The sequence below is a fragment of the Streptomyces sp. NPDC008163 genome (assembly GCF_042956885.1).
Lineage (GTDB): Bacteria > Actinomycetota > Actinomycetes > Streptomycetales > Streptomycetaceae > Streptomyces > Streptomyces drozdowiczii_A.
Genome location: NZ_JBIBHG010000005.1, coordinates 342,958 through 398,434, shown reverse-complemented (window position 1 = coordinate 398,434; position 55,477 = coordinate 342,958). Strand labels below are relative to the sequence as shown.

At 72.6% G+C, this 55,477-nt stretch carries 50 protein-coding genes, 1 tRNA gene and 2 pseudogenes (1 of these 53 cut by a window edge); 31 read left to right on the top strand and 22 right to left on the bottom strand.

The window, feature by feature from the left end:
• Positions 1–69: 69 nt before the first annotated feature.
• Positions 70–531, bottom strand: a complete 462-nt coding sequence (locus ACFZAT_RS14430) for a MaoC family dehydratase (RefSeq protein WP_161207181.1) — start codon at positions 529–531, stop codon at positions 70–72.
• 128 nt (positions 532–659) lie between these two features.
• Between ACFZAT_RS14430 and soxR the strand changes: the two genes are divergently transcribed.
• On the top strand, positions 660–1,175 hold the full coding sequence (soxR, locus tag ACFZAT_RS14425) for a redox-sensitive transcriptional activator SoxR (RefSeq protein ID WP_391264138.1): 516 nt from the start codon (positions 660–662) through the stop codon (positions 1,173–1,175).
• Between the two features lie 48 nt (positions 1,176–1,223).
• Here the strand turns inward: soxR and ACFZAT_RS14420 are convergent, their stop codons facing one another.
• Positions 1,224–1,835 carry a hypothetical protein gene (locus tag ACFZAT_RS14420; RefSeq protein ID WP_391264137.1) on the bottom strand — a complete coding sequence of 204 codons (612 nt, stop codon included), beginning with the start codon at positions 1,833–1,835 and terminating at the stop codon, positions 1,224–1,226.
• A gap of 229 nt (positions 1,836–2,064) precedes the next feature.
• Here ACFZAT_RS14420 and ACFZAT_RS14415 point away from each other — a divergent pair, with 229 nt between their 5' ends.
• Positions 2,065–4,902 (top strand): penicillin acylase family protein, encoded by a 2,838-nt coding sequence (locus ACFZAT_RS14415; RefSeq protein WP_391264136.1) that lies wholly within the window; start codon positions 2,065–2,067, stop codon positions 4,900–4,902.
• Between the two features lie 104 nt (positions 4,903–5,006).
• Here ACFZAT_RS14415 and ACFZAT_RS14410 read toward each other — a convergent pair whose 3' ends face one another.
• The gene (locus tag ACFZAT_RS14410; protein WP_391264134.1) at positions 5,007–6,299 is read right to left on the bottom strand and encodes an exo-beta-N-acetylmuramidase NamZ domain-containing protein; all 1,293 of its coding nucleotides are present in this window, start codon (positions 6,297–6,299) and stop codon (positions 5,007–5,009) included.
• A gap of 184 nt (positions 6,300–6,483) precedes the next feature.
• Between ACFZAT_RS14410 and ACFZAT_RS14405 the strand changes: the two genes are divergently transcribed.
• The 4 genes from ACFZAT_RS14405 to ACFZAT_RS14390 all read left to right on the top strand — a co-directional run bounded on the left by ACFZAT_RS14405 (position 6,484) and on the right by ACFZAT_RS14390 (position 9,787).
• Positions 6,484–7,248, top strand: coding sequence for an SDR family NAD(P)-dependent oxidoreductase (locus tag ACFZAT_RS14405; RefSeq protein WP_391264133.1), 765 nt, complete (start codon positions 6,484–6,486; stop codon positions 7,246–7,248).
• The gene (locus ACFZAT_RS14400) at positions 7,245–8,903 is read left to right on the top strand and encodes an AMP-binding protein (protein WP_391264131.1); all 1,659 of its coding nucleotides are present in this window, start codon (positions 7,245–7,247) and stop codon (positions 8,901–8,903) included. Before ACFZAT_RS14405 ends, ACFZAT_RS14400 begins: the two co-directional genes overlap by 4 nt.
• A 39-nt stretch (positions 8,904–8,942) precedes the next feature.
• Positions 8,943–9,536, top strand: coding sequence for a TetR/AcrR family transcriptional regulator (locus tag ACFZAT_RS14395; RefSeq protein ID WP_018103668.1), 594 nt, complete (start codon positions 8,943–8,945; stop codon positions 9,534–9,536).
• 86 nt (positions 9,537–9,622) lie between these two features.
• Entirely contained in the window at positions 9,623–9,787 is a 165-nt protein-coding gene (locus tag ACFZAT_RS14390; RefSeq protein WP_391264129.1) for a hypothetical protein, read from the top strand.
• Between the two features lie 4 nt (positions 9,788–9,791).
• Here the strand turns inward: ACFZAT_RS14390 and ACFZAT_RS14385 are convergent, their stop codons facing one another.
• A complete protein-coding gene (locus ACFZAT_RS14385) occupies positions 9,792–11,006 on the bottom strand; it encodes an acyl-CoA dehydrogenase family protein (protein WP_391264127.1) in 1,215 nt (404 codons plus the stop codon).
• Between the two features lie 6 nt (positions 11,007–11,012).
• Positions 11,013–12,035 (bottom strand): phosphotransferase, encoded by a 1,023-nt coding sequence (locus tag ACFZAT_RS14380; protein WP_391264125.1) that lies wholly within the window; start codon positions 12,033–12,035, stop codon positions 11,013–11,015.
• 153 nt (positions 12,036–12,188) lie between these two features.
• On the opposite strand from ACFZAT_RS14380, the gene ACFZAT_RS14375 reads away from it, so the two are divergent.
• Together ACFZAT_RS14375 and ACFZAT_RS14370 are read left to right on the top strand one after the other, a co-directional pair.
• The gene (locus tag ACFZAT_RS14375) at positions 12,189–13,478 is read left to right on the top strand and encodes an enolase C-terminal domain-like protein (protein WP_391264123.1); all 1,290 of its coding nucleotides are present in this window, start codon (positions 12,189–12,191) and stop codon (positions 13,476–13,478) included.
• A gap of 47 nt (positions 13,479–13,525) precedes the next feature.
• Positions 13,526–14,470 (top strand): zinc-binding dehydrogenase, encoded by a 945-nt coding sequence (locus ACFZAT_RS14370; protein ID WP_391264121.1) that lies wholly within the window; start codon positions 13,526–13,528, stop codon positions 14,468–14,470.
• A gap of 9 nt (positions 14,471–14,479) precedes the next feature.
• On the opposite strand, the gene ACFZAT_RS14365 is transcribed toward ACFZAT_RS14370, so the two are convergent.
• The 4 genes from ACFZAT_RS14365 to ACFZAT_RS14350 form a co-directional block, all read right to left on the bottom strand.
• Entirely contained in the window at positions 14,480–14,791 is a 312-nt protein-coding gene (locus ACFZAT_RS14365) for a DUF202 domain-containing protein (protein WP_391264119.1), read from the bottom strand.
• Positions 14,788–15,183 carry a DUF202 domain-containing protein gene (locus ACFZAT_RS14360; protein ID WP_391264117.1) on the bottom strand — a complete coding sequence of 132 codons (396 nt, stop codon included), beginning with the start codon at positions 15,181–15,183 and terminating at the stop codon, positions 14,788–14,790. The genes ACFZAT_RS14365 and ACFZAT_RS14360 overlap by 4 nt, the downstream gene beginning before the upstream one ends.
• 43 nt (positions 15,184–15,226) lie before the next feature.
• Positions 15,227–15,745, bottom strand: a complete 519-nt coding sequence (locus tag ACFZAT_RS14355; protein WP_391264115.1) for an NUDIX domain-containing protein — start codon at positions 15,743–15,745, stop codon at positions 15,227–15,229.
• Between the two features lie 106 nt (positions 15,746–15,851).
• Complete coding sequence (locus ACFZAT_RS14350; RefSeq protein ID WP_391264113.1) at positions 15,852–16,742, bottom strand: DMT family transporter; 891 nt, start codon at positions 16,740–16,742, stop codon at positions 15,852–15,854.
• A 182-nt stretch (positions 16,743–16,924) separates the two neighbouring features.
• Between ACFZAT_RS14350 and ACFZAT_RS14345 the strand changes: the two genes are divergently transcribed.
• Positions 16,925–18,580 carry an FAD-binding dehydrogenase gene (locus ACFZAT_RS14345; RefSeq protein WP_391264111.1) on the top strand — a complete coding sequence of 552 codons (1,656 nt, stop codon included), beginning with the start codon at positions 16,925–16,927 and terminating at the stop codon, positions 18,578–18,580.
• Positions 18,581–18,682: 102 nt separating this feature from the next.
• Positions 18,683–19,927: an aromatic acid exporter family protein gene (locus ACFZAT_RS14340; protein WP_391264109.1), complete on the top strand. Its 1,245-nt coding sequence runs from the start codon at positions 18,683–18,685 to the stop codon at positions 19,925–19,927.
• 7 nt (positions 19,928–19,934) lie between these two features.
• On the opposite strand, the gene ACFZAT_RS14335 is transcribed toward ACFZAT_RS14340, so the two are convergent.
• The gene (locus tag ACFZAT_RS14335; protein WP_391264107.1) at positions 19,935–20,375 is read right to left on the bottom strand and encodes an ASCH domain-containing protein; all 441 of its coding nucleotides are present in this window, start codon (positions 20,373–20,375) and stop codon (positions 19,935–19,937) included.
• Positions 20,376–20,485: 110 nt separating this feature from the next.
• On the opposite strand from ACFZAT_RS14335, the gene ACFZAT_RS14330 reads away from it, so the two are divergent.
• Positions 20,486–21,253 (top strand): molybdopterin-dependent oxidoreductase, encoded by a 768-nt coding sequence (locus tag ACFZAT_RS14330; RefSeq protein ID WP_391264105.1) that lies wholly within the window; start codon positions 20,486–20,488, stop codon positions 21,251–21,253.
• Positions 21,195–21,878, top strand: coding sequence for a cytochrome b/b6 domain-containing protein (locus ACFZAT_RS14325; RefSeq protein WP_391264103.1), 684 nt, complete (start codon positions 21,195–21,197; stop codon positions 21,876–21,878). The genes ACFZAT_RS14330 and ACFZAT_RS14325 overlap by 59 nt, the downstream gene beginning before the upstream one ends.
• Here ACFZAT_RS14325 and ACFZAT_RS14320 read toward each other — a convergent pair.
• On the bottom strand, positions 21,864–23,261 hold the full coding sequence (locus ACFZAT_RS14320; RefSeq protein ID WP_391264101.1) for a gluconate:H+ symporter: 1,398 nt from the start codon (positions 23,259–23,261) through the stop codon (positions 21,864–21,866). The two genes, ACFZAT_RS14325 and ACFZAT_RS14320, sit on opposite strands and share 15 nt — an antisense overlap.
• An 11-nt stretch (positions 23,262–23,272) precedes the next feature.
• Complete coding sequence (locus tag ACFZAT_RS14315) at positions 23,273–23,782, bottom strand: gluconokinase, GntK/IdnK-type (protein WP_391264099.1); 510 nt, start codon at positions 23,780–23,782, stop codon at positions 23,273–23,275.
• A gap of 142 nt (positions 23,783–23,924) precedes the next feature.
• Here ACFZAT_RS14315 and ACFZAT_RS14310 point away from each other — a divergent pair, with 142 nt between their 5' ends.
• From ACFZAT_RS14310 to ACFZAT_RS14300, 3 genes are all read left to right on the top strand, one after another.
• A complete protein-coding gene (locus ACFZAT_RS14310; RefSeq protein ID WP_391264097.1) occupies positions 23,925–24,626 on the top strand; it encodes an FCD domain-containing protein in 702 nt (233 codons plus the stop codon).
• Positions 24,627–24,731: 105 nt separating this feature from the next.
• On the top strand, positions 24,732–25,817 hold the full coding sequence (locus ACFZAT_RS14305; protein ID WP_391264094.1) for an S-(hydroxymethyl)mycothiol dehydrogenase: 1,086 nt from the start codon (positions 24,732–24,734) through the stop codon (positions 25,815–25,817).
• Positions 25,817–26,446 (top strand): MBL fold metallo-hydrolase, encoded by a 630-nt coding sequence (locus tag ACFZAT_RS14300; protein WP_391264092.1) that lies wholly within the window; start codon positions 25,817–25,819, stop codon positions 26,444–26,446. The genes ACFZAT_RS14305 and ACFZAT_RS14300 overlap by 1 nt, the downstream gene beginning before the upstream one ends.
• Before the next feature lie 4 nt (positions 26,447–26,450).
• Here ACFZAT_RS14300 and ACFZAT_RS14295 read toward each other — a convergent pair whose 3' ends face one another.
• Positions 26,451–27,386 (bottom strand): pseudouridine synthase, encoded by a 936-nt coding sequence (locus ACFZAT_RS14295; protein ID WP_391264090.1) that lies wholly within the window; start codon positions 27,384–27,386, stop codon positions 26,451–26,453.
• A gap of 87 nt (positions 27,387–27,473) precedes the next feature.
• Here ACFZAT_RS14295 and ACFZAT_RS14290 point away from each other — a divergent pair.
• The 3 genes and pseudogenes from ACFZAT_RS14290 to ACFZAT_RS14280 form a co-directional block, all read left to right on the top strand.
• Positions 27,474–27,584, top strand: a pseudogene (locus tag ACFZAT_RS14290) (flavoprotein); the annotation flags it as partial.
• Between the two features lie 140 nt (positions 27,585–27,724).
• The gene (locus ACFZAT_RS14285; protein WP_391264088.1) at positions 27,725–28,672 is read left to right on the top strand and encodes a hypothetical protein; all 948 of its coding nucleotides are present in this window, start codon (positions 27,725–27,727) and stop codon (positions 28,670–28,672) included.
• Between the two features lie 39 nt (positions 28,673–28,711).
• Positions 28,712–28,942, top strand: a pseudogene (locus ACFZAT_RS14280) (NUDIX hydrolase); the annotation flags it as partial.
• Between the two features lie 70 nt (positions 28,943–29,012).
• On the opposite strand, the gene ACFZAT_RS14275 reads toward ACFZAT_RS14280, so the two are convergent.
• The 4 genes from ACFZAT_RS14275 to ACFZAT_RS14260 all read right to left on the bottom strand — a co-directional run bounded on the left by ACFZAT_RS14275 (position 29,013) and on the right by ACFZAT_RS14260 (position 34,603).
• Complete coding sequence (locus ACFZAT_RS14275) at positions 29,013–30,167, bottom strand: hypothetical protein (RefSeq protein WP_391264086.1); 1,155 nt, start codon at positions 30,165–30,167, stop codon at positions 29,013–29,015.
• Positions 30,168–30,181: 14 nt separating this feature from the next.
• On the bottom strand, positions 30,182–31,246 hold the full coding sequence (locus ACFZAT_RS14270) for a hypothetical protein (protein ID WP_391264084.1): 1,065 nt from the start codon (positions 31,244–31,246) through the stop codon (positions 30,182–30,184).
• Between the two features lie 196 nt (positions 31,247–31,442).
• On the bottom strand, positions 31,443–34,331 hold the full coding sequence (locus tag ACFZAT_RS14265; protein WP_391264082.1) for a glycoside hydrolase family 2 TIM barrel-domain containing protein: 2,889 nt from the start codon (positions 34,329–34,331) through the stop codon (positions 31,443–31,445).
• A 184-nt stretch (positions 34,332–34,515) separates the two neighbouring features.
• A tRNA-Leu gene (locus ACFZAT_RS14260) sits at positions 34,516–34,603 on the bottom strand.
• Positions 34,604–34,761: 158 nt separating this feature from the next.
• Here ACFZAT_RS14260 and ACFZAT_RS14255 point away from each other — a divergent pair.
• The 3 genes from ACFZAT_RS14255 to ACFZAT_RS14245 all read left to right on the top strand — a co-directional run bounded on the left by ACFZAT_RS14255 (position 34,762) and on the right by ACFZAT_RS14245 (position 37,370).
• Positions 34,762–36,096 carry a M20/M25/M40 family metallo-hydrolase gene (locus ACFZAT_RS14255; RefSeq protein ID WP_391264080.1) on the top strand — a complete coding sequence of 445 codons (1,335 nt, stop codon included), beginning with the start codon at positions 34,762–34,764 and terminating at the stop codon, positions 36,094–36,096.
• 143 nt (positions 36,097–36,239) lie between these two features.
• Positions 36,240–36,473 (top strand): chaplin ChpH, encoded by a 234-nt coding sequence (gene chpH / locus ACFZAT_RS14250; RefSeq protein ID WP_018103706.1) that lies wholly within the window; start codon positions 36,240–36,242, stop codon positions 36,471–36,473.
• Positions 36,474–36,608: 135 nt separating this feature from the next.
• Positions 36,609–37,370 carry a chaplin family protein gene (locus ACFZAT_RS14245; RefSeq protein ID WP_391264078.1) on the top strand — a complete coding sequence of 254 codons (762 nt, stop codon included), beginning with the start codon at positions 36,609–36,611 and terminating at the stop codon, positions 37,368–37,370.
• Between the two features lie 100 nt (positions 37,371–37,470).
• Here ACFZAT_RS14245 and ACFZAT_RS14240 read toward each other — a convergent pair whose 3' ends face one another.
• Positions 37,471–37,659, bottom strand: a complete 189-nt coding sequence (locus ACFZAT_RS14240) for a DUF5703 family protein (protein ID WP_018103708.1) — start codon at positions 37,657–37,659, stop codon at positions 37,471–37,473.
• 47 nt (positions 37,660–37,706) lie between these two features.
• Between ACFZAT_RS14240 and ACFZAT_RS14235 the strand changes: the two genes are divergently transcribed.
• Positions 37,707–38,366 carry a hypothetical protein gene (locus tag ACFZAT_RS14235; RefSeq protein WP_391264075.1) on the top strand — a complete coding sequence of 220 codons (660 nt, stop codon included), beginning with the start codon at positions 37,707–37,709 and terminating at the stop codon, positions 38,364–38,366.
• A 73-nt stretch (positions 38,367–38,439) separates the two neighbouring features.
• On the opposite strand, the gene ACFZAT_RS14230 is transcribed toward ACFZAT_RS14235, so the two are convergent.
• Positions 38,440–40,848, bottom strand: a complete 2,409-nt coding sequence (locus tag ACFZAT_RS14230; RefSeq protein ID WP_391264287.1) for a helix-hairpin-helix domain-containing protein — start codon at positions 40,846–40,848, stop codon at positions 38,440–38,442.
• A gap of 170 nt (positions 40,849–41,018) precedes the next feature.
• Positions 41,019–42,002, bottom strand: coding sequence for an aldo/keto reductase (locus ACFZAT_RS14225; RefSeq protein ID WP_391264073.1), 984 nt, complete (start codon positions 42,000–42,002; stop codon positions 41,019–41,021).
• Positions 42,003–42,108: 106 nt separating this feature from the next.
• Here ACFZAT_RS14225 and ACFZAT_RS14220 point away from each other — a divergent pair, with 106 nt between their 5' ends.
• Together ACFZAT_RS14220 and ACFZAT_RS14215 are read left to right on the top strand one after the other, a co-directional pair.
• Positions 42,109–43,158 (top strand): LLM class F420-dependent oxidoreductase, encoded by a 1,050-nt coding sequence (locus ACFZAT_RS14220; RefSeq protein WP_391264071.1) that lies wholly within the window; start codon positions 42,109–42,111, stop codon positions 43,156–43,158.
• A 246-nt stretch (positions 43,159–43,404) separates the two neighbouring features.
• The gene (locus ACFZAT_RS14215) at positions 43,405–44,193 is read left to right on the top strand and encodes a ferritin-like domain-containing protein (RefSeq protein WP_391264069.1); all 789 of its coding nucleotides are present in this window, start codon (positions 43,405–43,407) and stop codon (positions 44,191–44,193) included.
• Positions 44,194–44,204: 11 nt separating this feature from the next.
• On the opposite strand, the gene corA is transcribed toward ACFZAT_RS14215, so the two are convergent.
• Positions 44,205–45,200 carry a magnesium/cobalt transporter CorA gene (gene corA / locus ACFZAT_RS14210; protein WP_391264067.1) on the bottom strand — a complete coding sequence of 332 codons (996 nt, stop codon included), beginning with the start codon at positions 45,198–45,200 and terminating at the stop codon, positions 44,205–44,207.
• Between the two features lie 74 nt (positions 45,201–45,274).
• Here corA and ACFZAT_RS14205 point away from each other — a divergent pair, with 74 nt between their 5' ends.
• The 5 genes from ACFZAT_RS14205 (at position 45,275) to ACFZAT_RS14185 (ending at position 51,974) form a co-directional block, all read left to right on the top strand.
• Positions 45,275–45,973: an MSMEG_4193 family putative phosphomutase gene (locus ACFZAT_RS14205; RefSeq protein WP_391264065.1), complete on the top strand. Its 699-nt coding sequence runs from the start codon at positions 45,275–45,277 to the stop codon at positions 45,971–45,973.
• Positions 45,974–46,066: 93 nt separating this feature from the next.
• Positions 46,067–46,657: a DUF3090 domain-containing protein gene (locus ACFZAT_RS14200; protein ID WP_143623319.1), complete on the top strand. Its 591-nt coding sequence runs from the start codon at positions 46,067–46,069 to the stop codon at positions 46,655–46,657.
• On the top strand, positions 46,621–47,460 hold the full coding sequence (locus ACFZAT_RS14195) for an SCO1664 family protein (protein ID WP_391264063.1): 840 nt from the start codon (positions 46,621–46,623) through the stop codon (positions 47,458–47,460). Before ACFZAT_RS14200 ends, ACFZAT_RS14195 begins: the two co-directional genes overlap by 37 nt.
• 110 nt (positions 47,461–47,570) lie before the next feature.
• On the top strand, positions 47,571–48,800 hold the full coding sequence (mshC, locus tag ACFZAT_RS14190) for a cysteine--1-D-myo-inosityl 2-amino-2-deoxy-alpha-D-glucopyranoside ligase (RefSeq protein ID WP_391264061.1): 1,230 nt from the start codon (positions 47,571–47,573) through the stop codon (positions 48,798–48,800).
• Between the two features lie 123 nt (positions 48,801–48,923).
• Positions 48,924–51,974, top strand: a complete 3,051-nt coding sequence (locus ACFZAT_RS14185) for an NPCBM/NEW2 domain-containing protein (protein WP_391264060.1) — start codon at positions 48,924–48,926, stop codon at positions 51,972–51,974.
• Positions 51,975–52,034: 60 nt separating this feature from the next.
• Here ACFZAT_RS14185 and ACFZAT_RS14180 read toward each other — a convergent pair whose 3' ends face one another.
• The gene (locus ACFZAT_RS14180; protein ID WP_391264058.1) at positions 52,035–53,168 is read right to left on the bottom strand and encodes a PAC2 family protein; all 1,134 of its coding nucleotides are present in this window, start codon (positions 53,166–53,168) and stop codon (positions 52,035–52,037) included.
• A 232-nt stretch (positions 53,169–53,400) separates the two neighbouring features.
• Between ACFZAT_RS14180 and ACFZAT_RS14175 the strand changes: the two genes are divergently transcribed.
• Both ACFZAT_RS14175 and ACFZAT_RS14170 read left to right on the top strand, forming a co-directional pair.
• Positions 53,401–54,738, top strand: a complete 1,338-nt coding sequence (locus ACFZAT_RS14175; protein WP_391264056.1) for an enolase C-terminal domain-like protein — start codon at positions 53,401–53,403, stop codon at positions 54,736–54,738.
• Positions 54,735–55,477 carry the 5' portion of an SDR family oxidoreductase gene (locus tag ACFZAT_RS14170; RefSeq protein WP_391264054.1) on the top strand. It continues 37 nt past the right edge of the window, so 743 of the gene's 780 nt are visible here — the first part of the coding sequence; it begins with the start codon at positions 54,735–54,737; its stop codon lies beyond the right edge, outside the window. Before ACFZAT_RS14175 ends, ACFZAT_RS14170 begins: the two co-directional genes overlap by 4 nt.

The following is a 55,477-nucleotide window of genomic DNA, read 5'->3' as shown; positions in this document are numbered from 1 at the left end:
CGAACGCCCCCGGTCTCCTCGTGGGGCCGGAGGCGTTCGCGTGCGCACGCGGGCGCGGGTGCGGCGGGTTCAGAAGTAGTAGCGCGACACCGACTCGGCGACGCAGGCCGGCTTGTCGCCGCCCTCGCGCTCGACCGTCACGACGGCGGTGATCTGCACGCCGCCGCCCGCCTCCTCGACGCTCTTCAGGACGGCCGTCGCGCGCACCCGCGAGCCGACGGGCACGGGGGAGGGGAAACGGACCTTGTTGGTGCCGTAGTTGATGCCCATCTTCGCGCCCTCGACCGCCATGACCTGCGGGACGAGCACCGGCAGCAGCGACAGCGTCAGATAGCCGTGCGCGATGGTCTTCCCGAACGGGCCGGCCGCCGCCTTCTCCGGGTCCACGTGGATCCACTGGTGGTCGCCGGTGGCGTCGGCGAACAGGTCGATCCGCTTCTGGTCGACCTCCAGCCAGTCGCTGTACCCCAGCTGCTCGCCCACGCCGTCCCGCAGCTCCTGCGCGGACTCGAAGATCCTCGGCTCAGCCATGTCCCTGCTCCTGCCCTTCACGCTCCACTGATCGTCCACGCTTTCTAAGCGCTTGCTCAGCATCGTGCGCGGGTGCGTTCCTGTCAACGACGGACCGGCGGCCGGGCGGGGCACGTAGGCTTCGACGGGTGCCCCAGATCCCGCAGACACTTCACGAACTCACCGTCGGCCAGCTCTCCGCGCGCAGCGGCGCCGCCGTGTCGGCCCTGCACTTCTACGAGGCCAAGGGCCTGATCAGCAGCCGCCGCACCAGCGGCAACCAGCGCCGCTACAGCAGGGACGCGCTGCGCCGGGTCGCCTTCGTCCGCGCGGCCCAGCGGGTGGGCATCCCGCTGGCCACGATCCGCGAGGCGCTGGCCGAACTCCCCGAGGAGCGCACCCCGAACCGCGACGACTGGGCGCGGCTCTCGCACGCCTGGCGCTCCGAGCTGGACGAGCGGATCAAGCAGCTGGGCCGGCTCCGCGACCACCTCACCGACTGCATCGGCTGCGGCTGCCTCTCGCTGGAGACCTGCGTCCTGTCCAACCCGGACGACATCAGCGGCGAGAAGATCAGCGGCTCCCGCCTGATGCCGGAGCGCAAGGCGGCTGACCGCGCGCCGGTGAGCCGTGAGCCGGTGGAGAGCGCCGAGCGCCGCTGCTGACGGACGCGTGCCGGGCGGTCCGCACGCGGCGGGCCGCCCACCCGCTCCTCAGGCCACCGTCGCCAGATCGCCCGCCCGGTCCCGGCGGGCCCGCGCCAGGGCCGCCGGGGTGAGCACGGGCTGCGGCACCACGATCCCGCACCCCGTGCAGACCGGGCCCGACCACGGCTCGCTGTCCAGGTCGTGCCGCCAGGTGATCCTGGTCTTGCCGCACACCGGGCAGCCGGGCCCCGGCTCCGCCTCCAGGGCCGAGATCAGCCGGGCCAGCACCTCGGCGAGCGGGGCCGAGGGATGGACCGCCGGGTCGTCGCAGCGCGCGACACCATTGCCGCCCCAGGTGCGCCGGTGCCAGTCGTCGAAGGCGCCGGGCCGGCGCAGCCCCCGGTGCTTCTCCCGCCTGCGGCGCTCCGCGAAGCCCGCCTCGTAACCGAGCCAGACCGTGCGGGCCCGCTCCAGCTCGTCCAGTGCCCGCACCAGCCGCACCGGGTCCGGGTCCCGGTCCTCGGGAGCTATGCCGTGCCGGGCGCACAGATGGTCCCAGGTCGCCCGGTGCCCGTAAGGGGCGAAGCGTTCCAGGCACTTGCGCAGCGAGTACCGCCGCAGCGCCAGATCGCTTCTCGGGTCGCGGACCTGTCTCGCCAGACTCCGGAAACCGGCCATTGCACCGCCACCTCCGTCGCTCGTACTCCGTCGCCCGTACTTCGGCGTCAGGGGATGGACGTACGACTGCCCGGATCGGCTCCATTCAAAGGCCGGAGCGCCCGAAAGATGAGACGCCGCACAGAATCCGGCGGCATGTGGTGATTCGGAAAAGGTGACCGATGTTCATCTTACCGGCTGGTCGTACCGCCAGTAACCTGCCGCGCATCGGCCTCTCGGAGGAGTACGCATGCCCCCACGCACCCGTATGACCCGCACCGGTACCACCAGAGCCGCCGCCCTCGCCGCGGCTCTCGCCCTCGGCGCGTCCCTGCTCGCCGCCGCTCCCCACGCGGGCGCCGCCGAGGCGGACCCCGTCCCCGACTACTGCCAGGGCCAGTGCGACGACATCCTGCCGCCCGGCGAGAACGGCAACGCCACCCTGGTGGAGATCCTGGGCAACAAGGCGTTCGGTACCCATCCCGCGCACAGCGACGACCAGCTCGACCGCTACAACGGGCTGGTCGCGGGGCACACCGGGCTCACCGACCAGAAGCTCACCGACTTCTTCAACGACGCCTCGTTCGGCGTCCCGAAGGACCAGGTCGAGTCCGTCACCTCGCCGCGCGACGACGTCACCATCACCCGTGACAAGTCCTCCGGCGTCCCGCACATCAAGGGCACCACGCGCTACGGCACCGAGTTCGGCGCCGGATACGCGGCCGGGCAGGACCGGCTGTGGCTCATGGACCTCTTCCGGCACATCGGGCGCGGCGAGCTGACCTCGTTCGCCGGCGGAGCCCTCGCCAACCAGGGCCTGGAGCAGCAGTTCTGGCCGCAGGCCCCGTACACCGAGGCCGATCTGGAGGCCCAGGTCGAATACATCAGGACCCATGAAGGGGCCAGGGGCGAACAGGCCATGGCGGACGCGCAGGCGTACGTCGACGGCATCAACGCGTACCGCAAGAAGTCGAAGGACGGCCGCTACTTCCCCGGCGAGTACGTCCTGACCGGCAAGATCGACGCCATCACCAACATCGGCGAGATCCAGCCGTTCAAGCTCACCGACCTGATCTCCATCGCCTCGGTCGTCGGCGGCCAGTTCGGCGGCGGGGGCGGCGGCGAGGTGCAGGCGGCCCTGTCGCTGCTCTCCGCGCAGCAGAAGTACGGCGTCGCCGAGGGCACCAAGGTCTGGGAGTCGTTCCGCCAGCGCAACGACCCCGAGGCCGTGCTGACCATTCACGACGGCACCTCGTTCCCGTACGCGAACAAGCCCGACAAGGCCGTCGGCACCGCCCTCCCGGACCAGGGCTCCGTCACCGCCGAGCCGCTGATCCACGACCGCACCGGCTCGGCCGGCACCGGAGCCAAGGCCCCGGTCAAGGCATCGGCCGCGCTCAAGAAGGCGCAGGGCATCTTCGACAACGGCGTCATTCCGGAGGGCTCGCTGCCGGGCTCCGGCTCCGGCGCCCAGAAGCGCGGGATGTCCAACGCCCTGCTGGTGTCCGGCAAGAGCACCGCGAGCGGGCACCCGATCGCCGTGTTCGGGCCGCAGACCGGCTACTTCGCGCCGCAGCTGATGATGCTCCAGGAGCTCCAGGGCCCCGGCCTCAGCGCGCGAGGCGTCTCCTTCGCAGGTGTCGGCATGTACATCCAGATGGGCCGGGGCCAGGACTACGCCTGGAGCGCCACCTCGGCCGGGCAGGACATCACCGACACGTACGCGATCGACCTGTGCGAGCCCGACGGCTCCGCGCCGACCAAGGACTCCACGCACTACCTCTACCGGGGCACCTGCACCGCGATGGAGAAGATGGAGAAGACCAACTCCTGGAAGCCGACCGTCGCGGACTCCACCGCCAAGGGCTCGTACCGGATGCAGGTCTGTCGCACGAACTACGGCATCGTCACCCACCGTGCCACCGTGGGCGGCAAGCCCGTCGCGTACACCACGCTGCGCTCGACGTACCGCCACGAGGCCGACTCGATCATCGGCTTCCAGATGCTCAACGACCCGGCGTACGTCACCGACGCGGCCTCCTTCCAGCAGGCGGCGAGCAACATCGACTACGCCTTCAACTGGTTCTACGCCGACTCCCGCACCGCCGCCTACTACAACAGCGGCATGAACCCGGTGCGCCCGTCCGGCGTGGACCCGGCGCTCCCGATCCGCGCCGAGAAGGCGTACGAGTGGCAGGGCTACGAGCCGGGCGCCAACACCGCCTCGTACACCGCCTTCGCCGAGCACCCGCACTCCAGCGGCCAGGACTACTACATCTCCTGGAACAACAAGCAGGCCGAGGGGTACGCCGCTTCGGGCTTCGGGCTCAGCGCGGTGCACCGGGGCGACCTGCTGGACGACCGGGTCTCCAAGCTGGTCGACGAGGGCGGCGTGACCCGCGCCTCGCTCACCCGGGCCATGGCGGACGCGGCCCTCACCGACCTGCGCGGCGAGCAACTGCTGCCCGAGCTGCTGAAGGTCATCCGCTCCCAGCCGGTCACCGACCCCGACCTGAACGCGGTGGTCCAGCAACTGGACTCCTGGCGCGCGGCGGGCTCCCAGCGCAAGGAGACGAGCCCCGGCTCGCACACGTACACCCACGCCGACGCGGTCCGGATCATGGACGCGTGGTGGCCGAGGCTGATCGAGGCGGAGTTCCGGCCCGGTCTCGGTGACGACCTGTACGGGGCGCTCACCGCGAACCTCGCCACCGACGAGTCCCCGGCCGCCAGTCACGGGCCGAGCGGGGCGCACAGCGGCTCGGCCTTCCAGTACGGCTGGTGGGGCTTCGCCGACAAGGACCTGCGCCAGGTGCTCGGCCAGCAGGTCAGGGGCCCGCTGGCCAAGTCGTACTGCGGCGGCGGCGACCTGAGCGCCTGCCGTACGGCGCTGCTCGCCTCGCTCAAGGAGGCGGCGGCGGTGCCGGCGGCCGAGCTCTACCCGGCCGACGACAGCTGCAAGGCCGGTGAGCAGTGGTGCACGGACTCGATCATCCACCGTGCGCTGGGCGGCATCGCCCAGAAGGGCATCCACTGGCAGAACCGCCCGACGTACCAGCAGGTGGTGGAGTTCCCGGCACACCGTTGAGGATGCGGCCGGGAAAATCAAGCCCGTCCGGCGATCGAGGACGGAACCGGCTCGCCGGGGGGCCCGCGCGCACAGGCGACACGCGCGCGGGCCCGCCCGCACCCTCACCGGTACTGCAAGTACCGCTTACGGACGGCCCGGAACTTCGCGAGGTCCGACGCCCACGCGCCGACGACCTCGTCCAGGTCCGCCCCCGCGTCGATCATCGTGCGCACCCGCGTATTGCCGGTCAGCTTGTCGATCCAGTTGTCCGACCGCCACGCGAACCCGCTCCACGTCCGCTTCGCGGTGATCAGCAGCGCGATCCCCGTACGCACCGGGTCGAAGACCTCGCGGTCCTGGACGTGCAGCTGCACCCCGCCCACCGTGACGCCCTGGAACTTCGAGAACGTCGGCGCGAAGTACGCCTCGCGGAACGCCACCCCGGGCAGACCGAGCGCGTTGGCCGCCTCCGCCCACCTGTGGTCGATGCCCTCCGCGCCCAGCAGCTCGAACGGGCGCGTCGTGCCGCGCCCCTCGGAGAGGTTCGTCCCCTCGAAGAGGCACGTGCCGGAGTAGACGAGGGCGGTGTCGGGCGTCGGCATGTTGGGGCTCGGCGGCACCCACGGCAGCCCCGTCGCGTCGAAGAAGTCCGAGCGCGACCAGCCCGACATCTTCACGATCTCCAGCTCGGCCGGGCGGTCCTTCAGGAACTCCCCGTTGAACAGCAGCGCCAGCTCGGTCACCGTCATGCCGTGCGCCTGCGAGATCTCCCGCCGGCCCACGAACGTGCCGAATGCCGGGTCGAGGACCGGCCCGAGCGCCGCCCGCCCGGTCACCGGGTTCGGCCGGTCGAGCACGACGAACTTCTTGCCCGCGAGCGCGGCCGCCTCCATGCAGTCGTACAGCGTCCAGATGTACGTGTAGAAGCGGGCGCCCGCGTCCTGGATGTCGAAGACGATCGTGTCCACGCCGGACGCCGTGAAGACGTCGGCGAGCGCCTGACCGCTCTTCAGATACGTGTCGTAGACCGGCAGCCCGGTCGCCGGGTCGTCGTAGCGCCCCTCGGAACCGCCCGCCTGCGCGGTGCCCCGGAAGCCGTGCTCGGGTCCGAAGACGGCGGTGAGGTCCACCCGGCCGTCCGGGTGCATCACGTCCACGATGTGCCGGACGTCGGACGTGATCCCGGTCGGATTGGTGACGACGCCGACGCGCTGCCCCTTCAGCAGGGCGTAGCCGTCCGCCGCCAGCCGGTCGAAGCCGGTACGGACCCGCGGCCCGCCCCCGTGGCCGTTCCCGTGCCCGTGGCCCATGCCGTGCGACGTACCGGCAGCCGCCGGGCCGGCCGAGGCGGCCGTGGCCGCGAGGGCCCCCATCGCACCGCCGGCGGTCAGCAAACCACGCCTGGACAGGCTCATTCGGCTACCTCCAAGATCGCGACGAGTGTCATGGCCACGCACGCTAGCGCGCCGAGCGGCCCGGGGGAACGTGTCGGACGGGGCTGCCGCGCCAGGAGTGGCCGATGAGACGCCGCCACCCCTTCCCACACGACATACCGACTGGTTAGTCTGCCGGTGCAGTCGGCTGAGAGGTGCGAGAGCGATGAGTACGGTGCAGGGCGCGGGCGTAGTGGTCACCGGGGCCGGAGGCGGCATCGGCGCCGCCCTCGCCCGCAGATTCGCCGCCGAGGGCGCACGGGTCGTCGTCAACGACCTCGACGCGTCCCGGATCGAGGCGCTCGCCGACGAGATCGGCGCCACCGCCGTCGCCGGGGACGCCTCCCGGATCGTGGACGCGGCCCGGGACGCCCTGGACGGCACCGTCGACGTGTACTGCGCCAACGCGGGCCTCGCCTCGCCCGGCGACCCACTCGCCGACGAGGAGGTCTGGGCCGCGGCCTGGGACGTCAACGTGATGGCGCACGTCCGGGCCGCCCGCGCGCTGCTCCCGGACTGGCTGGAGCGCGGCAGCGGCCGGTTCGTCGCCACCGCATCCGCCGCCGGGCTGCTGACGATGATCGGCGCAGCCCCGTACAGCGTCACCAAGCACGGTGCGGTCGCCTTCGCGGAGTGGCTGTCGCTGACCTACCGGCACCGGGGCGTGAAGGTCCACGCGATCTGCCCGCAGGGCGTGCGCACGGACATGCTCACCGCCGCCGGATCGGCCGGCGAGCTCGTCCTCGCCCCCGGCGCCATCGAGCCCGAGGCCGTCGCGGACGCCCTGTTCGACGCCATGGCCGAGGACCGCTTCCTGGTCCTGCCGCACCCCGAGGTCGCCGGCTACTACGAAGCCAGGGCCGCCGACACCGACCGCTGGATCCGCGGCATGAACCGCCTCCAGCGCACCTGGGAGGAGACCGGAGCATGACCGAGTCCATCTACGCGGCGAAGCCCTGGCTCCCGCTGCTCAGCGAGGCCCAGCGAGCCCCCGTCCACCCGGCCGAGACCCTGGTGCACGCCTTCCGCGCGTTCGTGGACCGCACCCCGGACCACCCGGCGCTCGCCTACTTCGACGGACGCCTCACCTACCGTGAGACGGACGGGCTCTCCGACTCCGTGGCCGGCCACCTCGCCGCGCGGGGCCTGGAGCGCGGCGACCGGGTCGCGATCATGCTCCAGAACTCCCCGCAGTTCGTCCTCGCGCTGCTCGGCGCCTGGAAGGCCGGCGCCACCGTCGTCCCGCTCAACCCGATGTACAAGTCCGCCGAGGTCGGGCACGTCCTCAAGGACGCCCAGGTCACCGCGCTGATCTGCTCGGACCGGGCCTGGGAGGCGTACCTCCGCGACACCGCCGCCGCCGCGCCCGGCCTCCGGATCGCGCTCACCGCCTGCGAGCTGGACCTGCAGACGAAGAACGACGAGCGGGTCCTCGACTTCGAGCGGCTGCCCGCCGCCGGGGACGCCGACGACCTGGTCGCCGTCGCCCGCCAGGGACTCGCCGCCCCCGCCGGACGGGAACTCACCGCCGCCGACACCGCGCTGATCAGCTACACCTCAGGGACCAGCGGCACCCCCAAGGGCGCCCTGAACTCCCACGGCAACATGATGGTCAACGCCGAACGCCAGCGCACCGGCCACCCCGTCCGCGAGGGCGCCGCCTACTTCGCGCTCGCCCCGCTCTTCCACATCACCGGCATGGTCTGCCAGCTGGCCGCCTGCCTCACCAACGGGGGCACCCTCGTCCTCGCCTACCGCTTCCACCCCGGGGTCGTCCTCGACGCCTTCGCCGAGCACCGCCCCGCGTACACCGTCGGGCCCTCCACCGCCTTCATGGCGCTGGCCGCCACGCCCGGCGTGACGCCCGAGCACTTCGCGTCCTTCCAGGTCATCTCGTCCGGCGGCGCGCCGCTGCCGCCCGCGCTCGTGGAGAAGTTCCGGTCGGGCTTCGGCCCGTACATACGCAACGGATACGGCCTCACCGAGTGCACCGCGCCCTGCGCCTCCGTACCCCCGGAGCGCGAGGCGCCCGTCGACCCGGTCTCCGGCACCCTCTCGGTCGGCGTGCCGGGCCCCGACACCGTCGTCCGCATCCTGGACGAGAACGGCGCCGAGGTGCCCTTCGGGGAGCAGGGCGAGATCGCGGTGCGCGGCCCGCAGGTCGTCTCCGGCTACTGGGGACTGCCCGAGGCCACCTCGGCCGCCTTCCCCGACGGCGAGCTGCGCACCGGCGACATCGGCTTCATGGACCGCGAGGGCTGGCTCTACGTGGTCGACCGCAAGAAGGACATGATCAACGCCTCCGGGTTCAAGGTGTGGCCCCGTGAGGTGGAGGACGTCCTCTACACGCACCCGGCCGTCCGCGAGGCCGCCGTCGTCGGCGTGCCCGACGCCTACCGGGGCGAGACCGTGCGGGCCTACGTCAGCCTGCGGCCGGGTGCGTCAGTGGAGCCGGACGAGCTGGGCGCTTACTGCAAGGAACGGCTCGCCGCGTACAAGTACCCGCGCGAGGTCGAGATCCTGGCCGAGCTGCCCAAGACGGCAAGTGGGAAGATCCTCAGGCGGGAACTGCGTTCAGCCCGCTAGAACAGACATACGCGTACGCACGGAAGGAAGGCGGCGGCTATGGCCAAGGAGACGGACGGGAGCGGCACCCCCGTCCCGCAGCGACTGCTGGCCGCCGCCACCCGGCTCTTCGCCGAGCAGGGCTACGACCGCACCTCGGTGCAGGAGATCGTGGAGGCGGCCGGCGTCACCAAGGGGGCGCTGTACCACTACTTCGGCTCCAAGGAGGACCTGCTCCAGGAGGTGTACGCGAGGGTACTGCGCCTCCAGCAGGAGCGGCTCGACGCCTTCGCCAACGCCGAGGCGCCCATCGAGCAGCGGCTGCGCGACGCGGCGGCCGACGTGGTCGTCACCACCATCGAGAACCTGGACGACGCCTCGATCTTCTTCCGCTCCATGCACCACCTGAGCCCGGAGAAGAACAAGCAGGTACGGGGCGAGCGGCGGCGCTACCACGAGCGCTTCCGCGCCCTGGTCGAGGAGGGCCAGCGCAGCGGCGTCTTCTCCACCGCCACCCCGGCGGACCTCATCGTCGACTACCACTTCGGCTCGGTCCACCACCTGTCGACCTGGTACCGCCCGGACGGCCCCCTCACCCCGCAGGAGGTCGCGGACCACCTGGCCGACCTGCTGCTCCGGGCCCTCAGACCGTAACGGGCTCCGCCCCGCGCACCAGCAGCACGGTGCGGCCCGCCCCGGTTCTGTTGGACCGCCTCCCGGACCGGGGTCAAGCTGGATTCATGGCGCACATCCAGAGCTCCACCCGCATCCCCGCCCTGTGGACCGTGGCCTACGGCCGCCGCCGCTCGCTCCCGGTCAGGCTGCTGGCCCGCACCCTGCTGCGGGTCCGGGCCTTCGCCCGCGAACTGGCCCTGGCCGATCACGTACCGTACGGGGGCTATTGAAGCGCTACAGATACTTCTTGATCTCCCGCCGGGCCAGCGAGCGCTGGTGCACCTCGTCCGGGCCGTCCGCGAGGCGCAGCGTGCGGGCCGAGGCCCACAGCTCGGCGAGCGGGAAGTCCTGGCTGACCCCGCCCGCGCCGTGCAGCTGCACCGCCTGGTCGAGGATGGCGACCACCGCGCGCGGGGTGGCGATCTTGATGGACTGGATCTCCGTGTGCGCGCCCCGGTTGCCGACGGTGTCCATCAGCCAGGCCGTCTTCAGCACCAGCAGCCGCAGCTGCTCGACGGTGACCCGGGCGTCCGCGATCCAGTTCTGTACGACGCCCTGCTGGGCGAGCGGCTTGCCGAAGGCGTTACGGGAGACCGCGCGCCGGCACATCAGCTCGATCGCCCGCTCCGCCATGCCGATGAGCCGCATGCAGTGGTGGATGCGCCCCGGGCCCAGCCGGGCCTGGGCGATGGCGAAGCCGCCGCCCTCCTCGCCGATCAGGTTCGACGCCGGAACGCGCACGTCCTCGAAGACGACCTCCGCGTGCCCGCCGTGCCAGTGGTCCTCGTAGCCGTACACCTGCATGGCACGCTTCACCGTCAGACCGGGGGTGTCCCGGGGCACGAGGATCTGCGACTGCTGGCGGCGGATGTCCGCCCCGTCGGGGTCGGTCTTGCCCATCACGATGAAGATCTCGCAGTCCGGGTTCATCGCGCCGGAGATGTACCACTTGCGGCCGTTGATGACGTAGTCACCGCCGTCGCGGGTGATCCGGGTCTCGATGTTGGTCGCGTCCGACGAGGCGACCTCCGGCTCCGTCATCGCGAAAGCCGACCGGATCTCCCCGGCCAGCAGCGGCTCCAGCCACCGCTTCTTCTGCTCGTCCGTGCCGAACTCGGCCAGCACCTCCATGTTCCCGGTGTCCGGCGCCGCGCAGTTGGTCGCGGTGGGCGCCAGACGCGGCGAGCGGCCCAGGACCTCCGCCAGCGGCGCGTACTGGAGGTTGCTCAGCCCGGCCCCGTGCTCCGTGCCCGGCAGGAAGAGGTTCCACAGGCCCTGCCTGCGGGCCTCCGCCTTCAGGTCCTCCACGATCCGCGGGGTCTGCCACGGCGAGTCCAGCCCGGCGCGCTGCTCGTCCGCGATCCGCTCGGCCGGGTAGACGTGCTCGTCCATGAAGGCGAGGAGCCGGGTGCGCAGCTCCTCGGTACGGGCGTCGAATGCGAAGTCCATGGGGGTTCAGCCTTCCTGGAGGGTGGTGAGGCCGTGCTCGATGAAGACGGGGACGAGATCGCCGATGCGGTCGAAGCCGCCGCCGACCGTCTGGCCCAGGGTGTAGCGGTAGTGGATGCCCTCCAGGATCACGGCGAGCTTGAACCAGGCGAAGGCCGTGTACCAGGAGATGGCGGAGGTGTCGCGGCCGGACCGGGCCGCGTAGCGCTCGATCAGCTCGGCGGGCGCCGGGTGGCCGGGCGCGCCGCTGGTCGTGGAGACCGGTGACTTCGGCAGCCCCAGGTCGGAGCTGTACATGACGAGCAGCCCGAGGTCGGTGAGCGGGTCGCCGAGCGTGGACATCTCCCAGTCCAGGACGGCCTTGATCTCGTCGTCGGCGCCGATCAGCACGTTGTCCAGGCGGTAGTCGCCGTGCACCACGGTGGGCGCGGGGGAGACGGGCAGCTCGCGGCCGAGCGCCGCGTGCAGCTCATCGATGCCGGGCAGCTCGCGATTGCGGGAGGCGTCCAGCTGCTTGCCCCAGCGGCGCAGCTGCCGGTCCAGGAAGCCCTCCGGCCGCCCGAAGCCGCCGAGCCCGACCGCCTCGGGGTCCACGGCGTGCAGCTCGACCAGCGTGTCGACCAGGGCGAGCACCGCCGCGCGGGTGCGCTCCGGGCCGAGCGGGGCCAGCTGCTCCGCCGTGCGGTACGGGGTGCCCTCCACGTACTCCATGACGTAGAACGGCGCGCCGATGACCGCGTCGTCCTCGCAGAGCAGGAGCGGTTCGGGGACCGGGACCGCCGTCGGGTGCAGGGCGCTGATCACCCGGTGCTCGCGCTTCATGTCGTGCGCGGTGGCCAGGACGTGCCCGAGCGGCGGCCGGCGGACGACCCAGCGGCTGGTGCCGTCGGTGACGAGGTACGTCAGATTCGACCGGCCGCCCTCCACGACGCGGGCGTCGAGCGGTCCGCTCACCAGACCCGGGCGCTCGCGGTCCAGGTGTCCGCGCAGCCGGTCGAGATCGAGACCTGGCGGATGGACGTGGCTCATCGTGCGTACCTCCGGAGTGGGCGAACGGTCGCTCTCATGATGCCGACCAGTCGGTATGTCGTCCAGTGCGTCCCCGGATCCGGATGCGGAGTCTCCGGTACCGGTATCGCCCGGCCCCTGGCATTCGGTCGCATCCCTGAATAGGGTTCACGTATGGATACCGCGCTGCTCATCGAGGACGTCCGGCTGACCCCGATCCTCATCGCCGACCCGCCCCTGCTCAACACTCAGGGCGTCCACCAGCCGTACACGCCCCGGCTCGTCGTGGAGGTCGTCACCCGAGGCGGGGTCACCGGGATCGGGGAGACCTACGGCGACGGCAAGTACCTGGAGCTCGCGAGGCCGCTGGCCGCCGCCCTGCCCGGACGGCCGGTCAGCGATGTGAACGGGCTGTTCGCCCTGGCCGACGAGGTGTGCGGCGATTCACGGGCGACCGACGAGCGGGTCGACGCGGGCGGGCTGCGCGGCGTCCAGACCGCGGACAAGCTGCGGCTCTCGGTGGTCTCCGGCTTCGAGGTCGCTTGCCTGGACGCGCTCGGCAAGGCCGTGGGGCTCCCGGTGCACGCGCTGCTCGGCGGCAAGGTCCGCGACCGGGTCGAGTACAGCGCGTACCTCTTCTACCGCTGGGCGGGGCACCCGGAGGGCGGCGAGCGCGACGACTGGGGAGCGGCGCTCGACCCGGCCGGGGTCGTCGCCCAGGCCCGCCGCTTCGCCCAGGACCACGGCTTCTCCTCCTTCAAGCTCAAGGGCGGCGTCTTCCCGCCCGACGAGGAGATCGCCGCCGTCCGCGCGCTCGCCGAGGCCTTCCCCGGGCAGCCGCTGCGCCTGGACCCGAACGGCGCCTGGTCCGTGGAGACCTCGCTGTACGTCGCCGAGCAGCTGAAGGACGTCCTCGAATACCTGGAGGACCCGGCGAGCGGCACCGACGCGATGGCCGCCGTCTCGGCGGGCACGGACGTGCCGCTGGCCACCAACATGTGCGTCACCACGCTCGCCGAGGTCCCCGAGGCGTTCGCCCGGGATGCCGTCCAGGTCGTCCTGTCCGACCACCACTACTGGGGCGGTCTGCACCGCACCCGCGAACTCGCCGCGATCTGCCGCCTGCACGGCGTCGGGCTCTCGATGCACTCCAACACCCACCTGGGGATCAGCCTCGCCGCGATGACGCACGTCGCGGCCACCGTCCCCAACCTGGACTACGCCTGCGACAGCCACTACCCCTGGCAGGCCGAGGACGTCATCACCGCCCGCCACGTCTTCGAGGACGGCCGCCTCACCGTCTCGGACGCCCCCGGCCTCGGCGTCGAACTCGACCGGGACCGGCTCGCCGCACTGCACCGCCGCTGGCTGGACGACGACGGCACGATGCGCGAGCGCGACGACGCCGCCGCGATGCGCAAGGCCGAACCGGAGTGGCGGACCCCGTCGATCCCGCGCTGGTGACACCCGGCTGAGTTGCGGGCATCCCGGCCCGCCGCGAGGGTCGAGGCATGAAGGCGATCAGCTACAGCAGGTTCGGCGACGAGGACGTCCTGGAGTACGGCGAGCGGCCCGACCCGAAGGTGGGCCCCGACACCGTCCTGGTCAAGGTCCGGGCCGCCGCCGTGAACCCGGTCGACCGGGCGGCCCGGGAGGGGAAGCTCGACTCCGTCCTGGACACGGTCTTCCCCGTGATCCCCGGCTGGGACGTCTCCGGCGTCGTCGTCCAGCCCGGCGTCGCGGTGGACGAGTTCGCGGTCGGCGACGAGGTCATCGGCTACGTACGGGAGGACTTCCTCAGCCGGGGGACCTTCGCCGAATACGTGGCCGCGCCCGTGCGCACCCTCGCGCGCAAGCCCCTGCGGCTCAGCTTCGAGGAGGCGGCGGGCCTGCCCCTGGCCGGGCTGACCGCCTACCAGGTGCTCCACCGCACCCTGCGGATCCAGGAGGGCGACACCGTCCTCGTCCACGCGGCGGCGGGCGGCGTCGGCTCGCTCGCCGTCCAGCTCGCCCGGCACGCCGGCTGCCGCGTTATCGGCACCGCGAGCGAACGCAACCACGACCACCTGCGCACGCTCGGCGCGCAGCCCGTGGCGTACGGGGACGGGCTGGCGGACCGGCTGCGGGCGCTGGCCCCCGAGGGCATCGACGCCGCCTTCGACACAGTGGGCGGGGACGCCCTGCGGGTCTCCGCCGAGACCCTGGCCCCCGACGGGCGCCTCGCCTCCATCGTGGACCCCGAGGTCTTCTCGTACGGCGGCCGGTACGCGTTCGTCCGGCCCGACGCCGCAGACCTGGCGCACCTCGCGGAACTGGCCGAGCAGGGCATCGTCACGGTGCACGTCGACCGGGTCTTCCCGCTCGCCGAGACGGCGGCGGCCCAGCGGCTCAACGCGGAGGGCCGGACCCGCGGCAAGATCGTCGTCACCGTGGACTGGGACGCGCCCGAGGGCTGAGCGGCAGCCTCAGAACAGCATGAACGCCGCGAACACCGCCAGCGCCACCGTGCACGCGGCGGCCGTGATCGCGCCCGACACCGCCATGGGCTGCGGGCGCGCGCCGCCCATGGACTGCACCCGCCGGTTCGCGATCCACAGGAACCCCAGCCAGGCCAGGGCGCTCAGGGACAGCGCGATGACCGCCGCGTTCGTCGCCCCGCCGTGCAGCGTCTGACGTACGGCCAGCACTGCGGCCACGGTGCACGACAACGTCGTACGCCGCCACGCCAGCCGGGTCCGCTCCGGCTGGAGCCCCGGGTCGCGCTCCTCGGCGGTCACCGGCCCTCCCAGCCGAAGAGGACCACCACCACCATCGCCACCGCCACCACGGCGACCGCGAGGCTCAGCAGCGTCGGGAAACGCGAGACCGGCAGGTCCTCGCCGCGCCGCATCGCCCGCTCGCACCGCACCCAGTGGTTGACCGCCCGCAGCGCGCACAGCACCCCCGCCGCCAGCAGCGCGAGCGCCAGACCGGAGCGCACCCCCCAGGACAGCTCCGGCAGGAACTGGTCGACCGCGAAGCCCCCGCCGATCAGGGCCAGCGCCGTCCGGATCCAGGCGAGGAAGGTCCGCTCATTGGCCAGCGAGAAGCGGTAGTCGGGGGTCTCGCCCTCGGAGCGGACGCGCTCGGGCGCGAACCACAGCCGCAGGCTCTGTACGAATTCGTTCACGGGTGGACCTTATCCGCCGCTTTTCCGTTCGCTTCCGACCGGCTCAGGCGGCTTCCCGGAACGCCCGCAGCCGCCGGTAGCACTCCAGCCCGTCCGGCACCCACAGCCAGTCGCCGAGCCGCCGCTCCAGCTCCGCGTCGTCCAGGAAGGTGTGCCAGGCGACCTCCTCCACCTGCGGGTTCACCGGCAGCTCGCACCTCACCCGGTAGACCGCCGACCACCAGGTGTGGTGGCCGCCCCCGTCCTCGTAAAGGAAGGTGAACAGCGGCTCCGGGCGCGGCAGCCCCGAGACGCCCAGCTCCTCCTCGGCCTCCCTGAGCGCCGCCTCGTCGTAACTCTCACCCGCGCCGACCACCCCGCCGACGAACATGTCGTAGTGCGAGGGGAACACCAGCTTGCTCGCGGTCCTGCGGTGCACGAAGACCCGGCCCTCGGCGTCCCGCGCCTCGATGAAGACGCACCGGTGCCGCAGTCCCCGGGCCGTCGCCTCGCCGCGCGGGGCCTGCCCCACGACCACGTCGTTCTCGTCGACGATGTCCAGGATCTCGTCAGAAGGGTTCATGCCGCCATCCAACAGCAGGCCCCGCCATCCACCAGCAGGCCCCACCATCCAACAGCAGGCCCCGCTACCCGGCGGCAGGCCCCCGGGCCCTGGCACCGCCGCGAGCTCAGTGCCGCTGGAGGCTGTGCGTACCGCGCCGCACCGGGCCCTCCGGCATCGCCGGATGCAGCCCCAGCAGCACGATGCCCGTCACGATCGCCGCCAGCCCCGCGGCCTGCCAGGCCAGCGCGCCCGCGTCCGTCCGCACCTGGTCGCCCAGGAACCCGATCCCGCAGGCGATCCCGGCCAGCGGCTGGGCCGCGGTGAGCGCGGGCAGCGACATCCGCAGCGGACCCGTTTCGAAGGCGCTCTGCACCAGCAGCAGGCCGGTCACCCCGAGCACCAGCACCACGTACGGCTGCCAGGACGTCAGCAGGCCCGACCAGCCGCCCTCCGAGAAACGCTCACCGCTCACCCGGGTGAGCGCGTCCTGCAAGCCGTACAGCAGCCCGGCCGCCACCGCGAGCAGCGCCGGCGACGACCGCGACCTGCGGCGCTTGGCGAACGCGGTGAGCAGCAGGGCGAGCCCGGCCACCACCCCGACGACCAGCCAGTGCCGCAGCGGGCTCGACACCGCCTCGCCGCCCTTCGGCTCGCCCGCCACCAGGAACGCGGCGACCCCGAGCGCCAGCAGCCAGAGCCCCGCCCAGCCCTGCCGGCCGAGCCGCTGGCCGGTGCGGTGCCGGGACAGGGCCATCGCGAAGAGCAGGTTCGTCGCCAGCAGCGGCTCCACGACGGAGACCTCGCCCTTGCCGAGCGCCAGCGCGCCCAGCACCATGCCGCACACCATCAGCCCGATACCCGCCAGCCAGCTGCGCACCTTCATCAGGTCGAGCAGCAGCCGGAACGTCAGGTAGTCGCGCTTGGGCGCGTGGGCGGCGGCGGCCTGCTGGAACACGAAGCCGAAGCCCAGGCAGCAGGCGGCCGTCACAGCGAGCACGAGGACCAGCACCGACACGCTTGTCCACCCCACGTCAGGCCGGAGGAGGGTGATGTGTTCCGACGATAACCGCCCGCCCCGGCCGGTGCGGCGACGGCGCGGCCGACCGGGGCGGATGACCGGGCGGTTGACGCGGGGACGGGCGGTGCCCAAGATCTGACGCACGAGTAACTTCGCGAGCCCCGAGAAGGATGGAAACCATGGCGTACGACGCTGATGTGATCGTGATCGGGGCGGGGCTCGCCGGGCTCGTGGCCACCGCGGAGCTGGTGGACGCGGGGCGCTCGGTCATCGTGCTCGACCAGGAGCCCGAGCAGTCGCTCGGCGGCCAGGCGCACTGGTCCTTCGGCGGCCTCTTCCTCGTGGACTCGCCCGAGCAGCGCCGGATGCGCATCAAGGACAGCCGGGAGCTGGCCCTCCAGGACTGGCTGGGCACCGCCGGTTTCGACCGCGCGGAGGACCACTGGCCGCGCAAGTGGGCCGAGGCGTACGTCGACTTCGCGGCCGGGGAGAAACGTTCCTGGCTGCACGCCCAGGGCATGCGGTTCTTCCCCGTCGTCGGCTGGGCGGAGCGCGGCGGCTACGACGCGAACGGCCACGGCAACTCGGTGCCCCGCTTCCACATCACCTGGGGCACCGGACCCGGCGTCGTCGCCCCCTTCGAGCGCCGGGTCCGCGAGGGCGTCGCCAAGGGCCTCGTCACCTTCCGCTTCCGCCACCGGGTCACCGGCCTCGCCCGCACCGGCGGCGCCGTCGACACGGTGACCGGCGAGGTCCTGGAACCGAGCGCCGCGCCGCGCGGGACCGCCAGCAGCCGGGAGACCGCGGGCACCTTCGAGCTCAGGGCCCAGGCGGTGATCGTCACCTCGGGCGGCATCGGCGGCAACCACGACCTCGTACGCGCCCAGTGGCCCGAACGGCTCGGCACCCCGCCGGCCAAGCTGCTCTCCGGCGTCCCCGCGCACGTCGACGGGCTGATGCTCGGCGTCGCCGAGAAGGCGGGCGCCCACCACATCAACCGCGACCGGATGTGGCACTACACCGAGGGCATCGAGAACTGGAACCCCGTCTGGGACAAGCACGCCATCCGCATCCTGCCCGGCCCGTCCTCGCTCTGGCTGGACGCCACCGGCAAGCGGCTGCCCGTCCCGCTCTTCCCGGGCTTCGACACGCTGGGCACCCTCGAACACATCATGCGCACCGGCCACGACTACACCTGGTTCGTGCTCGACCAGAAGATCATCGGCAAGGAGTTCGCGCTCTCCGGCTCCGAACAGAACCCCGACCTGACCGGCAAGTCCGTCCGCGGCGTGATCGGCCGCGCCCGCGCCGACGTCCCGGCCCCCGTGAAGGCGTTCATGGACAACGGGGCGGACTTCGTCGTGGAGAAGGACCTCGGCTCCCTCGTACGCGGCATGAACGCGCTCACCGGGGACGGCCTCATCGACGAGGACGCGCTGCGCCGCGAGATCACCGCCCGCGACCGGGAGATCGCCAACCCCTTCACCAAGGACCTCCAGATCACCGCGATCCGGGGTGCCCGCAGCTACCTGGGCGACAAGCTGATCCGCACGGCGGCGCCCCACCGCATCCTCGACCCGAAGGCCGGGCCGCTCATCGCCGTGCGGCTGAACATCCTGACCCGCAAGTCGCTCGGCGGTCTGCAGACCGACCTGTCCTCGCGCGTCCTGACCGGGGACGGCACCCCGCTGCCCGGGGTGTACGCGGCCGGGGAGGCGGCCGGCTTCGGCGGCGGCGGGGTGCACGGCTACCGCTCGCTGGAGGGCACCTTCCTGGGCGGCTGCATCTTCTCCGGCCGCGCGGCGGGCCGGGCGGCGGCGAAGGCGGTCGGCTGAGGGGGCCGCCGGCCGGGGGTTCCCGGCCCCGGGCGCGTCCGTCCGGTGGGGTTCCGGGGGCGGAACCGTGGGGAGACGCCACTATCCGGGCATGGGAAGAAGATGCCAGGAGTAGCCGAACCCGTCATCAACCTCGTCCGGCGCACCACGGAGCCCGTGGCGGCGCAGACCCTGCGCTCCACCGGGGCCGCGGTCATCGCCTATGCCGTGGCGACCGCGACCCTGACCGAGCCCGCACCCCTGACCGCACCGCTGACCGCGCTGCTCGTCGTCCAGGTCACCCTCTACGCCACCGTCAACATGTCGGTGAAGCGTGTGGTGGCCGTCGTCGTCGGTGTCCTCATCGCGAGCGGCTTCAGTGCCCTGGTCGGCATTTCCTGGTGGAGCCTGGGGCTGACCATCTTCACGGCGCTGATCATCGGCAGACTGGTCCGGGTCGACGAGTTCGTCCCCGAGGTGGCGATCAGCGCCATGCTGGTGCTGGGCGTCACCTCGCAATCCGCGCGCTCCAGCATGGCGTGGGAGCGGGTCTACGAGACGCTGATCGGCGCCGGTGTGGGGCTGCTGTTCAACCTGCTGTTCGCCCCGCCCGTGTGGGTGCAGACCGCGGGCGCCTCCATCGACGGGCTGGCCCGCGAGATGGGGCAGATGTTCCGTGACCTGGGCAGCGACCTCGCCCACCCGGTCACCGTCCCGGAGGCGGCCGAACGGCTGCACCGGGCCCGCCGGCTCGACCACGACATCGTGGAGGTGGACGCCTCCCTGCGGCAGGCCGAGGAAAGCCTCATGTACAACCCGCGGGTGCGGCAGGGGCTGCTGCACCGCGTGGTGCTGCGGACCGGTCTGGACACGCTGGAGATCTGTGCCGTCGTCGTCCGGGTGCTGTCCAGGACGCTGACCGACCTCGCCAAGGACCGGGGCGACGCGCCCCAGTTCCCGGCCGAGGTCGCCGCCCACATGACGGAGCTGTTCGAGCAGATGGCGGGGGCCATCGAGAGCTTCTCGCTGCTCATCACGACCCCGGTCGCCGCCAGCGCCGAGGAGGCCGAGGACCGGCTCACCGAAGCGCTCGACACCAGCCGCAGGACCCGCGACCTGGTGGCGGACATGCTGCTGGCCGCCGTCCAGGAGCACCCCCGGAAGTGGCAGCTGCACGGGGCGCTGCTCGCCGAGGTGGACCGCATCCTGGACGAGCTCGACATCGAGAAGCGCGCCGAGCGCCTGGGCCAGGAGCTCGACCGCCGCTCCGCCGTGCTCCACGAACGCCATCCCCGGCTGCTCGCGTTCCGCCGCCGCCTGGGCCTGGTGAAGGGCGGGGGCCGGGAGAAGCGGACGGAGGCGGCGTAGGGCCCGCTCAGTCCCGCGCGTCGGGATCGATGCGCTCGACCACCCGGAACCGTTCGGCGACGATCATCGTCCGGTCGTCCACCGTGAACTCCGGGTCGCCGAGCGCGTCCCGCATCTCCTCGCTGTGCCAGAACCGCTCGTGCCCCGCCCGCCACTCGGCGACCGACGCATAGCCCTCGCCCTCGTCCAGCGCGTGCTGGAGGTCCACGTCCGCCAGCGGCAGCACCCGTACCCCGGTCACTTCGAGTACGGCGACCTCCCGGCCGTCCGAGTCGATGAGGGCGGACCGCTCACCGACCGGAGGCAGCTCCTCCTGCTCGATCTCGTACTCCACGAGCAGTCCGGACGTCGACACCTTCCGCCCGTCCAGGACCGCGGCGACCAACTGGTCGCGCAGCGGGCCCGGGAAGGCGAGCAGGAAGGGCTTGAGTGCTTCACGGTTCGGCATGGCGCCAGTCTGGCACCGGGCCCCGGACCGGCGCACCGCAAATCTGACGGGACGGTGACGGCCCGCCGTCGCCCCTGGCGCACGGGCGCCCCGGGTGCTCGAATCGTGGGGTGAACAGTTCCCCACCCGATGCCGGTCCACCCGATGCCGGTCCACCCGATGCCGGCCCGGACGGTGCCGGCGCCCCGGTCGGCCGCCGCGTGGTCCTGGCCATGCTGGGCCTCGGCGCCGCCGGACTCGTCGCCGCGCCCGTGCTGCAACGGACCCTGGAATCGGGCCTGGGCGCGGTCGCCGGCAAGGACCCCACCGGGCTCACCGGGCTGCTGCCCAACGGCGGCGGCTTCCGCTACTACTCCGTCGCCTCCTCCGTACCCACCAGGGGCGCCGCCGACTACCGGCTGACGGTGGACGGGCTCGTCGACCGCCCGGCCACGTACACGCTGGACGCGCTGCGCGGGATGCGGCAGACCCGTACCGTCCGGGACGTCCAGTGCGTCACCGGCTGGCGGGTCCCGGACACCGCCTTCGAGGGCGTGCGGCTCTCCGCCCTGCTGGACGCGGCCGGGGTGCGGCCCGGGGCGAAGGCCGTCCGCTTCACCTGCTTCGACGGGACCTACAGCGAGAGCCTGACCCTCGACCAGGCCCGCCGCGCCGATGTGCTCGTGGCGCTGCGGATGGACGACAAGCCCGTGTCCCACGCCCACGGCGGTCCGGTGCGGCTGTACGTGGCCCCGATGTACTTCTACAAGTCCGCGAAATGGCTCTCCGGGATCACCGTCACGGACTCCGTGCGCCCCGGCTACTGGGAGAAGCTCGGTTATGACGTCGACGCCTGGGTCGGCCGGTCCAACGGCCGCGACGACGCCCCCACGGTCTGAAACCGCCGGCCGGGTCCGCCGGTTCGCCCGCCCGGTGCGCCTGGTGCACCGGGCCACCGCCGCGCTGACGCTGCTGTGCGTGGCCTCGGCCGCCTGCCTGTACGTGCCGCAGCTCGCCGAACTCGTCGGCCGCCGCCACCTCGTGGTCACCGTGCACGAGTGGTCCGGGGTGCTCATCCCCGTACCGCTGCTCGCGGGTCTCGCGGCCCGGCCGCTGCGGGCGGACCTGCGAAGGCTCAACCGCTTCGGGCCGCACGACCGGCGGTGGCTGCGAGCTGCGCTGCGGCGGGACCGGCGGCCCGGGGAACGGCCGGCCGGGAAGTTCAACGCCGGACAGAAGCTGTACGCGGCGTGGATCGCCGGGGCGGTGCTCGTCATGGCGGGCACCGGGCTGCTGATGTGGTTCACCGGCTTCGCCCCGCTGGTCTGGCGCACCGCCGCGACCTTCGTCCACGACTGGCTGGCCCTCGCGGCGGGGCTGGTGCTGGCCGGTCACATCGCCAAGGCGTACGCCGACCCGGAGGCACGCCGCGGCATGCGCTCCGGGTCGGTGAGCCGGGAGTGGGCCCGCCGCGAGCACCCGCTGTGGGCGCCCGGGGCGGGGGACCGGCTAGAGGACGAGTGACAGCAGCAGGATGAAGACCAGCGAGGCGACGGAGATGATGGTCTCCATCACCGACCAGGTCTTCACCGTCTGGCCGACGTCCATGCCGAAGTACTCCTTCACCAGCCAGAAGCCGGCGTCGTTGACATGGCTGAAGAAGAGCGAGCCGGCGCCGACGGCGAGGACCAGCAGGGCCGCGTGCGAGGTCGACATGTCGGCCGCGAGCGGGGCGACCAGACCGGCCGCCGAGATCGTCGCCACGGTCGCCGAGCCGGTCGCGAGCCGGATCGCGACGGCGATCAGCCAGCCGAGCAGCAGTGCGGGGATCGACCAGTCCTCGGAGAAGTCCAGGATCATCTGGCCCACGCCCGCGTCGATCAGCGTCTGCTTGAAGCCGCCGCCCGCGCCCACGATGAGCAGCACACCGGCGATCGGGGCGAGGGACTTCTCCACCGTGGTGGAGAGCCGCGCCTTGGTGAAGCCGGCCGCCCGGCCCAGCGTGAACATGCCGACGATCACGGCCGCGAGCAGCGCGATCAGCGGGGAGCCGATCACATCGGTGACCTTCTGGAGCCCCTGCTCCGGGTCGTCCACCACGATGTCCACGAGCGCCTTGACCAGCATCAGCACGACGGGCAGCAGGATCGTGGCGAGGGTGGCGCCGAAGCCGGGACGGCGCTCCAGGTCCTCGGAGGGGCGCTGCGGAATCATCTTCTCCGGCGCCTTGATGTCCACCCAGCGGGCGGCGTAACGCGAGAAGACCGGTCCGGCCAGGATCACCGTCGGGATCGCGACGACCACGCCGAGCGCCAGCGTGACGCCGAGGTTGGCGTCCAGCGCGTCGATCGCGACGAGCGGGCCGGGGTGCGGCGGGATGAGGCCGTGCATCACGGACAGGCCGGCCAGCGCCGGGATGCCGACGCGCATCAGGGAGTAGTTGCCGCGCTTGGCGACGAGCAACACGACCGGGATCAGCAGGACGATCCCGACCTCGAAGAACAGCGGCAGGCCGATGATCGAGGCGATGAGGACCATCGCCCACGGCATGGCCCGCTTGCTCGTCCGGGCCAGGATCGTGTCCACGATCTGGTCGGCGCCGCCGGAGTCCGCGAGCAGCTTGCCCAGGATCGCGCCGAGCGCGATCAGGACGCCGACGCCCGCGACGGTGGAGCCGAGGCCCGCGGTGAAGCTCGCTATCGTCTTCGCCGGCGCGGCACCGGCGAAGGAGCCGAGCGCCAGCGAGCCGATGGTGAGCGCGAGGAACGCGTGCATCTTGAATTTGGTGATGAGCAGGACGATGACGGCGATGCCCGCCAGGACGGCGATGCCCAACTGCGCGTTGCCGGCCGAGGTGATCGGTTCGACGGCGTCCGCTGCCAGCGTCTCGACGCTGAGACTGGTCACGGTGGTGGTCCTTAGCTGTCGAGCCGGCGCAACGCGGCGACGGCTCGCTGGGTGATTTCTTCGGGGGTGCCGGAGACGTCCACGGCGACGCCGGCCTCGTCGTCCTCCAGGGGCTGGAGGGTGGCGAACTGGGAGTCGAGGAGCGCGGTCGGCATGAAGTGGCCCTTGCGGCCGGCCATCCGCTCCTCGATCAGGGACCGGTCACCGGTCAGGTGGAGGAAGACCGCGCCCGGGGCCTCGGCGCGCAGCCGGTCCCGGTAGGCGCGCTTGAGCGCGGAGCTGCTGACGACCCCGCCGAGCCCCGCCCGGCTGTGCGCCCACTGCCCGATCGCGTCGAGCCAGGGCCACCGGTCCGCGTCGTCCAGCGGGGTGCCGGCCGACATCTTGGCGATGTTCGCGGGGGGATGGAAGTCGTCGCCCTCGGCGTACGGGACGCCCAGTGCGTCGGCGAGCAGGGGGCCGATCGTGGTCTTGCCGGTCCCTGCCACGCCCATCACCACGACGACGTGGGGGGTGCTCATAGCGGTGCCTCGCTGTCTCTGCGATGTCTTCCTCGACATCGGTCCGTCGCGCCACTGAAACCTATACGTACGACTTATTCAAGAGGGTGTGACGTAAACGTCGTACTTAATGACTCTGGAGGCCGCCCCGTACCCTGGGGCCATGACCACACCTGCCCAGGGGCTCCACACGCATGTCCTGGACGCCCTGGGCCTGGAGATCGCCGCCGGGGAGCACCCGCCGGGCCAGGTGCTGCGCACGGACGAGCTGGCCCAGCGCTTCGACGTCTCGCGCACGGTGGTCCGCGAGGTGATCCGGGTCCTGGAGTCCATGCACCTGGTCGAGTCCCGGCGCCGCGTCGGCGTGACCGTACGGCCGGCCGAGGCGTGGAACGTGTACGACCCCCAGGTCATCCGGTGGCGGCTGGCCGGCGCCGACCGTCCCCGCCAGCTGCGCTCCCTCACCGTGCTGCGCTCCGCGATCGAGCCGGTCGCCGCCTCGCTCGCCGCCCGCCACGCCACCCCGGAGCAGTGCGCCGAGCTGACCGAGCGCGCCCTCGGCATGGTCGCCACCTCGCGCGGCCAGCAGCTGGAGGGCTACCTCGAACACGACATCGCCTTCCACCGCATCGTCCTCAACGCCTCCGGCAACGAGATGTTCGCGCGCCTGGGCGACGTGGTCGCCGAGGTCCTGGCGGGCCGCACCCACCACCAGGTGATGTTCGAGGACCCCGACCCGGCGGCCGTCACCCTGCACGTCCGCCTCGCCGAGGCCGTACGCGCCGGGGACGCGGCCGAGGCCGAGCGCCTGACGAAGGAGATCGCGGTCGGCGCTCTGCACGAGCTGGACGTCCTCGCGCCCTGAGGCCGCCCGCCGCCCCGCGCGGCGTACCGTTGCCCGTGATCGATCCCGGCCACGAACCGGGAGCACCGGTCTCACCGAAGAGTCGGGATAAGGGAGTCCACGGGAATGCCGCAGCACGTACAAGGGGTCATCGCACCGGGCAAGAACGAGCCGGTCCGCGTCGAGACGATCGTCATTCCGGACCCCGGACCCGGTGAGGCCGTGGTCAAAATCCAGGCGTGCGGGGTCTGCCACACCGACCTGCACTACAAGCAGGGCGGGATCAACGACGAGTTCCCCTTCCTCCTCGGCCACGAGGCCGCGGGCGTCGTCGAGTCCGTCGGCGAGGGCGTCACCGACGTCGCGCCCGGCGACTTCGTGATCCTCAACTGGCGTGCGGTGTGCGGCCAGTGCCGCGCCTGTCTGCGCGGACGCCCCTGGTACTGCTTCGACACCCACAACGCGAAGCAGAAGATGACCCTCCTCGACGGCACCGAGCTGTCCCCGGCCCTGGGCATCGGCGCCTTCGCCGAGAAGACCCTCGTCGCCTCCGGCCAGTGCACCAAGGTCGACCCGGAGGTCGCCCCCGAGGTCGCCGGACTCCTCGGCTGCGGTGTCATGGCGGGCATCGGCGCCGCCATCAACACCGGCCAGGTCGGCCGCGGCGACTCGGTCGCCGTCATCGGCTGCGGCGGCGTCGGCGACGCCGCGATCGCGGGCGCCCGGCTGGCCGGCGCGGCCCGGATCATCGCCGTGGACATCGACGACCGCAAGCTGGAGACGGCGAAGTCGATGGGCGCCACGCACACCGTCAACTCCCGCTCCACCGACCCCGTCGAGGCCATCCGCGAGCTGACCGGCGGCAACGGCGCCGACGTCGTCATCGAGGCCGTCGGACGCCCGGAGACGTACAAGCAGGCGTTCTACGCCCGCGACCTCGCCGGCACCGTCGTCCTCGTCGGCGTCCCCACCCCCGAGATGCAGCTCGAACTCCCGCTGCTCGACGTCTTCGGCCGCGGCGGCTCGCTCAAGTCCTCCTGGTACGGGGACTGCCTGCCGTCCCGCGACTTCCCGATGCTGGTCGACCTGCACCAGCAGGGCCGGCTCGACCTCGCCGCGTTCGTCACCGAGACCATCGGTCTCGGCGACATCGAGCAGGCGTTCGGCCGGATGCACGACGGCGACGTCCTGCGCTCGGTGGTGGTGTTCTGATGGCCGCCCGCATCGACCACCTCGTCACCTCCGGCACCTTCGCCCTCGACGGCGGCGAGTGGGACGTCGACAACAACGTCTGGATCGTCGGCGACGACTCCGAGGCCGTCGTCATCGACGCCGCCCACGACGCCGCCGCCATCGAGGACGCCCTCGGCGGCCGCACGCTGCGCGCCATCATCTGCACCCACGCGCACAACGACCACATCGACGCTGCCCCGGCCCTCGCCGACGCCACCGGCGCGCCGATCCTGCTCCACCCGGACGACCTGCCGCTGTGGAAGCAGACCCACCCGGACCGGGCCCCCGACGGCGAGCTGGCCGACGGCCGGGAGATCACGGTCGCCGGGACCACGCTGACCGTCCTGCACACCCCCGGCCACGCCCCCGGCGCGGTCTGCCTGTACGCCCCCGAGCTGGCCACGGTCTTCACCGGGGACACGCTCTTCCGGGGCGGCCCCGGCGCCACCGGCCGGTCCTTCTCGTCGTTCCCGGTGATCGTGGACTCCATCCGGGACCGGCTGCTCACCCTGGACCCGGCGACCGAGGTGCGCACCGGCCACGGCGACTCCACCACCATCGGCGCGGAGGCCCCGCACCTGGACGAGTGGATCGCGAGGGGCCACTGAGGCTCTACTGATCCGGCCACGAGGAGAGCCGCAGCCCGCTCCGGAAGCGGCGCGGCTCTCCCGTGACCGGGTCGGTGAACTCCAGCACCCGGGCGAGGAGCTGCAACGGGCGCGAGAAGTCGCCCGGCTCGCCGTCCGGCTCGGTCACCGGGTACACCGGATCGTTGACCAGCGGCAGGCCCAGGCTGTTCATGTGCACCCGCAGCTGGTGCGTACGCCCGGTGGCGGGCAGCAGCCGGTAACGGCCGAGCCCGCCCCGGTGCGCCAGCAGCTCGATCCGGCTCTCGCTGTTCGGCTCGCCTGGCTCCTCGCGCGCCGCGAGCACCCCGCGCTCCTTCACGATGCGGCTGCGCACCGTGCGCGGCAGGTCGAGCCCGGGATCGTACGGCGCCACCGCCTCGTACTCCTTGCGCACCAGCCGGTCCCGGAACAGCGTCTGGTACGCCCCGCGCTCCCCGGGCCGCACCACGAACAGCACCAGCCCCGCCGTCAGCCGGTCCAGCCGGTGCGCGGGCTGGAGCAGCGGCAGATCCAGGTCACGGCGGAGCCGGGCCACCGCCGTCTCCGTGATGTGCCGGCCCCGGGGCATCGTCGCCAGGAAGTGCGGCTTGTCCGCGACGACCAGATGCGCGTCGCGGTACACCACCCCCACCGGGAACGGCACGGGCTCCTCCGGCGCGAAGTCCCGGTGGAACCAGAGATGGAGCCCCGCCCTGTACGGCTCGTCGCCCAGGACCGGCCCCTCCACGGAGACGAACCGCCCGCCCGCGAGCAACGCCTGGACCCGGCCCGCCCCGATCGCCCCGGCGAACCGGTCGAGGAGATGATCCCCGACGGTCGCCCACCGCCCCTCCGGATCGGCGGGAAGCCGGACCCGGACGGGGTCGACACCGTCACGCTGGGACAGCGGCGACGCCGGCGGCTTCGCCCGGCCCCTCACCGGGGCCCCTGGCCAGGCACGGGAAAGCAGATGGTTCTCATGGTGCCGGGCATCCTTTCACGGAGGCGGGGCCCGGCCTCCCGCGACACCGCCGCACAGGGCAAGGGCTGGGGCGTCGGGGTCGTAGCCACACCCCAAGGGCTCGGCTTCCTGGACACGGAAGCGATCGAGGCCCGGACCGGCTACCCGATCCGCTCGGTGATCGGCCTTCTCATGGCTTGTCGACGACCCCATCGTCGATGAGGTTGACAAGAAGCAACACCGTGCCCACGTGCTCAGGCATCCTGGCATTCGAAATGCGCAGGAACGCACAGGATGATTACGGTTACCCTCTGCGCATGTCGATCCCGAATCAGAGTGTTCGCAACTTAGATGAAGCATCCGACTTGTCGCGAGTGCAGCTCGACTTCCCGCCGATCCTGAACGGCATCGACTATCTGACCAGCGTCGTGGACCTCCTGCTCGCCGATCCGGTAGGGCCGCGCGAACTGAAGTACGCGGTCATCCACCTCAACGCCGCGGCCGAAGTGCTCCTCAAGGCCCGGTTGCAGGACGAGCACTGGAGTCTCGTCTTCGACGACCCACGCAAGGCCACCCGCAGGGCGTTCGCCTCCGGTACCTTCACCAGTTGCACGATGGCCGACGCCGTCACCCGGCTCCGAGACACCGCCCAGGTCACCCTCACCGAGGACGAGCAGAATGTCCTCAAGCGCCTGGGACAGGACCGCAACGCTCTCCAGCACTATGGCCTTACCCACAGCGCCCGCGCCGTGGAGTCCCGGACCGGCCAGGCCCTGGATTTCCTCCTGCGCTTCCTGAAGGAGGAACTGCTCTCCGGCGACCGGTACGAAGCAGGGCTGAACAGCCAGGTTCCGTTGAGCCTGGTCATGAACATCTCTGTGAGGGTGCGCGACATCAGCACCTACCGCACCGAGCGCAGGAAGCGGCTGCGCGGCGTACTCAAGGACGTGACGCGCCGCACGCTCGCCTGCCACGAGTGCGGTGAACTCGCCCTGGTCATCGGGGACCGCTGCTACTTCTGCGACTTCCCCATCGGCAGCTTCCGTCCGGAGCACGTGGCGGACATGGTGCTGATGTCCGAGGCCTGTACGAAGGGCGGGCCCGATCCGCAGTCAGTCATCGGCCACTGCATGCACTGCCTGAAACGCGCCTGGGTTCCCGCCGTCGCAACCGCCGCCGACAGCACGCCCCGCCCCTTCTGTTTCAACTGCACCGCGCCCGTCCCGAAATGGACCGTGGCACTGCGCCCACCGACGGTCCAGTGACGGCTCTCGCGGCAGCAGGTTCGGGGGAACCTTCCGGAGGAGTCCGAGGACGAGCGTCAGCTCTTCTACCTCGCCCGCATCGCGACCTGGTCCTTCGACGACCGCACCGGTCCCGAGTTCAGCGCCGAAGGCCGCGGTGAGTACGCGCTGGAGGAGATCCCGCTGACCCCGGCGGGCCTCGACGCCATCGACCTCAAGCCCGAGGACATCGTCCACGTCCTACGAGGAGCCATCGGGGCCGGAAGCCTCGGAGCCGAGGCATCGCTCTGATCCTTCGAGTGCGTCAGCGCCATCAGAGGTCGGCCCCTGATGGCGCCGCTACGTGCCGGTCGCCTGGCGCTCAGGACGCCGAGGACGCGGGGAACGTCAGCTTCTGTGGGGCGCAGCCGATGCGTTCGGCCTCCGCTGCCACGTACGTCGGGAGCAGGTCGCGGGTGAACGTGAAGCGGTCGCCGGGGCCCGCCGGGCGTAGTTGTTCCAGTACGAACATCACCTGGCCCGTCTGGCAGACCGCCCGGAACACCGCACGGTTCCCGCCCACCTTTCCGTAGCCCCGGGTCCCCTTGACGGGCGCGCCCGAGTGCAGCGCGTCCGCCGAGTAGATCTCGGCCAGCACCGGGTCGGTCACCGTCGTCAGCCGTACGGATGTCTCGTCGGAGTCGTATCCCGCCTCGCAGATCCGGGCCTGGCCGCCCTCGCCGCTGACGCGGGTCTGCCGCAGGTCCTTCCGGTACGCCGCCGGGAGGGCGAGGCCTTTGATGCCGCAGAACGCGGAGGCACGGGTGTCGTCCCACTCGACCGGTGCGGGCAGATCGCGCGGCTCCCGGTACGCGCCGGAGCAGCCGAAGTCGTCGATGACGCCGTTGACCGCGTCGATCAGCGCCCCGGTCAGGGCCGCCCGGTCCCGCAGGGTGTACTCCGATGACACCTCGAAGTCCGCGCGGCCCATGCCGATGTCCACCACGGTGGGCCCGGTGAAGTCGTCGCGGCCGGTGCACGCCTGCGGCAGTGCGATCCAGGCGCGCGAGGACGAGGCCATGCCGGGCAGGCCCTCGCCGAGCGGAACCATGCCCGAGGACAGGAACTCGCTCGGCCAGCCCCGCGAGTCGGTGCCGCGCAGCCCGTCCAGCCGGTGCACGTTCACCGTCACCCGGCGGCGCGCCCGGTCGCCCTCGTAGCTGGTGACGCGGCACTGGCCGTACGAACCGTCGTCGCCCATCGGGTCGTTGAGCAGCGACTGCTCCTCCACCTCCGTCCGGCGGTCCCCGAACAGCGCGTCCATCGAGCCGGAACCCAGCGAGTTCCAGCACGGGGAGGGCCCGAGCAGCGGAAGCGTGTCCGTGCGCCAGGCGACCGCGCCCGCGCCCAGCAGAGCCCCCACCAAGGCGGCGGCGGTCGCGGCGCGCACGGTGCGGCTGCGCAGCAGGCGGCGGACGAGCGGGGGCCGGGGGGCCTCCGCGATTTCTGGGGCCTCCGGGGTCTCAGCGCCCGCCACGCCGTTCTCCTCGCTCACGCGTCCTCACCGCTTCCGCACCCGATGCGCTTGCCGACCGACTCGACGAAGCGGTTGAACACCTGCTGGTCGGAGGGGCGTCCCCGGTCCTGGAGCCCCGCCTCCACATGCCCGTAGAACACGGTCCGCCGCCCGTCGCAACTGCGGCGCACCAGCCCCTGCTCCGGGCCCTCCGGCAAGCCCTTGAACAGGGCCGCCAGGCGGATTCCGTTCGCCATCACGTACTGCGCGGACGGCTCCTCGGGCATCCGCAGCTGCTTCCACACCACCGAGCACGTCTGGAGCCGGTCGGTGACCGCGCCCACCTGCTGGCGGAAGCGCGAGCCCTCGCCGTAATCGAAGGTCATGCCCGGTATCCGGCACAGCGGTGACGCTGCGGACTCCTCGTCCTCGGCCACCGTCACCATCGGTGAGCCGCTGCGCAGCGGCTGCTTCGGCGCGCACCCCGCCTTCTCCATCCCGGTGTTGGCGGCGGCGAGCAGCATCCGGAGCACATCGGCGCGCGTGGCGATCGTGAACGGCATGGGGATCTTGCCGAGGTGGCCGTCGCCCGTGCTCTCGCTGCGGATCGTCACCACGGACGGCCCGCCGTCCCCGTCGCAGGACGAGGGCAGCACCAGCATGCCCCGGTCCCCTCCGACGAGGCCGTCGAGCCCGTCCGGCAGCGGGGATGCGGAGCCGTGGAAGAAGTGCGCGAGCCAGGCCCGCCGCTCCTTCGCCCCGGCGGGCACCGGCCCGTACTCCAGGGTCACCGACTCCTCGAAGGTCAGCGGCTCGTCGGAGTCGTCGTCGTCGACCGAGGAGGTGACGGACACCGTGCAGGTGCCGTGCGGGCGGGCCGCCGAGGGCGCCGCGGACTCGGTGGAGCCGCGCTCCGAGCCGGACTTCTCCATCGCCTCGTCGCCGAGGAAGGACGGGCCGCTGTTCTGCTCCCAAGCGCCCCAGCAGTAACTGTCCCGGAACGGCCCGCTGTCCGTCGCCCACAGGACGGTGCCCGTCGCCAGCACCGCCCCGGCCACCACCCCGGCGACGACCGAGGCCCGTCGCCTCCCGATGCCCATCACATTCCCCCTTGTGAAGCAGTAAAGATCGCGCAAAGTGCCGATGCTACGACGTCACCGGCCGCCCTGCGGAAGGGGGTTGCGGCCCCGACCCGGTACAGATGCGAGCCGGACCCGGTGCGGAACGGACCCGGCCGCGGATTCCGTAAGGACCCGGCCGCCGATTCCGTACGGCACCGGGCCCGGCCCGGACGCCTCAGCCCAGCGCCGAGAACACGAACGCGAACTCCGCCGGTGCCGCGTCAAGCCGGTACGCGGGCAGCACGCCCGGCCCGCACGACCCCGAGCCGATGCCCTGCACCGCGTGGTCCAGGCCCACCCGGACCCGGTTTCCGGCGACCAGATCCGTCAGGTGCTCCGCCGCGTCCAGCTCCTCGTCCGTCCAGCGCCGGGCCGTGAACGAGAACGGCGCCCCGCCCTCCGCGCGCAGCCCGCCCCCGCCCGCGTCGGTCAGCTCCACCCACCGCACCCCGGCCCGCGCCCCGTTCTCCTGCGGCCGGACGTACGGGGTCTGCAACGCGTCCACGCCCCTGGCCCACTGCCCGAGCATCGCGGCCGCCCGGGTGTCCGGGTACGCCTCGCCCGGACCGCCGCCGAACCACCGCACCGCGTCGTACGCGGAGGGCAGCGCGAACCGCACGCCGAGCCGGGGCAGCGGCACCCGCCAGTCGCCCTCCGGCTCCACCGACACCGTGAGCCCCAGCCGGTCCCCGTCGGCCGTCCACCGGTACACGGTCCGCAGCCCCACGTCCCGGGCGGCCGGCGCCACCCGGGTGCGCACGGTCAGCGCGTCCGCACCCGCCTCCACCGCGTCCAGGCGGTGGCGCATCCGGTGCAGCCCCCACTCCCGCCAGCGCCGCCCGTACCGCTCGTCCGGCTGCCACGCGGCCCCGTTGTCGTTGTCGGTGGGCGCCCGCCACACGTCGAGGCGGAGCCCCTCCACCGCGATGTCCCCGACGCGCAGGAGCGCCCCGGTCGCCGCGTCGAAGGTGCCCGGGCCGAGCGCGACCGTGGAGCCGGAGACGCGCGGGCGCGCCCCGGCGGCCGGGCGCGGGGCGGCCGGGGTGCCCGCCTCGCTCTGGCCCCAGGCGACCAGGTGGCCGCGCCCGGCCCAGGCCGTCGCCCCGGCGAGGACCGCCCGCAGCGTCCACAGCCCGTCGCCGGGCGGGGCGTCCGCCGCCACCTCCGCCGAGGCACCCGGGGCGAGCGGGGGCACGGCGAGGGTGCCCGAGGCGACGAGCACGCCGTCCGCCTCGTGCGACCAGCGGAACTCCAGGTGGTCCAGGCCCGTGAAGTCGTAGCCGTTGGTGACGGTGAACACGCCGGGCGCGCTGCCCGGGGCGATGCGCACCGGCTCGACGACCTTCTTGTACTCGGCGAGGCCGGGGGACGGGGTGCGGTCCGGGAAGAGCAGCCCGTCGCACACGAAGTTCCCGTCGTGCAGCTCCTCGCCGAAGTCGCCCCCGTAGGCGAAGCCCAGTTCCGGGTGGGCCAGGCCGTGGTCGATCCACTCCCAGACGAAACCGCCCTGGCAGCGCTCGTACCGCTCGAACAGCCTCTGGTACTCGCTCAGCCCGCCCGGTCCGTTGCCCATGGCGTGCGCGTACTCGCAGAGCACGAAGGGCATCGCGCGCCGCCGCGCGTCCAGCTCCGGGTCCTCCAGCGGCTCCTCGGCGCGCCGTCCGATGAGCTCCACCTCGGCGTGCGAGGCGTACATCCGCGAGTACAGGTCGACGTCCGCGCACGACAGGTCGCCCTCGTAGTGCAGCGGGCGGTCCGGGTCGCGCTCGCGCATCCACCGGGCCATCGCGCCCAGACCGGCGCCCGTGCCGCACTCGTTGCCCAGCGACCAGACGATCACCGAGGGGTGGTTCTTGTCCCGCTCGACCATCCGGGCCGCCCGGTCGAGCAGCGCGGGCGTCCAGCGCGGGTCGTCCACCGGATTGTCCCGCCAGCCCGCCTCCGCGAAGCCGTGGGTCTCCAGGTCGCATTCGTCGATCACCCACAGGCCCAGCTCGTCGCAGAGGTCCAGGAAGGCAGCGTGCGGCGGATAGTGGCTGGTGCGGACGGCGTTGACGTTGTGCCGCTTCATCAGGACCAGATCGCGCCGCATGGTCTCGGCGTCGACCGTCCGGCCCGTCTCCGGGTGGAACTCGTGCCGGTTCACGCCCCGGAACAGCAGCCGCCGGCCATTGACCCTGAGGACGCCGTCCTCCACGGCGACCGTACGGAAGCCGATGCGCAGCGGGACGCGCTCGCCGGGCGTCACCAGCTCCCCGGCGTACAGCCGGGGCGTCTCGGCGGTCCACGGCTCGACCGGCAGCGTCACGGCCTCGCCCGCCGCGATGTCCAGGCCGAGCCCCGGCACCAGCACCCGGCCCACCGTCCCCTCGCACTCCACGCGCAGGGTCCCCGAGCCGGTGCGGTGGTCGTAACCGGCGTGCACGAAGAAGTCGCCGGGCGCCCCCGCCGGGCGGTGCAGCAGCGTCACGTCCCGGAAGATCCCGGGCAGCCACCACTGGTCCTGGTCCTCCAGATAGCTCCCGGACGACCAGGCGTGCACCCGTACCGCGAGGACGTTGGCCCCGGGCCGCAGCAACTCGCCCGCGGCGAACTCGTGCGGCAGCCGCGAGCCCTTGAAGTCGCCCAGCTCCACCCCGTTCAGCCACACCCGGGCGGCCGACTCCACCCCGTCGAACCGCAGCACGCTCCCGCCGCCGCCCGGCCAGTCGCCGGGCAGCTCGAAGACCCGCAGATGGTCGCCGGTCGGATTCTCCGACGGCACCCTCGGCGGATCGACCGGGAACGGATAAACGACATTCGTGTACGCGGGTGCCCCGCCCGCCCCCTGAAGCACCCAGTGCCCCGGCACGGCGACCGTCGCCCAGCCCGAGGCGTCGAAATCCGGCTGTACGAACGAGGCGTCCTCGCCGTCCGCGCGCGGCGACAGGCGGAACGCCCAGCGGCCGTTCAGCGACAGCCGCCGCGCGTCGGACTCCGCGTACCAGGAACGCGGCGGCAGACAGCCGGTGCCGGGGGACGGACTCTCGTACCAGGTGAGCGGGTCGGTGTCGGTGCGGCGCATGCGTCTCCTCGGTCGGTGGACCCTCCGCGATCACGCTAGTGAGCGAAGAACCGGTTCACCATGGGCGGCCGGGGAGACGACCGGGTTCGTCCGCGTCGGCACCGCCCCACTCCGGGTGGCCGCACAGGGGACGGCCGCACAACGACACAGGCCCACGATTCCTGAGGAATCGTGGGCCTGTGGCTGGTGTCCGAGGGGGGACTTGAACCCCCACGCCCGATAAAGGGCACTAGCACCTCAAGCTAGCGCGTCTGCCATTCCGCCACCCGGACAAGGTGTCTGTCTCGCGGGCCTGGCCCGTTCCGACGTGGAAAACCATAGCAAACATTGGAGGGTGCTCGATCACGCCCGGTCCCGTGGGCACCTTGGGTGCGCGGGCCCGGCGATGGAGGATGGGAGGGAGCACCACGGCGACAGGGAAGGAACCAGCGTGAGCGAGAGCAATGCGGCCCGGAGCGGCTTGGGCGAGACCGCCGAGAACGAGGTGGTGGACCTCTGTCGCGACCTGATCCGGATCGACACCAGCAATTACGGCGACCACTCCGGGCCCGGCGAACGGGCGGCCGCCGAGTACGTGGCCGAGAAGCTGGCCGAGGTCGGGCTCGAACCGAAGATCTTCGAGTCCCACAAGGGCCGCGCCTCCACCGTGGCGCGGATCGAGGGCGAGGACCCGTCACGCCCGGCCCTGCTGATCCACGGCCACACCGACGTCGTCCCGGCCAACGCGCACGACTGGACGCACCACCCGTTCTCCGGGGAGATCGCGGACGGCTGCGTCTGGGGCCGGGGCGCGGTCGACATGAAGGACATGGACGCGATGACGCTGGCGGTGGTCCGCGAGCGCATGCGCAGCGGCCGCAAGCCCCCGCGCGACATCGTGCTCGCCTTCCTCGCGGACGAGGAGGCGGGCGGCACGTACGGGGCCCGCTACCTCGTGGACAAGCACCCCGATCTGTTCGAGGGCGTCAACGAGGCGATCGGCGAGGTCGGCGGCTTCTCCTTCACCGTCAACGAGAACCTGCGGCTTTACCTCGTGGAGACCGCCCAGAAGGGCATGCACTGGATGCGCCTGACCGTGGACGGCACGGCGGGCCACGGCTCCATGACCAACGACGACAACGCGATCACCGAGCTGTGCGAGGCGGTCGGCCGGCTCGGCCGGCACACCTGGCCGGTGCGGGTGACCAAGACCGTGCGGTCCTTCCTGGACGAACTGTCGGACGCGCTCGGCACCCCGCTGGACCCGGAGGACATGGAGGCCACCCTCGCCAAGCTGGGCGGCATCGCCAAGATGGTCGGCGCCACCCTCCGCAACTCCGCCGCCCCGACCATGCTCGGCGCCGGCTACAAGGTCAACGTGATCCCCGGACAGGCCACCGCCCATGTCGACGGACGCTTCCTGCCGGGTTACGAGGAGGAGTTCCTGGCCGACCTCGACCGCATCCTCGGCCCGCGCGTGCGGCGCGAGGACGTGCACGGCGACAAGGCGCTGGAGACCGACTTCGACGGCGCCCTCGTGGACGCCATGCAGACGGCCCTGAAGGCCGAGGACCCGATCGCCCGCGCCGTCCCGTACATGCTCTCCGGCGGCACGGACGCCAAGTCCTTCGACGACCTGGGCATCCGCTGCTTCGGCTTCGCCCCGCTGAAGCTCCCGCCGGAGCTCGACTTCGCGGGCATGTTCCACGGCGTGGACGAGCGCGTTCCGGTCGAGGGGCTGAAGTTCGGCGCCCGGGTCCTGGACCGCTTCATCGACCACAGCTGACCCGGGAGGGCGTAAATCGCCAGGATGTACGCCTCTAACCGGAACGAGTGAATGGGGCGTTCGCCTCGTAGCCCCGTTACTTCCTCCTCGTTACAGGTGGTGCGGTCCGCGGCTGGGACCGCGCTTGCCAACTAGGAGGAATCATGATCAAGAAGATCGCCGCCGCCGCGGCTGTCACCAGTGGCCTCGTGCTCGCCGGCGCCGGCATGGCCGTTGCCGACTCGGGTGCCCAGGGTGCCGCCATCGGCAGCCCCGGCGTCATCTCGGGCAACGTCATCCAGGTTCCCGTCCACGTTCCCGTGAACGTGTGTGGCAACACGATCAACGTGATCGGGCTGCTGAACCCGGCCTTCGGCAACGTCTGCGTCAACGACTGACGTTGCGCGTCAACCCGTAAGGGTTTGAGCCCGTTCGGCCCCGGACCGCACTCCACGCGCTCCGGGGCCGTCGGGTCCTTTGCCTCCGCACGGTAGTCCGGGGGTACTCCGGAAGGTAGAAGGCAGGAAACACCTATGCGACAGGTCACGCGAAACGGCCTGATCACCATGGCGGCCGCGGGTGGCGTTCTCGCCCTCGGCGGCGGCTACGCGCACGCCGACGCGGGAGCGGTCGGCGGCGCTTCGAATTCCCCGGGGGTGGTTTCAGGGAATTCGGTGCAGATTCCGGTCAGCGTGCCGGTGAACGTCTGCGGAAACTCCGTGGACGTCGTCGGGCTGCTCAACCCGTCCTTCGGCAACAGCTGCCGGAACGGCTCGGGCGGCGCGTCCGCCGGCAAGCACGACTCCGCGTCGGGCACGTCCGGCAACCACGCCGGGAACCGGGCCGTCGAGCGCGGCCAGGGGGCGAAGGGGGGGACCGGCAAGCACCGGGCCTCCGGTGACAACGGGGGCGGGGCCACCGCGGAGGGCTACACGCACGGATCACCCGGTCTGCTCTCGGGCAACCAGATCCAGGCGCCCATCGACATTCCCGTGAACGTCTGCGGCAACAGCATCGACGTCGTCGGCCTGCTGAACCCCGCGTTCGGCAACGAGTGCGAGAACGAGAGCACGCCGCCGGTCGACGTTCCGGAGCCTCCTCCGGTCCGCCACGTCACTCCGCCGACGCCCGGGAAGCCCACTCCGAACACGCCGGAGCCGCAGACCGTGCCGGAGGCGCCGCAGCTCGCCCACACCGGAGCGGGCGGGCTCGACCTGCTCATTCCGGCCAGTGCCGGCATGCTGCTGGCCGGCGCGGGCACGGTGCTCTACCGCCGCGCGAAGGCCGCCGCCTGACGGCAGCGCCGCACCGGCGAGCACGCTGAGAAGGAAACGGGCCCCGCGATCGCGGGGCCCGTTTCGCGTGCTCGGACGTCCTGTGGCCGGTCCTTCCGGCTCACCACGTGGCCCGTAGCTGACGGATGATCCGGCGGCGCAGCCGCACGCGGCGGCTGCCGTCCCGGCGCAGCGTCAGACGGTCCAGCTCCCAGTGCCCGTACTCGGCATGGTCGGTCAACAGGCGGGCCGTGTCCTTCCGGGACACCCCGCGTGGCACGTACACATCGACAAATTCGTATTCCGGCATCGAATCCATTGTGCGGGCAAGGGCCCGGTACGGATAGCGTCTGCCCCATGTCTGATGCTGCGCAGCCCACCGCTGCCGAGGTACGCGCCGCCGCCGATGCGGTCAAAGCCGCGATCGACCACCACCTCGCGGCGGTCGAACGCCGGTCGGGGGACGATGATCCCGCTGTCTACGACGCGTTCAACGCACTGGCCGCCGCCGCCGAGGTCTACGACGAACTCCTCTACGACCGCCACGACGAGGTCACCCCCTTCGAGATCCCGGGAGAGCAGGACGCCCTCCCGCCCTACAACGGACCCGACGAGCCGCACGCGCTCAGCGTGCTGATCCGCCGCGACTACGCGGTGGTGGAACCCCAGCGGCTGCTGGCCCAGGCCCAGCGCCTCGCCGACGCCGACCCCGACGAGCGGGACGACGCCGGGGCGGCGGTCGTCGGCACCAGCGTGCACGCCGCGCTCGGGGTGCTCTTCGGGGAGTACGAGGCGGACGAGATCGCCTCCCGGCACACGGAGTTCGGCCTGGAGGAGGGCGACTCCACGCTCTGGGTCGCGGCGGCGGACGAGCTGCCGGAGCCGGGGGAGTGGCTGGCGGCCCCGTTCGACGACGCCGACCCCGAGCTGGTGGTCTGCCGCTTCGACGTCAGCGCGGTCTTCGACGACGACGACGTGGATGACGACGTGGAAGGACCGGGGCACCCCGCCGGCTGACCGCCGCGGCCCCCCGGAGGGCCCCCACGGACGCGCCAGGCGTACGTGGGGGCCCTCCGGCCTCCCGGCCCTCCTACTGCTCGGCGGGGGACTCCTGGGACTCCTGGGAAGCCTCCAGCAGGGCCCGCAGGCGGGTGGTGCGGTCCTGGGCGGGAACCTCGGCCACCGCGCGCGGCAGGGCCTGGTCGACGCCGTGCACCACGGACAGATGGCGCTCGGCCCGGCCGAACGCGGTGTAGACCCACGGCCGGCTCAGCCCGCGCGCCGCGTCGCCCGGCAGCACCACGACGACCGCCGGCCACCGCATCCCGGCCGCCTGATGGGCGCTGAGCGCCCATGCGTGGCGCACCGCGTCGGCCACCCGCTCCTGCGGTACGACGACGGCGGTCCCCGCACAGTCCAGGTGCAGCCCCTCCGCGTCCGCCGACACGACCGTGCCGGGCACCGTCCGCCCCGGCGCCGGGACATGGGCGACCCGGTCGCCCGGGTCGAACCCGCCGAAGCGGCCGGGGCCCGGGTTGAGCCGCTGCTTCAGGGCCTCGTTCAGCGCCCGGGTGCCCGCGGCGCCGCCGTGGCCCACCGTGATGACCTGGGTGTCGCCGGACGGCACCCCGATGGCGCGCGGCACCGAGTCGGCGACGAGCTGCACCGTGCGGTGCACCGCCTCGCCCGCGTCCCGGACCGGGACGATGACGACCTCCTTGCCGGGCGCCGCCACCTGGTTCAGCTCGCCGATGCCGATGCCGGAGACCAGCTCGCCGATCGGTCCGGCGTCCGGGGTGCGGGAGACGACGCGGGGGCAGGCGCGGGCGGCCAGCACATCGGCGAACACCTGCCCGGCGCCCGCCGAGCCGAGCACGCCCGGGTCGCCGCTGAGGACCAGGCGGACGCCGTCGGCCAGGGACTCCACCAGCATCGCGCCGGTCTCCACGTCCAGCTGCGGCGCGTCCAGCACGACGAGCAGATCGAGCGCGAGCGCCCCCTCCTCGTCCCGCCCCGGTCCCTCGGTGCCCGACAGCAGCCCGGCGAGCGTGACGGCGGCCTCGGGGGTGCCGATGTCCTCGGCGAGCCGTCGGCGGCCGTCCACGCCGTGCGCGGCGCCCAGGGCGCGCAGGCCGAGCCCCCGGGCGGCGGCGATCAGGGCGGCCGGCTCGGCGCGGGCCGCCTCGCCGCCCGTGTGCGCGACGAGGCCGTGGGCGGCGGCCGCGCGGATCAGCTCGGCGGCCGACGGGGAGGGCGCGGCGGCGGCCGCCTCCGACCAGTCCGCCTCCTTGTCGCCGCCGCTGACCAGCCGGGCCAGCCCGTCGGCGAGGCTCTCCTCCGCCAGGGCGTACCGGTCGAGTCCGAGGAGCACGGGGCCGGCCGGGGCAGCCTCGGCCGCCTCCTCGTCGCCCTGCTCCTGCTCCCCCTGCTCCTCCGGGCCGTCCTGGAAGACCAGCACGACGCCCTCGGCGACGGCGTGCTGCACGGCCGCCGCGGGGTCGCTCACGCTCCGGCCGGCCAGCGCTTCGCGCACCCGGTCCGCGTCCAGCGCGGTGTGGCCCCGGAGCGCGGCCTGCTCCAGGACCCAGCCGGTCAGGGCGGCGGCGCGGCGCTCGTCGTCGGGCCCGCAGGCCGCGCCGAGCAGCGCCCGGGCGAAGCCGTCCGCCTGCTCGGGCCCGACGCCGGGCAGGGCCAGCAGTTGCCAGGGGTCCTCGCGCAGGATCTCGGCGGCCCGGTCCCCGAGCAGCGCGGCGGCGGGCCGGCCCAGGGCGGCGGGGGCCCCGCCTGCGGACAGCACGGCCGCCACGGCGGCGACGCTCTCGGGCGAGGCGGCCCGGGGCGCGGGGGCGGGCTCCCGTACCGGGGCCGGGGCGGGGGCCGCCGTCCGGCGGGCGGGCGCCGGTGAGGGCGAGTCGTAGAACGCCGTGGCGGGCTTCTGTCCTCCCTCCACGGCCCGGACGGCCGCCAGCAGATCGGCCGCGGTCCCGCTCAGCTTCCCCCCGGCCTCGATGGGCCCGCCCTTCTCGGCCTTCCGCTTCTCGATCCGCTCCCGCAACTCCCGCTGAGCCGCGATCTCGGCCTCGGCCTCGGAAAGCGCGGCCGCGCCTTCGGCACCGTCCTCCGCCCCGGGGACCGCCCCCGCCGCACCCCCGCCGCCGTCCGAGGGGCCCGTATCCGCTTCATCGCCCCGACCGCCCACGTCGGTCGCCTCGCCGTCCGGCGCGGCCGCATCGGCCCGAGCGCCTGGGCCGTCGCCCGCATCGCCGCCGCCCGGCGCTCCGCCCGCGTCGGTCACGGCGTCGGCCGCCGGGCCGTCACCGGCCGTATCGTCCGAGGCGCCCGTGCCCGCTCGGGCGCTCCGGCCGCCCGCGTCGGCCGCCGCGCCCCCGTCGGCCGACGGCTCGGCTTCCTCGTCGGCCGTACGGTCCGAGACGCCCGCGTCGGCCGCCGCGCCGGGGCCGCCGTGCGCATCGCCCCCGTCCGGCGCCTCGCCCGCCACCGCGCCCGCGTCGGCCACAGCGTCGACCCCCGTGCCCGTGCCCGCGTCGGCCGCCGGCCCGGCCCCCGCCTCGCTCGCCGCGTCGGCGGCCGGGGCGTCGAGCGGGGCCGGGGTGGTGGTGGTTTCGTCGGTGGCCGGGGGGCCGGGGGATTCTCCCCGGGGTAGCGCGGTCACAGCGTGCTCCAGTCCTGGTCGGGATAGCGGTGCACGGGCGCCGACACATCGTCCAGCGCCTGGCAGATCTCGTCAGGAAGACTAAGCGTCTCCACTGACAACGCCTCCGTCAGCTGCTGCGCGTTGCGCGCGCCGACGATCGGGGCCGCGACCCCGGGCCGGTCCCGGACCCAGGCCAGGGCGACCTGGACGGGCGTGGTGGCCAGCCCGTCGGCGGCGGTCGACACCGCGTCCACGATGCGGCTCGCCGCGTCGTCCAGGTACGGCTCGACGAAGGGGGCGAGCAGTTCGGACGCGCCGCGCGAGTCGGACGGGGTCCCCGTGCGGTACTTGCCGGTCAGCACGCCCCGGCCCAGCGGCGACGAGGGCAGCAGCCCGACACCGAGGTCGAGCGCGGCGGGCACCACCTCGCGTTCCACGCCGCGCTGGAGCAGCGAGTACTCCATCTGCGTCGCGGCGAGCCGCGTCCGCGTCCCGGGCGCGGCGAGCTGCCAGGTCGCCGCCTTCGCGAGCTGCCAGCCGCAGAAGCCGGACACCCCGGCATAGCGGGCGCGCCCGGAGGACACCGCGAGGTCCAGCGCCTGGAGCGTCTCCTCCAGCGGGGTCTCCGGGTCGAACGCGTGGAGCTGCCACAGGTCCACGTAATCCGTGCCGAGCCGGCTCAGCGAGGCGTCGAGGGCCGCCAGCAGGTGCCCGCGCGAGGCGTCCACCCTGCGGTACGGGTCGGCGACGCTGCCCGCCTTGGTCGCGATGACCAGATCGCGCCTCGGCACCAGGCCGTCCACGAGCCGCCCGAGCAGATACTCGGCCTCGCCGCCCCCGTACACATCGGCCGTGTCGACCAGCGTGCCGCCCGCCTCCCAGAACACCTTCAGCTGCTCGGCAGCGTCGTGCTCGTCGGTGTCCCGGCCCCAGGTGAGGGTGCCGAGCCCGATCCTGGACACACGTAGGCCGGTGCGGCCCAGATGCCTCTGCTCCATGGGCGCTGAGATTACAACCGGCGTGGGGCGGCCCCCTGCCGGATCAACTTCCCGCGCGCTAGAGTCCGGAACTCAGGGACGTTACTGATCGGTAAGGGGTTCGGCTATGCGGCTCGGCATCAATCTCGGCTACTGGGGCGCGGGGATGGACGGCGACAATCTCGCCGTCGCACAGGAGGCCGACCGGCTCGGCTACGACGTCTGCTGGGCGGCCGAGGCGTACGGCTCCGACGCGCCGACCGTGCTGGCCTGGGTGGCCGCGCAGACGGAGTCCATCGACGTCGGCTCCGCCATCCTCCAGATCCCGGCGCGCCAGCCCGCGATGGCGGCCATGACAGCGGCCACGCTGGACTCCCTGTCGGGCGGCCGGTTCCGGCTCGGCCTCGGCGTGTCGGGCCCGCAGGTCTCCGAGGGCTGGTACGGCGTCAAGTTCGACAAGCCGCTGGCCCGCACCCGCGAGTACGTGGACATCGTCCGCAAGGCGATGACCCGCGAGCGCCTTTCGTACGAGGGCGAGCACTGGACGCTCCCGCTGCCGGACGGCCCGGGCAAGCCGCTCAAGCTGACCGTGCACCCGCAGCGCGAGCACATCCCGCTCTACATCGCCGCGATCGGCCCCAAGAACCTGGAGCAGACCGGCGAGATCGCCGACGGCGCCCTGCTGATCTTCCCCTCGGCCGAGCACCTGGAGGAGACCGCGATCAGCCATCTGCGGGCCGGACGCGAGAAGGCGGGCAGGACGATGGAGGGCTTCGACGTCTGCCCGACCGTCCCGCTCGCCATCGGCGACGACATCCCCGGCCTCGCGGACATGTTCCGCCCCTACACCGCGCTGTACGTCGGCGGCATGGGCAGCGCCAAGCAGAACTTCTACAACCGGCTCGCCCAGCGCATGGGGTACGAGAAGGAGGCCGCCGAGATCCAGGAGAAGTACCTCTCCGGCGACAAGAGCGGCGCGGCGGCCGCCGTACCGCACCAGCTGATCGACCAGACCACGCTGCTCGGGTCCGTGGAACGCATCTCCGAGCGCATGCAGGCGTACGCGGAGGTGGGGGTCACGACCCTGACCCTGGCGCCGGCCGGCTTCACCCTGGACGAGCGGATCGCCGCGCTCCGGGCCGGTACGGACGCGCTGGAGCGGGCCGGGCTCGCGTAACCCGGGGAGTCTCTGCGGCCGTGGTGGGGGCTCGGGGGGTCCTCCCCGCCACGGCCGTCACGGGGAACAACGCGGGCGGCGCGGCGGGGTTACGGGTCCACGCAAAAACGGTTCGCCCGCCGCGCTCCCGTCCACGCCGCCGCTCCCGTGTCACCCGTTCGGCGCAGCCCCCGCGCGCTCCTGTTGCCCGCCCCGCCCCGCCGCATTTGACTGGCGCTCGGCGACGCCGGCACGGAGGTGGCAGTGATGCTCTCGGCAAAGAACCTGTTCCAGGAGATCCTCGACAACGACGACTCGTTCCGGCTGTTCTGCTCCATCGCGGCCAGCGGCGAGTCCCAGGGCGGCTGGGAGAACGGCCGGATCGCGGCCCTCGTTCCCGCGAGCCAGCGCCCGCTGGCCCCCAAGATCGCCCGGCACGGGGCCGACGAGGACAAGCACGGCAGGATCTTCAACGCCCTGCTCAAGAAGCGCGGTCTGGCCCCCGGACCCGTCCCCCCGGACACCGACTACACGATGCTCCTGGAGCGGCACGGCATCGGACTCGCGCACGAGCAGCTGGGCCGCGACGAGGCGCTGACCGAGCGCGACATCATCACGTACCTGGCGCACAGCCGGGTCACCGAGCAGCGCGCGTCCGAGCAGATGCAGCTGCTGACCAAGCACTTCGCGGACCACCCCGAGCTCGGCCGCGCGGTCCGGATGATCTCCAACGACGAGGACAACCACCTCGCGTACTGCCACGAGGAACTGCTGCGCTTCGCGCGGGCCGGCCACGGCCGCACGATCCAGCGCATCCTGCGCGAGTGCGCGCTCGCCGAGATCCGCGTCTACCGCGACGTGAGCCTCGCCGTCATGGACCACATGGGCCGGGTGCTCGGCTGGTCCCGGGCGAAGGCCGCCGTGCTCGCCGCGGGCATCCACGGCATGTACGCGTACGAACGCCTCGGCGGCTGGCGGCGCATGGTCAGCCTGGCACCGCCAGCCCGGCGCGACGCCCTCGGCGGACCCGCGACGCCCGCGCCCGAGTACGCCTGAGAACGGGGCCTTCAGAGCCAGCCGCGCCGCTTGAACTGGCGGTACAGGCCCACGACCGCCCCCGCCATCAGCAGCAGCACCACCGGGTACGCGCCGACCCACCGCAGCTCCGGCATGTGCTCGAAGTTCATCCCGTAGATCCCCGCGACCATCGTCGGCACCGCCGCCATCGCCGCCCAGGCGGAGATCTTGCGCATGTCGTCGTTCTGCCGCACCCCCATCTGCGCGAGATGCGCGGACAGGATGTCGGACAGCAGCCGGTCAAGACCCTCCACCTGCTCGTTGGCCCGGGTCAGATGGTCCTGCACGTCCCGGAAGAACGGCTGCGCGTGCTCCTGGACGAACGGCACCCCGGCGCTCGCCAGCCGGGCCATCGGACCGGACAGCGGAACGGTCGCCCGGCGGAATTCCAGCACCTGGCGCTTGAAGGTGTAGATGCGCGCCGCGGTGTTCTTGGAGTCGTCCGTACCGCTCGGCGCGAAGACCTGCGTCTCCAGCTCCTCCAGGTCGACCTGGAGCTCGCCCGCCACGTCTATGTAGTGGTCCACGATCGCGTCGCTCACCGCGTACAGCACGGCCGTCGGCCCGTGCCGCAGCACCTCGGGCTCCGCTTCGAGACGGCGGCGTACGGCGGCCAGCGGCGCGCCCTCTCCGTGCCGCACGGTGACGACGAATGAGTCGCCCATGAACACCATCAGCTCGTGCGTGGTGACCGTGTCGCTGTCGTGGTCGTACAGGACCGGTTTGATCACCGCGAACAGCGAGTCGTCGTACACCTCCAGCTTCGGCCGCTGGTGGGCCGAGAGGGCGTCCTCCACGGCCAGCGGGTGCAGTCCGAACTCGTGGCTGACCAGGTCGAACTCCTTCTCCGTCGGCTCGTGCAGGCCGATCCAGAGGAACGCGTCGCCGGACTCCCGCGCCTGGGCGAGCGCGTCGGAGAAATCGGCGGGGCCCTCGGTCCGGCATCCGTCGCGGTAGATGGCGCAGTCGACAATCACGGCGCGCATTCTTCCCTGCTTGCGACCCGGTATGCACCTTTGGCCCCGCCGGGAAACCGGGCGCCGCCCGTACGCTGGACGGCATGCCCACCCTGATCCTCGTACGCCACGGACGCTCCACCGCCAACACCGCCGGGGTGCTCGCGGGCCGGACCCCCGGCGTCGCCCTCGACGAGCGCGGCGCCGCGCAGGCCGCCGCGCTCCCCGGCCGGCTGGCCGCACTGCCGCTCGCCGCCGCCGTCAGCAGCCCTCTGCAACGCTGCCGGGAGACCCTGGAACCCCTGCTGGCCGCCCGCCCCGGCCTGCCGCTGCACATCGAGGACCGGATCAGCGAGTGCGACTACGGCGACTGGTCGGGCCGCAAGCTCGCCGAGCTCACCGACGAACCGCTGATGACCGTGGTCCAGCAGCACCCCTCCGCCGCCGCCTTCCCCGGCGGCGAGTCGATGCGCGCGATGCAGTCCCGCGCCGTCGACGCGGTACGGGAGTGGAACGCGCGGATCGAGGCGGAGCACGGCGAGAACGCGGCGTACGTCATGTGCTCGCACGGCGACATCATCAAGGCCCTGGTCGCCGACGCGCTCGGCCTGCACCTGGACCTCTTCCAGCGCGTCCATGCCGACCCGTGCTCGGTCACCGCGATCCGCTACACGAGGCTCCGCCCCTATCTGGTGCGCCTGGGCGACACGGGCGACCTCGCCGGACTCGCGCCCCGCGAACCGGGCCAGGACGCCGGTGCCGCCGGGGACGCGACGGTAGGGGGCGGCGCTGGGGCGCCGTGATCGCCACGCGCAGTAGGGTGGACGCGCCGTAGAACGCTTTCCGAGGCTCCGGCCCACCCCCATCTGCCCGTCGACTCTCAAGGGAGACAGGACGTGTCCCGTCAGGTGTTCCTCTACGACCCCCCGGACCGCTTCGTGGCCGGCACGGTCGGGCTGCCTGGACGCCGTACGTTCTTCCTGCAGGCATCCTCAGGCGGACGTGTCACCAGCGTGGCCCTGGAGAAGACCCAGGTCGCCGCGCTCGCCGAGCGCGTGGACGAACTCCTCGACGAGGTCGTACGCCGCACCGGCGGGAACTCGCCGGTGCCCGCGGTCGCCCCGATGGACGTCACGGACACCGCGCCGCTCGACGTCCCCGTCGAGGAGGAGTTCCGCGTGGGCACCATGGCGCTCGCCTGGGACGGCGAGGAGCAGCGCATGATCGTGGAGGCGCAGGCCCTGGTCGAGCTGGACGCCGACTCCGTCGAGGACCTGGCCGAGGCCGAGGAGCGGCTGCTCCAGGACGAGGAGAACGGCCCCCCGATGCTCCGCGTCCGGCTCACCGGCGCCCAGGCCCGCGCCTTCGCCAAGCGCGCCCTGGACGTGGTCAACGCCGGACGCCCGCCCTGCCCGCTGTGCAGCCTGCCGCTCGACCCGGAAGGACACGTATGCCCGCGCCAGAACGGATACCGCCGGGGCGCCTGAGCGAAGCGGAGCAGACCGCCCTGCTGGCCGGAGGCACGCTCACCGTCCTCGGGCAGGTCCGGGGTGCCTCCAACGCGGTGCTGTACTGCTCCGTCGCCCACGAGGGTGAGGAGGCGTACTGCGTCTACAAGCCGGTGGCCGGCGAGCAGCCGCTCTGGGACTTCCCCGACGGCACCCTCGCCCAGCGCGAGGTGGCCGCCTACGAGGTCTCCGAGGCCATGGGCTGGGGGCTGATCCCGCCGACCGTGCTGCGGGACGGGCCGTACGGACAGGGCATGTGCCAGCTGTGGATCGAGGCGGAGGAGCCGGGCGAGGACGAGCCGGGGCTGCTCGCGCTGGTCGAGGACGAGGAGCCCGGCGAGGGCTGGAAGGCCGTCGCGTTCGCCGAGGTGGGGGAGGGGAAGACCGCCCTGCTGGTGCACGCGGACGACCCCCGGCTGCGGCGGCTCGCCGTGCTGGACGCCGTCATCAACAACGGCGACCGCAAGGGCGGCCACCTGCTGCCCGCGCCCGGCGGCCGGCTCTACGGCATCGACCACGGGGTGACCTTCAACGCCGACGACAAGCTCCGGACCCTGCTCTGGGGCTGGGCGGGCGAACCCCTCACCCCCGAGGCCGTCGAGGTCCTGGGCCGGCTGGCCGCCGCCCTGGAGCCCGGCGCCGCCCTGGTCACCCGGCTGGCCGAACTCATCACGGCGGCCGAGATCGAGGCCCTGCGGGCCCGGGTGGCCGGGCTGCGGGAGACCGGGGTGCACCGCGAGCCCAGCGGGGAGTGGCCCGCCATTCCCTGGCCGCCGGTCTGACGGAGGGGCCGCCCCGATGCACGTCGGGTGCGGCGGCGCAAGAGTGCCTCTTCGGTCAGGATCACCCCTCCGGTTCGTATCCGGAAGCCGCATCCGGTTACGCTCGTGGCATGCATGCCTGGCCCGCTTCTGAGGTCCCCGCCCTGCCCGGCAAGGGCCGCGACCTTCGGATCCACGACACCGCGACCGGCGGACGGATCACCCTTGACCCCGGTCCCGTCGCCCGCATCTACGTCTGCGGCATCACGCCGTACGACGCGACCCACATGGGTCATGCGGCGACCTACAACGCGTTCGACCTCGTTCAGCGCGTGTGGCTCGACACCAAGCGGCAGGTTCACTACGTCCAGAACGTGACGGACGTGGACGACCCGCTGCTGGAGCGGGCCGTGCGCGACGGACAGGACTGGACCGAGCTCGCGGAGCGCGAGACGGCCCTGTTCCGCGAGGACATGACCGCGCTCCGCATGCTCCCGCCGCGCGACTACATCGGCGCCGTCGAGGCGATACCCGGCATCGTGCCGCTCGTCGAACGGCTCCGCGACGCGGGCGCCGCCTACGAGCTCGACGGCGACATCTACTTCTCCGTCGACACCGACCCGCACTTCGGCGAGGTGTCGAACCTCGACGCCGAGGCCATGCGCCTGCTCTCCGCCGAACGCGGCGGCGACCCGGAGCGCCCCGGCAAGAAGAACCCGCTCGACCCCATGCTCTGGATGGCCGCCCGCGAGGGCGAGCCCAGCTGGGACGGCGGCTCCCTCGGCGCCGGCCGGCCCGGCTGGCACATCGAGTGCGTGGCCATCGCCCTCGACCACCTCGGCATGGGCTTCGACGTCCAGGGCGGCGGCTCCGACCTGGCCTTCCCGCACCACGAGATGGGCGCCTCGCACGCCCAGGTGCTGACCGGCGAGCACCCCTTCGCCCAGGCGTACGTGCACGCCGGCATGGTCGCCCTGGACGGCGAGAAGATGTCCAAGTCCAAGGGCAACCTCGTCTTCGTCTCCGCGCTCCGCCGCGACGGTGTGGACCCGGCCGCGATCCGCCTGGCCCTGCTCGCCCACCACTACCGCTCCGACTGGGAGTGGACCGACCAGGTGCTCGCCGACGCGGTGGCCCGGCTCGACCGCTGGCGCGCCGCCGTCTCCCGCCCCGACGGGGTGTCCGCCGATGCCCTGGTCGAGGAGGTCCGCGCGGCCCTCGCCGACGACCTGGACGCCCCGGCCGCACTGGCCGCGGTGGACCGCTGGGCCGAGCGGCAGACCGCCGAGGGCGGTCCGGACGAGGGCGCGCCCGGCCTCGTCTCCCGCACCGTGGACGCGCTCCTCGGCGTGGCCCTCTAGCTCGCTTTTCGTAACTCTCCGTCGTAGCAGCCGACTTCACCGGCCCCGGACTTCTTCATGAAGTTCGGGGCCGGTTCCGTTTTGTCCATGGTCAAATGCTCGGTGCTGCGCTAAAAGCGCTCTATGCAATCATCAACGCGCATCAGATCGGCGGTAGTTGCAGCGCTGCTGGGACTCCTCGCCGTACTCACCGGACCGGGTGCCGCCCGCGCCGACGACACGGCGGAGCCCGCCGGGACGACGGTCGGCGACCTCACCGGCTTCGCGGCCGACGGGGCCGTGTACCGCCTGACGGCGGGGGCGGCGAAGGCCCGGGTCAGTTTCGTCTCCGAGGAGACCTTCCGTATCGAACTCGCCCCCGACGGCACCTTCGAGGACCCGGCCGGCGACGCCATCGTGCTCCCGCAGGGCACCCCGCCCCGCACCCGCTGGAAGGAGCGCGGCGACCGCTACGAGCTGTCCACCCGGAGCGTCACCCTCCGTGTCTACAAGTCGCCTATGCGGTTCGCCCTGTACCGGGCCGACGGCAGCCAGGTCTGGTCCGAGGCGAAAGGGCTGAGCTGGGGCACCGAGCAGACCACCCAGACCCTGGCGCGCGGGGCCGACGAGCAGTTCTACGGTGCCGGTATGCAGAACGGCCGGGGCAACACCTCGCACCGCGGCAAGACCGTCGAGGTCGGCGTCGACTACAACTGGGACGACGGCGGCCACCCCAACTCGGTGCCGTTCTACCTCTCGTCGGCCGGTTACGGCGTCTTCCGCAACACCTTCGCGCCCGGCACCTACGCCTTCAACGACCCGGTGACCACCAGCGAGAAGGAGCGGCGCTTCGACGCGTACTACTTCGCGGGTGACAGCGCCAAGGACGTCATCGGCCAGTACACACAGCTCACCGGCAAGCCCTTCCTGCCGCCCGTCTACGGCATGGAGATCGGCGACGCCGACTGCTATCTGCACAACGCCAACCGGGGCGAGCGCCACACCCTGGACGCGCTGGAGGTCGCCGACGGCTACCTCGAGAACGACATGCCGAACGGCTGGATGCTCGTCAACGACGGCTACGGCTGCGGTTACGAGAATCTCGCCGAGACCGCGAAGGGCCTCCAGGACCGGGGCATGCAGGCCGGCCTCTGGACCGAGGACGGCATCGACAAGCTGGCCGACCAGGTGAAGGCCGGGCAGCGCGTGGCCAAGCTGGACGTCGCCTGGGTCGGCGACGGCTACAAGTTCGCGCTCGACGGCTGCAAGGACGCCTACGCGGGCATCGAGGCCAACAGCGACGCGCGCGGCTTCACCTACGCCCCCGAGAGCTGGTCCGGCGCACAGCGCTGCGGGGTGCAGTGGTCCGGCGACCAGTACGGCACCTGGGACTACATCCGCTGGCAGATCCCGACCTACGCGGGCGCCACGATGTCCGGCCTCGCCTACACCACGGGCGACGTCGACGGCATCTTCGGCGGCAGCGCCAAGACGTACACCCGTGACCTCCAGTGGAAGATGTTCCTGGGGACCACGATGACCATGGACGGCTGGGCGGCCAGCGACAAGCAGCCCTTCCGCTACGGCGAGCCGTACACCTCCATCAACCGCGACTACCTCAAGCTCAAGGAGTCGCTGCTGCCCTACCAGTACTCCTACGCGCACGAGGCGACCGAGACCGGTGTCGGCATGGTCCGCCCGCTGGTCCTGGAGTACCCGGACGACCCGAAGGCCGCGACCGACGCCGCGAAGTACGAGTTCATGTCGGGCGAGGACTTCCTCGTCGCCCCGGTCTACGAGGACAGCACCGAGCGCGACGGCATCTACCTGCCGAAGGGCACCTGGACCGACTACTGGACCGGGCGCACCTACCAGGGCCCCGTCACTCTCGACGACTACAGCGCCCCGCTGGACACCCTGCCGCTGTTCGTGAAGGCCGGGGCCAGTGTGCCGATGTGGCCGGGCATCCGCTCGTACACCGACCGCACCGCCTCCTCCCCGCTGGCCTGGGACATCTACCCGCAGGGCCGCTCCTCGTTCACGCTGTACGAGGACGACGGCGTGACGCGCGAGCACCGCGACGGCGCGTACGCCACCCAGACCGCCGACGTCCGCGCACCCTCCCGGGGCTCCGGCGACGTGACCGTGGACATCGGCGCCGCCAAGGGCGCGTTCAAGGGCAAGCAGAGCAGCCGCCCGTACGAGTTCACCGTGCACACCGGCTCCGAGCCGAGCGCGGTCCAGCTCACGGGCAAGCTGCCCCGGCTCACCTCGGCCGCGGCGTACGCGCAGGCGAAGCAGGGCTGGTTCTACGACCGGGACGACCGGGGCGGCGTGGTGAAGATCAAGACCGCACCGCTGCCCACGGACCGGAAGTTCTCCGTGAAGCTCAAGCACACCAGCGCGGTCGGCGGCCGGAACACCGCCGCCACGGCCTCCGTCACCGCCCCGCGCGGCCAGGAGACCGGCGCGGGCGCCCCGAGCACCGTCGCCGTCGACGTCACCGCGGGCACGGCGGACGTCACGGACGCGTCCGTCACGCTCGACGTCCCCGAGGGCTGGCAGGCCACCCCCGCCGCGCCCGTGCGGCGGATACCGGCGGGCACCACCCGCCGCGTCGAGGTCCGGGTCACCCCGGCGAAGGACGCGAAGGCGGGCGAGCAGCGGCTGACCGCCCTCGCGCGATACCGGTCGGCGGGCGAGTCCCGCACCGCCACCGAGCGGCTCGCGGTCTCCGTCATGCCGGCCCCGCCCAGCGGTGAGACCTGGGCGAGCGACATGGAGTGGCTGAACGCGGCCAACGGCTACGGCCCCGCCGAACGCGACCGCAGCAACGGCGAGTCGGGCGCGGCCGACGGGCACCCGCTCAAGCTGGCCGGGAAGACGTACGAGAAGGGGATCGGCACCCACGCCGACTCCGACATCGAGGTCTACCTCGGCGGGCAGTGCTCGCGGTTCACCGCGGACGCCGGAATCGACGACGAGATCAACGGATACGGCGAGGTCGCGTTCTCCGTGGAGGCCGACGGCAAGGTGCTGTGGACCTCGCCGAAGGTGACCGGGGCGTCGGAGACCGTACCGGTCGATGTGGCGCTCGACGGGGCGCGGCACGTGCGGCTGAAGGTCACGGACACGAACGGGTCCAAGACCGGTGACCACGGCGACTGGGGCGCGGCGCGCTTCGTCTGCTCCTGAATGACGGTCACACAGCGCGGGAGCCGGGCGGGTTCGCACCCGCCCGGCTCCGTGCCGCGCTCAGTCCTGGGCGTGGGGGCCGCCGGCCCCGTCACCGTCCGCCGGGCCGCTGTCCGGGCCGTCGCTGTCCGGCTCTTCGTCGGGCGCCCCGGCCGGGCCGCCGTCCTCGCCCGTGGCCCGGTCGCCGGGCCGTCCGCGTCCGGGTCCCGGCCGGCCGGGACCCTCCGGCTGGGCCGGGCCGCCCGGCTGGCCGGGCCCCGGCTTCGGGGGTCTGGTCCGGCCGCTCGACGTGTCCCGGAGGTACGTCGCGTCGCCGCTCTCCGTGGCATGACCGCCGGGCGGCTGCCCGGGGCCGGGATCGCGGCGCCGCAGATAGCGCTCGAACTCCCGGGCGATCGCCTCGCCGCTCGCCTCGGGCAGCTCGGCGGTGTCCCGCGCCTCCTCAAGGGTCTGCACGTACTCGGCCACCTCGCTGTCCTCGGCGGCCAGCTGGTCCACGCCGACCTGCCACGCCCGTGCGTCCTCCGGCAGTTCGCCGAGCGGGATGCGCAGCCCGAGCAGATCCTCAAGACGGTTCAGCAGGGCCAGCGTCGCCTTGGGGTTGGGCGGCTGCGACACATAGTGCGGCACCGCCGCCCACAGGCTCACCGCGGGCACCCCGGCATGCGTGCACGCCTCCTGGAGGATGCCGACGATGCCGGTCGGGCCCTCGTACCTGGTCTCCTCCAGGTCCATGGTGCGCGCCAGATCGGGGTCGGACGTCACTCCGCTGACCGGGACCGGGCGGGTGTGCGGGGTGTCGCCGAGCAGCGCCCCGAGCACCACCACCATCTCGACGCCCAGTTCGTGCGCGAAGCCCAGGAGCTCGTTGCAGAACGAGCGCCAGCGCATGGACGGTTCGATGCCCCGGACCAGGACGAGATCGCGGGGCTTGTCCCCGCCGACGCGGACCACGGAGAGCCGGGTCGTCGGCCAGGTGATCTTGCGTACCCCGTTGTCCAGCCACACCGTCGGACGATTGACCTGGAAGTCGTAGTAGTCCTCGGCGTCCAGCGCCGCGAACACCTCGCCCTTCCACTCCCGGTCCAGATGCGCGACCGCTGTGGAGGCGGCGTCGCCGGCGTCGTTCCACCCCTCGAACGCGGCCACCATGACCGGGTCGATCAGCTCGGGCACGCCCTCGAGCTCGATCACCCCAGCCTCCTTCCGAAGTTCCCTTGCGTACGGACCAACCTTACGGCCTGCGGCCTCCCCGACCGCAGCCCCCGTGCACGGCCGGGTGCTCGTCTGGTACGGCAGCGTACTGCCGATACATCCGAGCTGTCGGCGGAAAATTCGCGCTTCTCTCTGGACTTGCGGCCTCGGCGGCGGCTATACATCGGATGACCGGAACAGAGGTCCGATGTTATTTCCCCTGGGGGCGCGCATGAGTCAGACCGTCACGGATTTCGAGGTGCACGACATCCGTTTTCCGACCTCGGAACAACTGGACGGCTCGGACGCCATGAACCCCGACCCCGACTACTCGGCCGCCTATGTCGTCCTGCGGACCGACGCCGCCCGCGCGGACGGCGAACCGGCCGAGGGCCATGGCTTCTGCTTCACCATCGGCCGCGGCAACGAGGTCATGGCCGCCGCGATCGAGGCGCTGCGCCCCTATCTGACCGGGCGCCCCGTGCCCCGCACGGCCGCCGACCTCGGCGCCCTGTACCGGGACCTCACCCACGACTCCCCACTCCGTTGGCTCGGCCCGGAGAAGGGCGTGATGCACATGGCGGCCGGCGCGGTGGTCAACGCCGCCTGGGACCTGGCGGCCAAGCTGGCGGGCAGACCCGTCTGGGAGTTCCTGGCCGGGATGACCCCGGAGGAGCTGGTCTCCCTCGTCGACTTCCGCTACCTCACCGACGCCCTCACCCCCGACGAGGCGCTGGCCGTCCTGCGCGCCGCCGAACCGGGGCGCGCCGAACGCGCCGACCGGCTGCGCGCCGAGGGCTACCCCGCGTACACCACCTCGCCCGGCTGGCTCGGCTACTCCGACGACAAGCTGGTCCGGCTCGCCGAGCAGGCCGTCGCCGACGGCTTCACCCAGATCAAGCTCAAGGTCGGCGGCCGGGTCGAGGACGACGTCCGCCGCATGGCGCTCGCCCGCGAGGCCGTCGGACCCGGCGTCCGGATCGCCGTCGACGCCAACCAGCGCTGGGACGTGGCCGACGCCGTCGCCTGGATGACCGCGCTCGCCCCCTACGACCCGCACTGGATCGAGGAGCCCACCAGCCCGGACGACGTACTCGGCCACGCCGCCGTCCGCGCCGGACAGCCGGTCAAGGTCGCCACCGGCGAACACGTCGCCAACCGGGTCGTGTTCAAGCAGCTGCTCCAGGCCGGGGCGGTCGACTTCGTCCAGATCGACGCCGCACGGGTCGCCGGAGTCAACGAGAACCTGGCGATCCTGCTGCTCGCCGCCAAGTACGGCGTCCCGGTCTGCCCGCACGCGGGCGGTGTCGGGCTCTGCGAACTCGTCCAGCACCTCTCGATGTTCGACTACGTGGCCGTCTCCGGCACCCGCGAGGACCGGGTGATCGAGTACGTCGACCACCTCCACGAGCACTTCACCGACCCGGTCGTCCTCGTCAACGGCCGCTACACCGCACCGGCGACCCCCGGCTTCTCGGCCAGGATGCGCCCCGAGTCCATCGCCGCACACCGCTACCCGCAGGGCCCCGTCTGGCAGGCCCGGCGCCACGAGAAGGAGGAGAGCCGATGACCGGCACACGCGACTTCGAGGGGATGAACGCCCTCGTGACCGGCGGCGCCTCCGGCATCGGGGCCGCCGTCACCGCCCTGCTCCTGGAGCGCGGCGCGCGGGTCGCCGTCCTCGACCGGGACACCTCCGGCGCGCCCCGGGGCGCCCTCGCCGTCGAGGCCGACGTCACCGACGACGCGGCCGTGCGCGCCGGGGTGGACCGGGCCGTCGCCGCCATGGGCTCCCTGCACACCCTCGTCTCCAACGCCGGCATCGGCGCCATCGGCACCGTCGCGGACAACGACGACACCGAATGGGCCCGGGTCCTCGACATCAACGTCCTCGGCATGGTCCGCGCCGCCCGGCACGCCCTGCCCCACCTGCGCCGCGCGGCCGCCGAGCGCCCCGGAGCCGTATCCATCACGCACACCTGCTCCATCGCCGCGACCGCCGGGCTGCCCCAGCGGGCCCTGTACAGCGCGAGCAAGGGCGCCGTCCTCGCGCTCACCCTCGCCATGGCCGCCGACCACGTCCGCGAGGGCGTCCGCGTCAACTGCGTCAACCCGGGCACCGCCGACACCCCATGGATCGGCCGGCTGCTCGACCGGGCGGAGGACCCGGCCGCCGAACGCGCCGCGCTGAACGCCCGGCAGCCGCTGGGCCGGCTGGTCTCCGCCGCCGAGGTGGCCGCCGCGATCGGCTACCTCGCGAGCCCCGCCGCGGCCTCCGTGACGGGCGCCGCCCTGGCCGTCGACGGCGG

What these genes read in the sequence shown, in the direction of transcription:
- ACFZAT_RS14430 (WP_161207181.1), bottom strand. Translation starts at nt 531, where the DNA reads ATGGCTGAGCCGAGGATCTTCGAGTCCGCGCAGGAGCTGCGGGACGGC.
- ACFZAT_RS14420 (WP_391264137.1), bottom strand. Translation starts at nt 1,835, where the DNA reads ATGGCCGGTTTCCGGAGTCTGGCGAGACAGGTCCGCGACCCGAGAAGC.
- ACFZAT_RS14415 (WP_391264136.1), top strand. Translation starts at nt 2,065, where the DNA reads ATGCCCCCACGCACCCGTATGACCCGCACCGGTACCACCAGAGCCGCC.
- ACFZAT_RS14410 (WP_391264134.1), bottom strand. Translation starts at nt 6,299, where the DNA reads ATGAGCCTGTCCAGGCGTGGTTTGCTGACCGCCGGCGGTGCGATGGGG.
- ACFZAT_RS14405 (WP_391264133.1), top strand. Translation starts at nt 6,484, where the DNA reads ATGAGTACGGTGCAGGGCGCGGGCGTAGTGGTCACCGGGGCCGGAGGC.
- ACFZAT_RS14400 (WP_391264131.1), top strand. Translation starts at nt 7,245, where the DNA reads ATGACCGAGTCCATCTACGCGGCGAAGCCCTGGCTCCCGCTGCTCAGC.
- ACFZAT_RS14395 (WP_018103668.1), top strand. Translation starts at nt 8,943, where the DNA reads ATGGCCAAGGAGACGGACGGGAGCGGCACCCCCGTCCCGCAGCGACTG.
- ACFZAT_RS14390 (WP_391264129.1), top strand. Translation starts at nt 9,623, where the DNA reads ATGGCGCACATCCAGAGCTCCACCCGCATCCCCGCCCTGTGGACCGTG.
- ACFZAT_RS14385 (WP_391264127.1), bottom strand. Translation starts at nt 11,006, where the DNA reads ATGGACTTCGCATTCGACGCCCGTACCGAGGAGCTGCGCACCCGGCTC.
- ACFZAT_RS14380 (WP_391264125.1), bottom strand. Translation starts at nt 12,035, where the DNA reads ATGAGCCACGTCCATCCGCCAGGTCTCGATCTCGACCGGCTGCGCGGA.
- ACFZAT_RS14375 (WP_391264123.1), top strand. Translation starts at nt 12,189, where the DNA reads ATGGATACCGCGCTGCTCATCGAGGACGTCCGGCTGACCCCGATCCTC.
- ACFZAT_RS14370 (WP_391264121.1), top strand. Translation starts at nt 13,526, where the DNA reads ATGAAGGCGATCAGCTACAGCAGGTTCGGCGACGAGGACGTCCTGGAG.
- ACFZAT_RS14355 (WP_391264115.1), bottom strand. Translation starts at nt 15,745, where the DNA reads ATGAACCCTTCTGACGAGATCCTGGACATCGTCGACGAGAACGACGTG.
- ACFZAT_RS14345 (WP_391264111.1), top strand. Translation starts at nt 16,925, where the DNA reads ATGGCGTACGACGCTGATGTGATCGTGATCGGGGCGGGGCTCGCCGGG.
- ACFZAT_RS14340 (WP_391264109.1), top strand. Translation starts at nt 18,683, where the DNA reads ATGCCAGGAGTAGCCGAACCCGTCATCAACCTCGTCCGGCGCACCACG.
- ACFZAT_RS14335 (WP_391264107.1), bottom strand. Translation starts at nt 20,375, where the DNA reads ATGCCGAACCGTGAAGCACTCAAGCCCTTCCTGCTCGCCTTCCCGGGC.
- ACFZAT_RS14325 (WP_391264103.1), top strand. Translation starts at nt 21,195, where the DNA reads ATGACGTCGACGCCTGGGTCGGCCGGTCCAACGGCCGCGACGACGCCC.
- ACFZAT_RS14315 (WP_391264099.1), bottom strand. Translation starts at nt 23,782, where the DNA reads ATGAGCACCCCCCACGTCGTCGTGGTGATGGGCGTGGCAGGGACCGGC.
- ACFZAT_RS14310 (WP_391264097.1), top strand. Translation starts at nt 23,925, where the DNA reads ATGACCACACCTGCCCAGGGGCTCCACACGCATGTCCTGGACGCCCTG.
- ACFZAT_RS14305 (WP_391264094.1), top strand. Translation starts at nt 24,732, where the DNA reads ATGCCGCAGCACGTACAAGGGGTCATCGCACCGGGCAAGAACGAGCCG.
- ACFZAT_RS14300 (WP_391264092.1), top strand. Translation starts at nt 25,817, where the DNA reads ATGGCCGCCCGCATCGACCACCTCGTCACCTCCGGCACCTTCGCCCTC.
- ACFZAT_RS14285 (WP_391264088.1), top strand. Translation starts at nt 27,725, where the DNA reads ATGTCGATCCCGAATCAGAGTGTTCGCAACTTAGATGAAGCATCCGAC.
- ACFZAT_RS14270 (WP_391264084.1), bottom strand. Translation starts at nt 31,246, where the DNA reads ATGGGCATCGGGAGGCGACGGGCCTCGGTCGTCGCCGGGGTGGTGGCC.
- ACFZAT_RS14265 (WP_391264082.1), bottom strand. Translation starts at nt 34,331, where the DNA reads ATGCGCCGCACCGACACCGACCCGCTCACCTGGTACGAGAGTCCGTCC.
- chpH (WP_018103706.1), top strand. Translation starts at nt 36,240, where the DNA reads ATGATCAAGAAGATCGCCGCCGCCGCGGCTGTCACCAGTGGCCTCGTG.
- ACFZAT_RS14245 (WP_391264078.1), top strand. Translation starts at nt 36,609, where the DNA reads ATGCGACAGGTCACGCGAAACGGCCTGATCACCATGGCGGCCGCGGGT.
- ACFZAT_RS14240 (WP_018103708.1), bottom strand. Translation starts at nt 37,659, where the DNA reads ATGCCGGAATACGAATTTGTCGATGTGTACGTGCCACGCGGGGTGTCC.
- ACFZAT_RS14235 (WP_391264075.1), top strand. Translation starts at nt 37,707, where the DNA reads ATGTCTGATGCTGCGCAGCCCACCGCTGCCGAGGTACGCGCCGCCGCC.
- ACFZAT_RS14225 (WP_391264073.1), bottom strand. Translation starts at nt 42,002, where the DNA reads ATGGAGCAGAGGCATCTGGGCCGCACCGGCCTACGTGTGTCCAGGATC.
- ACFZAT_RS14220 (WP_391264071.1), top strand. Translation starts at nt 42,109, where the DNA reads ATGCGGCTCGGCATCAATCTCGGCTACTGGGGCGCGGGGATGGACGGC.
- ACFZAT_RS14215 (WP_391264069.1), top strand. Translation starts at nt 43,405, where the DNA reads ATGCTCTCGGCAAAGAACCTGTTCCAGGAGATCCTCGACAACGACGAC.
- corA (WP_391264067.1), bottom strand. Translation starts at nt 45,200, where the DNA reads ATGCGCGCCGTGATTGTCGACTGCGCCATCTACCGCGACGGATGCCGG.
- ACFZAT_RS14205 (WP_391264065.1), top strand. Translation starts at nt 45,275, where the DNA reads ATGCCCACCCTGATCCTCGTACGCCACGGACGCTCCACCGCCAACACC.
- ACFZAT_RS14195 (WP_391264063.1), top strand. Translation starts at nt 46,621, where the DNA reads ATGCCCGCGCCAGAACGGATACCGCCGGGGCGCCTGAGCGAAGCGGAG.
- mshC (WP_391264061.1), top strand. Translation starts at nt 47,571, where the DNA reads ATGCATGCCTGGCCCGCTTCTGAGGTCCCCGCCCTGCCCGGCAAGGGC.
- ACFZAT_RS14185 (WP_391264060.1), top strand. Translation starts at nt 48,924, where the DNA reads ATGCAATCATCAACGCGCATCAGATCGGCGGTAGTTGCAGCGCTGCTG.
- ACFZAT_RS14175 (WP_391264056.1), top strand. Translation starts at nt 53,401, where the DNA reads ATGAGTCAGACCGTCACGGATTTCGAGGTGCACGACATCCGTTTTCCG.